Origin of the sequence: Photobacterium marinum, from assembly GCF_000331515.1 — a bacterium.
Taxonomy (GTDB): domain Bacteria; phylum Pseudomonadota; class Gammaproteobacteria; order Enterobacterales; family Vibrionaceae; genus Photobacterium; species Photobacterium marinum.
Genome location: NZ_AMZO01000015.1, coordinates 1 through 57,671, shown reverse-complemented (window position 1 = coordinate 57,671; position 57,671 = coordinate 1). Strand labels below are relative to the sequence as shown.

Genomic DNA, 57,671 nt, shown 5'->3' with positions numbered 1-57,671 from the left:
TGAAATCCCGGCTACTACCCGGACATAACAGATGATGAACACTATTGAAATTGTTAATGAATGGCATCAGGAAATTACCGAGTGGCGTCAAACGCTGCACAGTATGCCTGAAGTAGGATTTGAGCTTCACAACACATCTCAATATGTCGCGAACAAGCTTGAATCCTGGGCTATCAGAATCGATCGCTGCTTCGGACAGACCGGGGTTGTCGGTATCATCGACGGTACATTGGGCGAAGGTCGAACCATTGCCTACCGAGCTGACATGGATGCATTACCGATGCAGGATCAAACCGGTAAGCCATATGCTTCACAAAACCCGGGGAAATCCCATGCCTGCGGGCATGACGGTCATATGGCAATGCTGCTGGCAACTGCCCGTTACTACTCTGAAAACAGAAATTTCCGTGGTCGCATCATCTTCCTTTTCCAACCGGCCGAAGAGATCGGTGCTGGTGCTAAAGCCATGATGAAAGACGGCGTATTTGAGAAATATCCGTTTGATGAAGTTTACGGCTTCCATAATATGCCACGTCTGCCGGACAACACGATTTCCCTTCGCTATGGCCCAATTACCGGTGCCGGCGAGAAGTTCAGCTTAGTTATCAGAGGTTGCAGCGGTCACTCAAGCGTGCCGCACAAATGTGTCAACCCGATTACAATTTCAGCCAAAATCATCACTGCATGGCAGTCCATTGTCTCTGAATGCGTTCCGTGCTCTGAAATGGGTGTACTGGCCGTAACGAAAATCATGAGTGGCGAAGTCTTTAACTCCATTCCTGAATCGGCGGAAGCCGGTGGCACCATTCGCTACTACCAACGTGAAGTCGGCGACACCATGCGCCACAAAATGCAGCTGCTAGCCAGCTCTATTGCCGAAGCTTACAACGCAGAAGCCGAAGTAGAATTTGAAGTGCTGTGCCCAGCAACGGTTAATACACATGAGCAGACTGACTGTGTGATTGAAGTTGCCAAACAAACCGTCGGTGCAGATATGCTGGATACCAATGTTGAGCCGAGTCCGGGCGGTGAAGACATGGCGTTTTTCAAGAAAGACGACAGTGTTGGTGCCTGCTTCTTCATGATTGGTTCGAAAGGAACCAACCTCCATACCTGCGATTTTGATTTTGACGACAGCATCATCCCGCTGGGTGTGACGATGCTATGCCGAATTGCCGAACAACGATTAGTGTAAAAAGGTTAACTATGAAAACAATGCTGAAAACATCATTACTTACCCTAGCCCTGGCTGTTGCCCCGACTACTGCAGCGTTTGCTGATGTGATCAACTGGTCAAGTGACGAAGGTATCACCCGTCTTGAGCAATCTCAGTTCAAAAAAGACTTCTTCAAGCTGGCTAACTTCTATGATGCACAGGACAACAAAGTATACTGCGGCGTCGCATCAACCTCGATTGTTCTGAATGCGTTGCGTGTACGTCAGAATGTAACTGACATCCCTCTGGACGAGTCCTTGATCGCGCCGGAAGACCGTACTTACTTCCCACAAGGTGAGTGGAGTCCGTTCTACGAGCGTTACACCCAGAACACAGTTTTAGGCCACGGTCAGAAAACCCGCCTGCAGATCATGGGCCAACCGGTAACCGAAGGCGCAGGACATGACTATGGCCTTCAGCTTGATCAAATGACCGATTTGCTGACATCAAACCAGCTGAAAGTGAAAACTGTTTTCGTTGATAACCTGGATCATAAAGCTGAAATGAAAGCAGAGCTGGTCCATGCGCTGGAAACCAAGAACCAGTACGTGGTTGTGAACTATTCACGTAAGACCCTGAACCAACCGGGCTCTGGCCACTACTCTCCAGTTGGCGCATACGATAAAGCTTCAGATTCATTCCTGATCATGGATGTATCTAACGCTAAAGCAGACTGGGTTTGGGTAGACAGCGATCAACTGTTTGATGCTATGGCAACCATGGATACCAAACGCAACCGCGGTTACCTGCTAATCAGCGAAGGTCTGAAAGGCTAATCCCCCGAGGGTGAATCCCTCAATCTGGCGCCGGCAGTCATTCATCAGATTGTCTCCTTTTACTGTCGGCGCCTCTTTCCTTATTTCCCGTAAAACACCTTCCTCTACCACGACACCTCAGCCTTTACTCACACTATCTATTTATAAAATCAAAAATAATCAGTTGCGATTTTATACAGTCAACCACACCATATTATACCGTCATACAATCGGTATAATAATCAAAGTCAACACCTTCATTAGGCCACCTCCCCTTACAAAGGAAATATATTATGGCCAGAGTTACTCCGGAAGAGTCACAAAAAACACGTCAGAAAATAACAGATGCAGTTATCAGCTGCTTGTTGGACCCCCAAATCGGTTATGAGAAGATGACCTATAGCCGTATTCAATCGATAACAGGTCTTTCACGTGGCGGGATACTGAACCATTTCAATAAAAAAGAAGAGTTTCTTTCAGTTCTGGATGGAAAGCTCTTCGATACGATCCTAACTTCTCTGGATTTCAGCAGCCGTGAAGCCTTCATCGAATCCTTTGAAGCTGCGAACCAAAAACCTGAATTCAAGGCTGTACTACTACTTTTGATTACTAACCTGTCTTGCGATATCACGTCACAGAAGGCATTAGAGAGTTGGATCAAGCTTGAACAGTTAATCGAAGACAAATTAGGAACGCCAGTTAAAGAGTACGATCTGCCAAGATTACTGGGGCGAAGCTGTAGCATGATTGTCACTTCCTAAGTCTACATGTTCGGCCCAAAGCAGAATCTTTCGGGCTGCTGTTCAACGCGGCCCTGTGAAATAAAATGCAAAACCCTCCCAACAGCTCACAAAAGAGTGAACAATTTACCAAACTCTGATAGTAATTTATTCGATTAACCCCATAATATAGTGATACTTTTTCATTAGTCCTCTCACTAAATCATGAAGGTATGACTATGACATGGCAATTAAATGATCTGCTTCCGGTTCTGTCTGCACACGATGGCTGGCAGGTAACTCAGCAAGATCACACTCTTGTTATTCGCAATGAAGATAATATTGAAGCCTATCTGGCCGTAGCCGGTGAACAGATTCTGGTTGAGGTACTGCTTTTCCCTCACCAGCAGGTAAACGATAACACTGCGCTGAATGATCTAATCCTGCGTACACATAAAATGTTCCCGCTTTCGACTGTTGGCATTAACGAAATCAACGGTGAAAGCTATTACGTTGCTTTTGGCTCACTGTCTTCACAATCAAAAGAAGAGAGCATTCTTATTGAGGTTGCGACTCTGTTCCGCAATGTTGAAGCCTTTATCGAACTATACCAGGAATACCTAACGGAGAACGCATAATGAGTGTCTGGAAAAAACTATTCACCGCAATCAAAGGTGGAGCAAACGAGGCAGCTGAAACTATCGCAGACAATCAGGCGCTGAGAATCCTTGATCAGGAGATCCGTGAAGCGAAGCAAGAACTTCGTCGTTCAGATGAAGCACTGGTTAGTATTGTAGCCAAGCGCAAGCTGTCTCAACAGAAAGTTGATGCTTTCAACAGCAGTATCGATGAATACGAAGGCCACGCACGTACTGCGATGGAAAAAGGTCAGCAAGAGCTTGCACTTGAATGTGCTCAGAAGGTTGCCAACCTGCGCAATGAACAGCAGGCTGAGCAAACCTACCTGGATCAGTTCATTAAATCCGAACAAACCATGCGCACCAACATCGCGCAAGCGAAAGACAAACTGCGCCAGCTTGAACAGCAGGTTGATGTTGTTAAAGCGAATGAAGCCGTACAAAAAGCACAGTCTGCGGTTTCGGCTACCAATGTCGGTGCCAACACTAAAATGCATACGGCAGTTGAGTCTCTGGAGCGTATTAAACAACGTCAGGCGGAAAAAGCCGCTCAGCTTGAAGCAGCCGCAGAAATGACTGAAGAACAATCCGGCAGCAGCCTTGATAAGAAGCTGGCAGAAGCCGGTATTACATCACCAAAATCGTCTGCAGAAGATGAACTGGCAAGAATTCTGGGCAAATAAAGCCCGTTTGCGCTTTATCGTTAAATTACAGGCAGGTAAGCAACGGAGGTACGAATGACACTATGGCTCCTCTTCCAACGATGGGCTGTCAGGAATTTCAGTCAGCTTAATAGCAGGAATCTCCTGCTTACCTTGCTTGCTTATGGCGCAATCAGCTGGCTTTTACTGGCGTTAGCGGGAGAAAAAGAGCTAACGAGTTCCCTTACTGATTTCATCTATTACCTGTTTGTAACTGCCTCGACTGTTGGCTATGGCGATATGTCGCCAACGACAGTATTTGGCAAATGGGTAGTATCCCTGTTTGTGATCCCAGGCGGCCTTGGCTTATTTGCCATGGCTATAGGACGTGTTGCCAGCCTCTTTCTTCGTTATTGGAGAAGTGGCCTGATGGGAAAACGGAGTCTCAAAGTGAACAACCATATTTTAATTCTGGGCTGGAACGAGCAGCGTACTTTGCATCTGATCAAAATGCTGCAACATGAAGAAAAGAAGCGACGTAAAATCGTTTTGTGTGTTCGCCCCGAAATGGAAAACCCTCTGCCGGGTGAAATTGAATTTGTCCGGGTAACCAGCTTTACCGATCAGGAGGGCATGAAAAGAGCGGGAATTGGACACGCAAGTTGCATCCTTATTGATAACCCAGAAGATGACATTACCCTGTCAGCGGCTCTGTTTTGTGCCAACAAAAATCCCGATGCCCATCTGTTGGCCTACTTTAAGGATGATGCATTAAGCCAGTTGTTGAAACAGCACTGCCCGAATGCTGAATGTATCCCTTCTGTAGCGGTTGAAATGCTGGCAAAAGCGGCAGTCGACCCCGGCTCCAGCGAGCTTCACCATGAACTTCTCAGTACCACTGAGGGCATGACGCAGTACTCGGTGAACTATCCCGATAATGCACAGAAAACCACCATTGAGGCCTTGTTTGCGGCCTTCAAGCGAGACTATGAAGCCACGCTTATTGCTGTTGATGTGGGTAACGGTGTTGAGCTGAATCCATCTCTGGATCGTGAGGTGCCACCAGGCAGTAAGCTCTTCTATATTTCCGACGAACGAGTCACAACTTTTAACTGGTAAAACCGCTGAACCCGATATTCAGGAGTCACTATGTTTGATTGGTTTAAGAAAAAGAAACCAGCCCCGGAAAAACCGCTCAGTCCGGAAATTCTGGGATTAAGGCTAGGCGGAGCATTTGAACTTGATGATCTGAAACTTCGCCTGATTGAGCCGGATCTGATCATTGAAGGAGCTGCTCGTACCCAGCTGATCAAAGCTGTCGGCGAAGTCTGCCTTGATGAACAAACCCGCCTGCTTCGTTATTACACCGATGATGACGGCTTTGTACAGGTGTTAACCCACGGTACTGGTGAAGCCGATGTCAGCGAAGTGAAGCTATTTTATTTTTATGACAGCAAACCGGTTGATAACAACAGTGAATGGAATCATTTATTGGAAAATAAAATTGTTCAACCATCCTGGGAACTTGAAGGTCAGCGCTTTGAAAAAGTGTGGGACAACTCCCGTCCGGTCGCCATGACTGAGAAAACCTGGCTGGAAAACGGCAATATCAGCGAAACTGATCAGTTTGTCATGATTTACGAGCGTGATGTGGGTAACGATATTGCAGAATCACTGATGGTCGCCGGGGAAGAAAAAATAACGAATAACCGCGCGGAACGATGCCTTGCAATCAGCACTGGCATCAATCTAACCCCGACAGATTTTAAACTGATTGGATAATTCAACTTTAATAAGGAACCCCATGGAAGTTCTTTCAGATTCACTTGCAGGCCTTGGTGCATTTTTGCTTTATTTTGCACTTTCTTTGGCCTTTTTACTGCTATTCAAAATTATTTACGTACGTTTTACACCGCATGACGAATGGAAGCTGGTAAAAGACCAGCAAAATACTGCAGCGGCTATTGGTTTGGCTGGTTCTATTCTTGGCTACTGCCTTGCAATTGCTGGCGCGGCAAGCAACTCAGTCAACCTGATTGACTTCGCACTATGGGGTATTATCGCACTTATTGCCCAGCTTATTGCTTTCTACATTGTACGTTTTGGTTTTATGCCAAAAATTGTCGAACGTATTGAGGCCGGAGAAATCCCGGCTGGTATTCTGATGGCTGCAACATCGGTATCAGTCGGCCTGCTTAACGCCGCCTGCATGACCTACTAGGAGCCTGCGCATGAAACGAAGCAAGAAAGTTGTTCTGCCGAGTATGCGCAAAAACTGGCGCACTTTCTCGGTAGCTCCGATTTCTGTCGCCTTTGCAGGCGCATTTCTGACTGGCTGCAGCGATAAACATGAAGGGACAATTTATCACTCCCTGAATGACTGTATCGATGATAACCCGAACTACAGCCAGGAATGTCGGGCTGCCTACCAGTTTGCGCTGACTGAAGCTGAGCGAACCGCGCCTAAATACCAGCGCGAATATGACTGTGAAGCCGAATTCGGTAACAACACCTGTATGCGGACACAAAATAACTGGTTCATGCCAGCAATGGCTGGCTTTATGTTCGGCCGCTTGATGGACAGCAACCGCGGCTACTATTCACAGCCGATGTTCAGTTCATACTACAGGGGCAGTATTTTTTATGATCGCTGGATCACTGCTGACGGTTACGACTATGGCAGCAGCCGTTATAAAAAAACCAAAGTCAGTGTCAGTAAAGATCACTTAAAACCAAAACCAACAGTAAGCCGCACTATCTCCCGTGGTGGTTTCGGCTCTTCCGTCTCAGCCAAATCCAGCTGGAGCAAAAGTTCCTCAGGAAGCAAAAGCTGGGGGGGATAATTTGTATCAAAAGAAGCCAGCAAGTGCTGGCTTCTTTTTACTTGCCTCGTCATTAATTTCCCAACTCTGCACCTTCTGCCGAATCAGTATCGTTGTCTGATTCAGAAACCGGCTCCGGAAACGGATTGGCAAAAATCGGATTGGTTAAGAACGTTTCATCCGTCAGAGTCTCCATAAAAGCCACCAGCGCCTCTTTATCTTCTTGCGATAAGTTAAACCGCACTGGCCGTCCTCTTGAATCTCTCAGATCCGGGCTCAAATTCGGGTGAGCCTGAACCCCGCTGTTGTAAAACTCAACCACATCCATCAACGTTGCGAAACGACCGTCATGCATATATGGTGCACCGACTGCAATGTTTCTCAGTGACGGCGACTTGAAGAAACCGCCCCCTGCCCCAGGGTCACTGCTGGTATCGGCATCAAGGCCGTTAATATGAGAGCGATCAGAGGTATGCGCTGATGTCTGATGACAGGCGATACATCCGAGAGAGCTTCGAGGGCCTTCCGGAAAGCCTGAGAACAACTTGTGACCCAGCATCTCTTGCTCTGTAAAGACGGCTTCAAAATTTGGGTTATCCCACTCTCCGGCAACAAACGCCTGATCGTATTTCGACTGGTAAGTCACCATAGAACGAATAAACTGTGCCAAAGCCAGCGAAATGCGCTGACTGGTTATCGCCTCATCGCCAAAAGCCTGAGTAAACAAGTCAGCATAAAAGCTAGTCTCGGCCAATTTTACTTCCAAATCAAACAGGTTCATGCCCATTTCGACCGGATCCTGAATCGGCATTAGCACCTGATCTTCCAGGGTGGCGGCGCGCTCATCCCAAAAGAAACTCTTTGGCGAATAATAGGTTGCATTACTCAAACTCATTGAATGTCGACCTGTTTTACCGCCCTCAAACCCAGTACTAAACACCTCAGGATCGGTAAAACCATGCTTTTGAATATGGCATGATGCACAAGCCTTTGTATTATTTGCCGACAAACGAACATCGTAAAACAAAATCCGTCCCAAGTTCGCTCCGTTGTTCTTCACCGGATTAGCAAACGGCGTATTATCCTGAGTATCTACATTACCAAACGGTGAATTCTGTGATGTGTAATATTCTGGCCGGGCTTCAAGATAAGCTTCATAGTCATGACTCACACTTAAATCCGGCAACGGCAAACCATCAATATCGACTCTGGGCTCGGGCTCCTCAGCCGGAGGGTCGGGCGTGGGTACGGGTGCCGGTTCTGATGCAGGTGGTTCAGAAGAAACCGGGGGCTGTTCTGTTGGAGCCGGCGGTGCCTCAACCGGTATATCAGTATCTGACACTGAAGCAGCGTCAGCCTCGCCTCCAAATCCATCTTCTGTATCTGCCCGACAGGCAACCATCATTGTCAACGTTACAGCCAACAGCAAGTACGTCGAAGTATTCATAATAAACACTCCATAACTAGCCAAATAAAGACGTTGTTATTAATAAGGCGATGTGCGCCTCTTTATCGTTGACGATAGCAATGCGTTAATGCTCGCATGTCTGACATATGAGAGGGAAAATCCGTGTTAAGGACTAATTTGCCTTCTAATTAACTCTTATATCTCAATAACTAGCACTATTTTGACAAATCAATACTTACGGTGAGGGAATGAAAGGATACAAAGAATTTTAAGAGAACCAGGCAGAGGTCAAACCTTTATATCCAGCAAAGTACCTGCCATTTCATCGGCCCGGCGTACAACATTCACTCCGGCCTGATTATAAGTTTTTGCTTGCAACAGATCTGTTGCGGCTTTGGTAATAGTTTCATCAGATGAAAGAGAATTGACGGCAGAGGGGGCCGAAGATAATGCCAGATTTGAGCTTTGGTTTTGTGAAACCGGATTATCCGATGGAAGGGTCGATTGCTGAATATCTTTTGCAGCAGAAGTCACCATGCTTTGAGACTGGTTAATCATGTTGACGCCAGAATGAAAGGCAGAAATTGCCATACTCAGGTACCTGCTTCAGAAGATGTTTCACATAAATCGTGGATTTATAATGAGCTAATGCATTTTCGGTGTCAAACCATTCGTCAGTTCAGTTCACTAAGCTAAAAAACAACGCCCAACCAGCGAGGGTCGGGCAAAAAAGAAAATGTCTAAACAAATAGCGAGTGTTCAATCAGATATAGTCAGTGATGTCTAATGTCTCGCCGTGCATTTCACCATTTACCGCTACCTCATAGGCAATTGCGGTATCTGCGGCAGACACACCACTTTCTGTATCCAATCCCATCATAGCCATAGTTTCCTTAACGAAAACTGGTGCTACAACATTTAATCTTAGTTGATGTAGCTCCAATGCGGCAGCACGGACAAAACTTTCCAGCGCACCATTAACCATACTGATCGAAGCACTTCCCGCCATAGGCTTACGTGACAATACTCCCGAAGTCAGAGTAATAGAGCCACCAAGCTTAACGTAATCAGCTCCATAGCGAACTAAATTCACCTGCCCCATCAGTTTATTTTCCAGGCCCAACAGGTAATCATCATCACTCAATGCGTTAAAAGGAGCGAACCTTGCCTGACCGGCTGTTGAGATAATTGCATCCACTTTGCCTACCAGCTCAAACATGGCTTTGATGGAGTCAGCATCGGCCAAATCGACCTGCACATCTCCCTCGGTATAACCGGCGGCAATCACTTCATGTTCAGCCCCAAGGCGCGTCGCCACCGCCTTACCGATAGTTCCTGTCGCCCCGATAAGTAAAATCTTCATACCAGCCTCTCGCTAACAATGTTTGTTTAATTTGTTTTAGCTTAGCCCTTTAATCTGGTAAGCCCTTTAACAAACAAGAGACTGGCGATTAGTTACAACCACCTATCAGTGGCAAACAGATTGATGGGCGTATTATCCAACCTCTGGCATTGTATCGTTGCTTCTGGCTAGCTTTTCAGTTTCAACATCCAGCAACTGACGAATTTGGGCTGTCAGTTCGTAGCTATCTGTATATTTCCTGCCATACATAAGGTTGAATCCGTAATTAAATGACTCCGGATTATCTCCTTGCGTATGTTGTAGCAGTGTTTCCAGCTTATCCATTGCCTTTGCCAATTTTGCTTCAGGTGAAGATGCCTGCTCATATTCATCCCACAGTGACAAAATGTCCTGTTGAAGATACCCGGGCAACGGCTCTATCAATTGTTGCAAGTCCAGTCTTTCCTGCTGTGCTTTATCCTGCCCCGGTACTTGTTCGATTGCCGGAATATCACCACTGATTGCTTCCCCCAAATCATGAATAATGCACATTTTCAGTAACCGGGTAAAATCGATGTCCAGAAAATCATGCTCGAACATCATAACCATCAAGCACAGACGCCAAGTGTGTTCAGCTGTGCTTTCTTGTCTGCCCTCAGAGGTATAGGCACTGCGCATCGTATTTTTTAATTGCTCAGCAGCTCGCAAAAACGTCAAAACGCCTTCGAGCTTATTCATTGTCATTATTAAATCCGTTTTGTTAGTCATGCATGGAGGTCAATGCAATTACGTACTTGAAATCATCTCAGTATTCAGATGAACATAGTTGGCAGTTGAGTACCACACTTGTAAAGTTACCTGTCGTGCAGGTTCTCCAAAGCCCGTATAATTTCATCCCGCTCCATATTTTCAAAATAATAGCCACTCAGTTTATCAATCCGCTGTTTCAATGAGGCCGATGCCTTGTGGCACAGCTCATCAAACTCCTGCTGGCTGACACTATCTTCCAGCGGGTTATTGATATCCCAGTTAACCCTGATGCCATCCGCTAACCAGTTCGGGCAGGCTTCTCCATGCTGTTGGTCACAAACTGAAATCACAATATCCGGATGGTAGTCAGTCAGCTCTTCCCAGGATTTACTTCGAAAATCACAAGGAAACAGTCCCATCGCTTCGATATAATTTGAGATATAAGGATGAAGCTCGCCCAACGGTTCACTTCCGGCACTGCGAACCTCAAAGCGATCAGGCAAAAAGCGCTTTGCTATTGCTTCAGCAAGAATGCTACGGCAAGAATTGTGACGGCAAATAAACAGGATTTTCACGCAAATTCCCCCATTGTGACATAACCATTTAATCTTAGAAGGAAATGAGTAGAAGAAAGTGACAGTTTTCTTGCAAGCTCACTTTCTGGAATAATTGAAAAATATGCTTTAGGAAGAAACTCCCAACGAGAGTTTGATGATGAGCCAGTAAAAGTACTAGAAATAGAAATGGGGAGCACATTGGCTCCCCACGTCATTATTGATTATTGCTCTGCCTGGTAAGCGGCTTCAGCCTTGGCTAACTTCGAAAAGTCCAGCCAGTCGACATCGCTTTGCCACCAGTATGTTGTCCTGACAGACTGCGAGAAATCAACAGACTCACCAACCAGTGGAGTAACCAAATCAGCATGGTTAGTTTCCGCTTCAGCTACCAAATCATTCACCGGATCGTCCCAGTGATGCAGGAACAGCTCATAAGTAGACCAGTGAACCGGGAACAATTTATCTGCTCTCAAATCCAAGTGCGCTTGCATGGTGTGAGAAGCCTGCATATGTCCCCAGCCTTCAACCGGATACCCCCGACCATTTTTCATGTCCGCCGCCACTTCGAGGAAAGACACATCGAACGGGCCTAAACGCTCACCAATTTCCTTAAAGTGCTCACCATAGGCTGAGTCACCGCTATAAAAAATACTTCCGGCATCGGCCTGAATTGCCCATGACGCCCACAAGGTAGTATTACTGTCAAACAAGCTACGGCCTGAGTTATGGTTGGCCGGTGCGGCAGTAATGGTCACCGAATTGATCTTCTGGCTTTCCCACCAATCAAACTCTTCAATGTTTGTCGGTTTAACACCCCATTTTTCAAGATGGCGACCTACACCCAGCGGAACAAAGAATTTCACATCTTTATCGGCGTAATAGCGCGCGGTACTTTCTTCCAAATGATCATAATGATCGTGAGAAATGATAATCACATCAGGCAATGGCAAATCATCGCGACTCACCGGCGCATCCACATTACGCTGGAACCAGTTGGCAAAGGGAGCCGGTGCTGCATAATCAAAAACCGGGTCAATCAGCATCCGGGTTTTATCCGCTTCAAGAAACAACGACGAATGCCCCAGCCAGGTCACCCGCAACGATTGACTTGGTTCTTCAAGCAAATAAGTATCAACGGCCTGATACTGAAGGCGCTGCTGCGGCTTATACTGAGCGCGATTAATGAAAAATTTCCACATCATCGACAGCATACCTTCACCCATGTCTACTTTCGGTAAATGTGACACAACTTTCCCATCAACAAACTGGGGAGATTTGGCGATACGTTCCTGTCGAATTTCCTCACTGCGAACATGATCGCCCTCGACATTGCCACTACCACACAAGGCAAGACCCAGTGCACTGGCTAATGCCACCAGAGATGCTTTATGAGTTGTGTTCATTTTATGACTAGCCTCAAAAGTAAACGACGGTGTATACTTTTGATGATAACCTTCTTTTTCCAAAAGTAAACACGATCGTTTACTTTAAAATTCATCATTAGGATACAAATGGTTAAAGTCGCTGAAATTAAACAGGAAAATATTATCCTTGCTGCAATTGAAATTTTTCAGGACAAGGGACTGGAACAGGCGAGTATGGAAGCCATTTCGAAAAAAGCCGAGGTTTCAAAACGCACACTGTACAAGTACTACCCGACGAAGGAGAGCCTATTCAGTGTGATTATTGAACGCATGCTATCGTATGTGCAGACATTCAGTGCAATTCCGTTTGAGCCTGAAAAATCAATCAAAGCGCAATTGGTAGAAATCGCAGAGAGAGAAGCAACCTTGTTGTGTTGCCCTAACTTTGTGTCTCTGGCACGCATGGTACTCTCGGAGTGTATGCGCTCAGGAGCGTCAGCTACCATTATGCTGGATAAAGTTAAGCAACTTGAAGGCGGACAAGGACTAACCAAATGGATTGAAGCCGGGATTGAAGCGGGAAAGCTTGATGTCGCCGATCCAAAAATCGCCTCTGAACAGTTCATCGGAGCTCTGAAATCAACCCTGTTCTGGCCTCAGGTGCTGGTTCATGTTCCACCTGCGAAAGAAGATGCAAAGAAGATCGCAATCGAAATGGCGGTCGCTCAGTTCCTGTGTGCCTACCTGAAAGAGAGCTGATTTTCTCGCCTCCCCCCAAATAAGCCAGCCTTTGATTCACATTCATCTTCAGGCTGGCTTTCACCTATATTGACCTCTCCTACCACTTTCCTTTTGATCCCCGCAACGAAGTCATTCGTATTAATCTTGAAGTTTAAAAAGTAAGGACATCCTATGACTCAGGAAAAATTGTTGTTGATGTTAAAAAGCCGTCGGTTCAGCCCAACAATCCTCAATACCGCAGATGCTACTCATTACCTTGTCGGCGCTGAAGATAACAAAGGTAATTTCTATCATCTGGAAAACGAGCAACATCAAACCCTATTAACCCGCTCTCTCGATGAAGCAAAATGTCACCTTAAAAGCCTTGGCCTCAGTCATGCCATTTTTGAAATGATCAGCCCGTATGACGAAATGATAGGTTCAGGAAATGAGAATAATTGTAAGACACGATTGGATATCTACTTCTGATTGTAGCCCCTCTCTGGGCTCTCTTTATAAAAAAACATCATCCTTACAGCATCTTTAACTTAAGTGCATATCTTTTAGAAAATAAAGCCCCCCTCATCTTAACAATTGTTAATGCACTTATTTATCGACTCTTTTATTTTAATCATCAGGATAATTAACGAGGCAAAACCTGATGAATAAATTCAGCCAAATATTACAAAAATCACTAACACTAAATAAAAACGGTTTTTATACAAAAAAAGGTGTAAATAAAACGCCATTAATGTACTCAAACGTATTATCAGAATTGTGCGAATGCGATGTATATTTAAAATGTGAAAACCTACAAACCACAGGAAGCTTTAAAATAAGGGGAGCTACCAGCGCACTGTTGAACTTAAATAACAATGATAAGAACAACGGTGTTTTAACCGCAAGTTCAGGGAACCATGGCGCCGGAACTGCGGCAGCAGCAAAAGCATTAAACATTCCGGTTAAGATCTATGTCCCCCAGAAAATCAGTAATAAAAAAGAAAATAAAATTGCTAAATTTGGCGCAGAAATCGTAAAGGTAGATGGCAGTGCCGATTACGCTGAGCACGTTGCTCTTAATACAGCCAAAGAAACCGGTGAAACTTATATCAGCCCTTATAATCACGAAGATATCATTGCCGGCCAGGGCACTATTGGACAAGAGATTCTTACTCAAAATAGCGATATAGACACCATTATCGTCAGTGTCGGTGGCGGCGGTCTGATCAGCGGAATCGGCCTGACAACAAAGTCTATCAATCCGGAGCTTCAGCTTATTGGAGCCTTCCCGGAAAATGCACCTGCGATGAAAGTCTGCATGGAAAAAGGTCAAATTGTTGAAGTGCCTGAGCAAGACACGCTTTCCGACGGCACTGCCGGGGGTATTGAGCCAGGTAGTATCACCTTGCCAATCTGTACCGCAGTTGTTGATCAAACAGTGACTGTCACTGAAACTGAAATTGCTGATGCGATGCAGCTTATCAAAGACAGTCATAACATGATTATTGAAGGTGCCGCCGGTGTATCTGTCGCCAGCCTGATCAAAAGTAGAGTGCAATTTAAAGGTAAGCAGGTTTGCATCGTCATCTGTGGGGGCAACGTTACAGATGAAATGTTCGATAAAGCAATGCAGATGGTGGCCAAATGATTAGCTTAAACAAAAACGAAATTACAGCGAAACTACCAAGCATGAACGATGTCATGGAGATGATGAAACAGTCATACATTGACTATTCAAATAATGATTTTGAAATTCCTCCTGTCGGTCATATGCCATTACCTAATGGTGAACTTCATATCAAATATGGTATCGGCAAAAAGCAACACTATGCCGCAATTAAAATTGCATCCGGTAGCTATACTAATTATAAGATTGGCCTACCTAATTCGTACGGTTGCATCATGCTTATTAATAGCGAAACGGGCTTTCCGGAATATTTATTAAATGATGAAGGCATCCTAACAGATCACCGCACAGCGGCTGCCGGAGGTATGCTTGCAAAAGAAATAGTAGGCAACATACCAGAAGTTTCATTCGGTATTATCGGGTGTGGTATTCAAGGATATTACCAGGCAATTTATACATGCAATGCGTTATCAATTGAACATATTTTTGTATATGACATCAGTGAAGACAACATCAACACACTACAAAATAAACTTGCTGAACATAATATCACCATATCACGCTGCGACTCTGTCGAGTCACTATGCAAACAGTGCGATGTAATTACGACGGTTACTCCTGCTAAAGCAGGTTATATAAAGTATGAGTGGCTAAAAGCCAATGCTCATATCAATGCTTTTGGTTGTGATACCAAGGAGAAACAAGAGCTTGACGAATCAGTAATTAAAAATGCTGAGTTTATTCTTGCAGACAGCCTGATTCAGTGTTCGACCCAGGGTGAGTTACAGTATTTATACAACGATAAGAATCACCCTGAAATTAAACGCAAAACGATTGAATTCGGAACTTACCTGAACAACCCAAACCGCTATCAGAAAAATCGGGTTACTGTTGCCGACTTTACCGGTATCGCATCACAAGACATTATTATTGCAAATGCGGTGATTTGATTATCCTCCCACTAAAGGCCGAAACCTTGGCCTTTAGTTCCCATGAATACCAACACTCGGATTGAGATCATGAATAAGCTTTAGCCAGGCGTCGTATCAGGAAAGGACCACCACGGTATATCAACAGCGCCATCAGAATCATCATACATCCGCTCAACTTGTGCATCGGCATCTGCTCGGCATACCAGATAACGCTCAAAACCACTGTCCAGACTGGCTCCAGGATCATAATAATTGCCGCGTTGGCTGGCGAGCTATGCTTCTGTCCGGCCGTTTGCATTACATAGCGAAGACTGGTCGCAATAAGCACACTCAGAGAAAACCATACCCAGGTTGTCGAACCCACAGTTTCTGGCCAGGTTTCTGTCAACATCGACGCCACCAGCCCCATCACACCAATAACAGAAAGCTGCATACAAGTGAGCAGTAACGTCGGAATCCGCCTTGCGTACTTACTGTTGAAGTTAAAATGCAGCGCTAGCATCACAGCTGATCCAAGGAACCATATTTGGCTTGGCGATTGCTGCCAGCCATTTGCACCACCCAGTGACAACATCATCAAACCAGCAACTGCCATCGGTAATGACAGCCAGAATAATCTTGGTGGCGACTGCTTAAACAACGGCCAGGCAACAAGAGGTACAAACAGCATCGACAAACTCATGATGAACGCCCCTTCTCCAAGCGTATCGCTGACAGAAATCGCATAAATCCACAGCAAAAGCGCCGATCCCAACAGGGAACCAACCCCCATCGCCTTTAAGACATCTGTTCTGTCTACTTGCCTGAAATAACGATAGCAAAACGGCAACAGGCAAATTGATGCCAACACAAAGCGCAGACCAATAAAGCCAAATGGCGGCAGGCCCTGAATCGCTTCTTTTGAAAAAATCCAGCCAGCAGCAGCCAGCATGGTGGTTAAAACCAGAATAAAGTCGGCACGTCGCTCTTGGTGCATGTTCCCCCTGCCCGGTAATCGTTTACTTTGTATGATAATTGTTCGAAACGTAACTGAATAATTACTCAGTTACAAGTTAAAAACATAAAAAAAGCCAGCCATACGGCTGGCAAGGGTTGGCTCATAACATAATCAAATAATTATGGCGTCGGCGCGGTATTATCTTCGTTTAAAGTCAGTAAGAAACCACCGCCGGTGTTATCTGTAGCAACAGCAGAATATACACCGCCATCTTCAACGGTTGCCACCGCTTCAACAGCAGGTATAAAAGTATCGTCACTTGCAAGAATCACAGCCAGAGAATAGGTGCCGGCCGAAACAATCAAGGTAGCGGTATCTTTAAAATCAACGCCTTTTAGTACAGCTGTCGTTTCATCATAAACACCGTCTGCCGAAGCATGAATATCTACTAGTCCAAGATCACCGGCCGTCACACTGGCATGCACCACTCTCAGCTTGGCGTAAAGCGCTACGGAGCGAAGATCTTCGGGAATAATCAGAGGTTCGATAGTAGATGTTGCAATATCGTTTAGTTTACCGACCGCGTAAATACTAGTGGTAGTACCTGCGACAAATTCAGTTCCGGGTGCATCAATCACAACCAGACTATTGTCAGAAGACGCCGCAACGCTTAAGTCATAACTTCCAGGAGCTAAATCGAGACTACGAAATTGGGTAAAAGCAATATTTGTAAGGCCATCAACAGCTGCATCAGAAGCCAGCACATCCACTTCAGGTGCATCATCAACAGCGTGAACAACACGGACACCAGACTGTTCTTCACTATTTCGTAATACATTAACTTCAGTGCCGTCAGCCACCAACAGATTAACTGGTGAAACAGCGCCGCCGTCAACATTCGGAACCGCAGTAATCATCAAATCACTACCACCGACCAAATCCATTTCACCACTGTCGAAAGCAACTGTTTTGTCATCATCACCGTTGAGTGTGATTCGAATTCGATACTTACCAGATGGAATACTAACGGGCAGTTCAGTCGCATCGACTTTAAATGCCAGTCCACTGACAGCAGGTGCTTCATCAGTCAGTTCATCTGCTGTTGTCAGATAAATATCAACGGCACCAACACCAGGGTGAGCATGAAGGACATCCAACCTTACTTCATCCGAAGCAGGGGCTATATCTTCACGGGAAAGAACGACAGCTTCAATATTGGCGGCACTATTTACTGCGATAATGTCATATTGCATATCAGGCGAGAAATCGAGATTAGTACTAATCACTTCCGAACTGGTATCTCCCGGTAACAGCGCATCAACAGCAATGTCATACGCACCTGACTCAAGTTCAATCAATCCACTGCCAACCTGATAATCAACTTTTTCAAGACCTTCAACAATTCCACCATTAAGTTTCACTGCAACTTCAGGAGCATCACTACTGGCATGTGTAACCCGGATTTGTGAATCATCATCTTCTAACAATGGGCAACCTGTTATAAAAATCGCAGAGCCTAAAGCTAATACCACCGATTTGATTTGCATTTGAACACCCTCTTTCTTCTCATCATCAGTTGAGGGTAATTACGACGCTAAAAGTAGAACCGATCAGCACGGTATAGATTTTATTTACAGCGTTGTCAGTAAAACAACCTTTTGATTGAAAATTAAAGTTGGGTCATCTGATCTCTAATTTGGTCCGTATGTTTAAGAAACAACCTATAGGAGAAAAGTGTGCATATACCCGAGTTACAACCAGTATTGTTGCCCTTCTTGATAACTACTGAGCATTACTTTCCCGGAATTCAATGGCAAATCAGGGGAGATGGGCTTATTTTTGTCAACACAATCCGCGATGCAACTAAAACTGGTGGCCTCTGGTTATTAATGCAAGATAGTGATGGCAAAGTGGCTGCTGCTCAGGGTGACATCGTATCTTATGCCCGAATTGTCGAAATTGACTGGCTATCAACTGACCAAATTCGGGTTGATATCATTGTTGATAGTCTAGGGGTAATCAGTTCGACCACACCACAACACCATCACATCAAAGCAAAACCTCTCCCTCTATGGAGGACAGAACAAATAGAGCCATCAACAAATTTGCTGGCTGCAAAATTGAAAGCGCTCTTACTTGAACACCATCATGAGAGCAATTACAAAGCCTCAACTTTAGCATCGCCCCCAAATGCATTCGAAGCCGATTTCGATAACCCATGCTGGTTATGCTGGCGCTGGCTGGAGCTGTTGCCATTGCCTTTAAAGACCAAACAAAAGCTTCTCAGGCATTCTTCCCCGGATGTTTGTCTCAGATATTTGAAAAAAATCATTAATCAAAGTGATCGCCTAGCACAACTATTGCGTTAACTGATTATGGATCCCATGCTTGCAGTAGAACCATGATTAAGACAAACCAATGCCTTAACACCGGAAACGCAAAGAAGCCCATGCTCAACGAAGCCTTGCCAAAACCTGACCTGGCAGTACTGCTTTATAACATTGCTAATGATCGCTGTAAGAAAAGTTACGAAAAGCTCTTTGTTCTGATTGCGCCCAAGCTGCTTAATTACTCTCGTAAACAGCTCAGAGATGAAACCATGGCAATGGAAATTGTGCAGGAGACCATGTTAAAAATCTGGTTGAAAGCCAGCCTTTATGACGAATCTAAAGGTGCTGCTTTGACATGGATTTATTCTGTTGCAAGGAATGTAAAATTTGATCTCCTGAGGAAAACAAAGCATCAGAATGACTGGGTTCAGGGCGATGACCTCTGGCCTGTTCTGTGTGAAGAGACCGATTCCGACAAACTTCCCAAAGAGTTTCATTCTATTGTCAGCAAAGAGCTTCATGACTTAATTAATACCCTGCCGTCTACTCAGGCGGTAGTTGTTCGTATGATTTGTTTACAGGGCGCTTCACATCAGGATGTGGCCGATGCCCTTGATGTCCCGCTGGGCACTGTTAAAAGTCGGCTTCGACTTGCGCTACAGAAAATGAAGGAGGCACTCGATGACTAGCATTCAATTTCACCCGACAGCGGAAACTCTGGCAAAACATGTTGCAGGTGAGTTGGATCCTGCTTCAAGCATCATGCTGAGTGCTCATATTGAACTCTGTGCAGACTGCCGACAACAAGTTACTGATATTGAAACAGCACAAGCTAGGGAGTTAGCACTTTCTCCCTCAGAGCCCTTATCTGATGAACTAAATAACATGCTAGATCAAATTCTTCGTCATAAAGAAGCTCCTCAAAATGAAGGTGTCGATTATCAGCCTGAGCAGCAGGAGGCTGTATTGACGATCAATAACAAGTCATTCAAGCTCCCCAGAGCGCTGCAACGCCACGAAGACCAAATAGGTCCCTGGACCCACCTACCGGGTAATATCAAACGTGCCCATGTCACGACCGGCGGTGAAAGCAAAATGAACTTCATTTATATGGATAGTAACAGCTCGCTGCCTCAACACACTCATCAAGGACAGGAGATTACCCTGGTTCTGGCAGGCAAGTTCTGTGATGAACAGGCGACTTATTACCCGGGGGACTTCATTGTGCAAACAAGAGAAAACAAGCACTCACCTAAGACTGAGGAAAATCAGGATTGCCTGTGCCTGACACTGCTTGACGCACCACTACATTTCACTTCAGGGCTTGCAACCTTACTGAACCCGTTCAGTCAGCTGTTTTTTCGTTGAAATAGTTCGTATCGATAAACCAAGTTAAGGTCAGATAACAGCGCTAGTAGCTACTACTGGCGCTTTTACTTTCTTATCCTCTACATCAACTGTCTATAAAAACAACAATTAGGTTTTTTACTCTAAACCAGTTCAATACACTTTCTATTGCATTCCTTCGGGATGTTAGTACCGACATTACGCGAAGCTAGCGTCCGCTATTGGTACAAAAGGCCTCTTTAAACCTACCATCGCTAACCAACCATTGAAGAGGCCTTCTTCTCGCACAGATAGGCGAAGTACCACAGCCATGTTAAACATGACTGAAAAATATAGCTTTTAAAGTGTAAATAACAGCTTACAGAGTGACAACGTCACAAAAGGAGAAGCTGAACCTAAAAAGATACATTAATGCGACATCTTTTATTTTAAATTTATCGGATACCATTCATTAAATATCCAAATATTAAAACCGAATAATCAGACAACAGGTATGATCAGATCTGATTAAATGACAAAGTCACTGGATCCATAACTAAATGCTGCTATTATGGCGACCACTATTAAGAGATCATTCAATAATAAAAATGCCTAGAGTAAGCCAAGCTGTCGCTGCAGAAACCCGACGCAGAATTGTCGACATATCATTCGATATTGCGATGAATGAAGGTTTTGAAAATTTAACTTTTGGGACAATTGCGAAAAAAGTCGGAATCACCCGTTCAGGTATCAATGCCCACTTTAAACTGAAAGCAGATTTGATTGCTGAACTAAAGCCTATGTTCTTGGAAATCATCACACGCCCGCTGATTTTCACCTCACCAGATGCATTCTTTACATCTTGGGTTTATGCGATTCATCATGAGACAGAATTTGTTAAAGCAGTCAAACACATAGGACCAATAATCTCACCATTACAGGGACTTAGCAGCATTTTTGATGCCATCCGCGGAGAGCAAACTGATATCGAACGCTGTATCTATATGAGCCTTGGTTATGCCATTGTCCATTTATCTGAAGATAACTGCACAGCATGCAATAGAAATGATCACCAGCCAGAAAATGAAGCCCTGACAGAACAAATGACAGAAGTTGCATAATAAGTTTACATGACAAGTTTATTAATTAAGAACCAAATATTCATTATATTAGAAAACCATTATATTATAATTTAATTAAACTCATCACCTCGCCCAATTAATATAAAATACAATGACCGCTTAACAATATAATCAAAAAAAAACAATTCAACCCTGTCTTTAAATACCATTTCTATAAGCCATGATTATATTAAAATAGAAAACCGATATTAACAAAAACAATTAGAATCCAAATGAATTTAAATTTAAAAAGAACACCATTAATTAATGATAAGTAATATTTAAAACTACCAAGCTCACCTTTAATCACAAGGCTTCAGATTAATTACAGAGAAATAAAATAAACATCACCAACAAAAAAACATTAAAAATCAGCAACTAATATCAATTTGAATGTTTTTTGCTTCTATTGGGCTCTTGTAATAATTCTGTCATAAAACAAAGATAGTATACGCGAGGCGTTTTCTATACCTCATTCAATTGTATACACAGCAGGTTTGGACAGATTGCTATTCAATTGCTATCAACTACTGGTTAATTATTCAGCTTATGGAGCTCCAGACACCAGACGAAATAGCCAATATCGCCTTTCAGGTTACAATCAAGAGCAAAAATGACAAACGACAAAGCTCGCGTGAAAAAGCGAACCAGACAGCTTGCACAAACAATATCCAGGAAAACTAAAGCCAATCATTTGCAACTTATTGCTGAAAAACAAAGTGCTAACCATGGGCAAACTAACAAAGCAACCAGCTACGAGCATTCAATACACAGTTAGCGTACTCCCATAGCGTGTTTCCTCATTATGCGACGGCACTAAAAAAGCCGGGCGTCCTGCCCGGCTGGTTATTGAGTCGAGGAATAGATTTCTTTTCAAACCAACAACGCATCATCCTTTGCGTGATATAGAGACGTACCCAATATAAAACGTAAATCAGTAGCCTGCCGCATCAATCCAGCGTCAGGTTATCTCCCGTTGCAATATCAAAAATGTGACTAAATTCAGTGTCTAACACAAACTGCTTCTCTGAGTTAATCGCTGACATAGACAGCAGCGGATCATGAATCCGACTAATCATCTGATACTCGGCAACATCAAAGTACACATACTTTTCATTACCCATGTTCTCGATGACGGAAATCCTGGCTGGTAGTGCGTTAGCAATACCGTCACCTTCCTGAATCGAAATATGTTCTGGGCGTAGACCAAAGCACACTTTCTGATCCACATACTGATCCAGCTTGTCGGCAAAACGTGCTGGCAGTGCTATTAGCTTGTCTATACCAAGATCAACATAATATGTCTCGTCCAGTTTTCGCAGATAAACCTCAATCAGGTTCATTGCTGGAGAACCAATAAAACCAGCAACAAAACGGTTACGAGGATAGTTATACAGATTCACCGGTGTATCGACCTGCATGATCTGACCGCTGTTCAGTACACAAATCCGATCACCAAGCGTCAGAGCTTCGGTCTGATCATGAGTAACGTAGATCATGGTCGCCGGATTACCTTCTTCTTTAAGTTGCTGGTGAAGCTGAGCAATTTTTACCCGCATCGAAACACGCAACTTAGCATCAAGGTTAGACAGTGGTTCATCAAACAGGAAAACATCCGGTTTACGAACAATCGCGCGACCTACAGCAACACGCTGGCGCTGGCCACCGGACATCTCTTTTGGCTTACGATCGAGAAGATCAGTAATTTCCAGTTTTTCTGCCGCTTCTCGAACACGACGATCAATCTCAGCTTTTGGTCGCTTTTGCATCTTCAGACCAAACGCCATGTTGTCGTAAACCGTCTTATGCGGATAAAGCGCATAGTTCTGGAATACCATGGCAATGCCGCGCTCTTTAGGCGGCAAGTCATTCACCACCTGGTTGCCGATACGAATCTCACCGCCTGAGATCGATTCCAGTCCGGCAATCATTCTCAGCGTGGTTGATTTGGCACAACCTGACGGTCCCACGAAAACCATGAACTCCCCTTCATGGATATCCAGGTCAATGCCATGTACGGCCTTAAAACCATTTTCATATTGCTTTGTTACTTGGCTAAGCTTCACATTTGCCATGTATGACTCCGAAAAATTGTCGCTAGCGCAGAGTTCCACCCGAAGATCAGATCAACTTCCTTAACCATCTTCTTAAAACACCTGGTGACTCTGATTCCACAGTAGCTGCAGACAGCTTTGACTGAGGCTGTCGGGAAAGCTTGTTCAGGGCTGCTACTGTGCTTAAAAATTGAGATGACTCGCGTGCAGGGTAACCACAAAGCTGGCTGTTTGGCTTGCAGGACTTGGTAACTCCGGCCTGTGCCTTGATCATCGTTCCGTGACCAATCCGCAACCCTCCAGCCAGTCCGGCCTGACCATGAACAATGACGTGGTCTTCAAGTATTGTCCATCCGGCAATACCAACCTGAGATACGATCAAGCAATGCTGACCAATTTTCACGTCATGACCAATCTGAATCTGATTATCCAGCTTTGTTCCCCGGCCAATCACCGTCGAACCGAATGTGCCGCGATCAATGGTATTATTGGCACCAATCTCGACATCATCTTCAATAATGACTCGTCCTACACTCTCTAACCGAATGTATTCACCATGCTCAAATAAATACTCAAAGCTGTAATTACCTATCGAGCAATTAGCATCAATGGTGACATTACTACCAATCACCGTACCTTCTTTAATAACGGTATTGGCATGAACCACAACGTTGTCACCAATGGTGACACCATTCATGATTTTTACACCCGGCATGAAATAACAGTCTTTGCCAATAGAGACATGATTACCGATATGTACATCACTACGATCTGAGGTATTGCACTGGTCTTCTAAGCCATAACGTTTCACTTTATAAAAGCGCAGTAACTGATTCAATTTCATCGGATCGATCTTATCTATCACGATAAGTGTTTTATCTTTGACAGACTCAATTACCGATGGTCCGATAATCACCTCAGCTTTTGATGTTTCCAATGCGTTCAGATCTTTCTTCTGGTGAATAATTGCCAGGCCACCCTTTACATTATCGTGAATATCTACGATCTCATTAATCTCGATATCCGCCTGGCCAATAAGTTTTCCACCTAATAATTGCGCGATTTCTGCTGCAGTAATCATGCTCTATTCCTAAGTCAAACTATCCTAGAAACGATATTGCGCGAATAGTTTGAAGTTGTCACTGTCCTTATCCGCAAATTTCTTATCATCCATATCATGCTTTTCGCGAATAAGTTCAACTTCAGCAGATACCCACCATTTTTCACCAATAGTTTGTTGATACCCCAAAGTGGTTTTATTGATGTTCTCGAAATACTTAGTACTGCTACCATTACTACGAGAGGTGTTAGTTTCTTTTTCACTAAAGCGGTGTTTCACGAAAACACGCTTACCTTCACCAAAACTATATGCTAGCTCTGGTTCAATATAGCGTTCAGTAAAATCAATGTTTTCTTTCCAGCTATTAGTTGTATCCTGATTCTCATAGTACAGCTCTGCTGCCATAAAGAACTTACCTAAGTTCATGAATGGCTTAAAGCTTACATGATAAAGATCAGTGTCAGCATCACCCCATTGGTTTTTGTCAGCATCTTTCCAACCAACAGATGCATCACTATAGAAGCCCCACTGCCCTTCATTATTCCAATAACCCAACCAAGTGCTGAACTCATGCTGAGCTTCTGTAGTATTAATCTTTCTATCTGAGCGGCCACTATTGGATTCAATCGCGTAACCATCCTCATATTCAAGACTATAACCCAAACCAGTATTCAGGCTTTCAGAAAGAACATATCGATAATTTGTCGAAAGCTCATATTTAACAGTTTCTTCATTAAGAAACTCACCGTTATTCTTACGTATTGAGTTAGTGATTTGAGTAATTTTATAGTTACCGAAAAGATTCAAGTCATTGAAGTTGTAGAAACCATCGATATAGCTATTTTCTTTATGCTTTTCAGTATAGGTTTGAGTAGGGTCAGAATAATTAGTAAATTCTGTTTCTTTAAACTCATAGGCTACGCCAACGTGACCATTAACATTCGTTACCACATTCACAAGCTGGTCAAAAGTATTGGATGTATCAGACGGAGCGACCTCTGCGTGTGCATACCCTGCAGCCAAAGCATTTACAATCAGTACCGACAATAAGGACTTGTTCATTACCTTGATCCTTGAAGATTTGAGTTATTGTGTTTTGTTAGTGGTACATGGCGTACTACTAATTCTAGAGATACAAATACAAAGGTCAACCAGGATACAAGCAATTTCATGTGATGATATTCACACTAACGTTTATTTTACGTAATTAATTAACTCATCAAAGATAAGAAATATTCTTATTAATTGTCTATTTCCTTAAGGGATATTTATGCGCCACAAAAATAGAGGAAAAATAAATCCCAAACAGTGCACTATATAAATAGAGGCTTTATTTCCACTTCTGTAAACTCTCCCCACATCCACAAATCGAGTTAATTTATTACACCGTCTTTGATAGCAATCACACTTCGGTCAATAACGTCAGATTATTTCTTGACTGCTAATTAAGCAGAATTAGTATTTGAGTAGTACGTGGCGTACTACTAACAAAACTTAAAGGTAAGAGAAAATGAAAAAGATCATCTTGTCTGCACTACTGTCATCCGGACTTATGGCCTCTGCCCTACCGGTAATGGCGTCACAAACTATCCAACCAGAAGAAGGCGCTGCACTGCAAGTTTGGGCGGATAAGGGTGCCAGCACCGATTTCATGAAATACGCCGCAAAAGAATTCGAAACCAAATACAACATTGATATCGACGTTCGCTCTGTCAGCCCGCTAAACGCAATTAACCGACTAATCCAGGACGGCTCATCAACCCGTGTGGGCGATATCGTTGAATTCCCGCATGACTTCCTTGGCCGTGCCGTGACATCCGGTGTGATTATGGAAAACCTGGTCAGCGGAGATCGTGTTGACAATGACTTCATCCACAGTGCGGCAGTGGCCGCCAAAGACAGCAAAGGTGTAACCTACGGTTTCCCGCTATCATTTGAAACGCTTGTTCTGTTCTATAACAAAGACCTTTTACCTCAAACGCCAACCAGTTTCGAACAGATCATCGAATTCAGTAAAGGCTATACCAACCCAAAAGAGCACAAATACGCCCTGCTGTGGGATATCCAGAATTACTATGAATCCCGCATGTTCCTGTCTATGTACAACGGCTATGAGTTCGGTAACGACGGTAGAGATGCCAACGATGTAGGTATTGCAACAACGGGCGCTGTTAAAGGCATCCAGGCCATGCTTGAACTGCGTGACACTACTAACTCTAACTCAGAAGACATGAACCAGGTTCAGGTTCGTCGTGGTCTGTTCACTGAAGGTAAAGCCGCAGCGATCATCGACGGCCCTTGGGCTGTAGAAGGTTACATCAATTCAGGCATCAATCTGGGTGCTGTGCCTGTACCTAGCTTCAAAGGCAAGAAGCCAACGACTTTCGCTTCTGTAAAAATGCTGGCCGTATCTTCATTCACTCAATACCCTCGTGCAGCCCAGCTGTTTGCTGATTTCGTCACGTCTGAAGATATGCAGCTGAAACGCTTTGAAATGATGAAAGCGATCCCGCCTCACAAAGGTGCGATGGAAAAACTGGCGAAAACCGGTGATGCATTTACCAAAGCGATCATTGCTCAGGGTTACCACGCAGACGCCATGCCTTCAATTCCTGAAATGGGCTACGTATGGCAACCGGCAACAGCTGCACTGGCTGACATCTGGAATAACAAAGCTGATGTACAGGCTTCTTTGAAAAAAGCCGAGTCAGTTATCAAACAGCAAATCGCTATGCAGCAGTAATTTGCAGCAATTATTCGATTCGCCATCAAGAGTAAAAGAGTAGATATATGTTAATTAGTGTAGAGAAAAGAGGAGCATTCCACGTTCCTCTATCTCTCCTTGTCATGGGCGCAACCCAACTAAAAAATAACCAATATCTGAAAGGGTTATTTTATTTAGCTGCACAGTTATTATTCGTCACCTACCTGCCGGATCTGATCGCTGCGCTACAAGGCTTAATCACCTTAGGGGACGTTGCCCAAACGCGGAGAGGCTTCGATATTATTCAGGGTGATAACTCTGTATTCATGTTAGTAGAAGGCGTAATTGCCCTGATCCTATCGCTTTTCTTCGTCTGGCTTTACATCGTCAATGTAAAAGACGCACTGAAAAGTGAGAAAACAGAGCTGACGCTGAAAGAACAGATCCACAAGTTCTACGACGATAACTTTGCATTTATTGCGTTGAGCCCGGCAGGCATTGCTGCAACATTCTTTGTTGTCATGCCGATTGTAATTACCGTTCTGGTTTCGTTCACCAACTATTCGGCACCGAATCATATTCCGCCGCGTAACCTGGTTGACTGGGTCGGTTTTGGTAACTTCCTCCAGCTATTCCAACTGAAGATCTGGTCTGAGACCTTCTTCGGCGTAGCAGCCTGGACAGTTATCTGGGCATTGTCTGCGACATTCTGTGTTTTTGTCTTCGGCTTTATTCTTGCACTGGCGGTTGAAAAGAAAGACGTCAAATTCAAGAAGCTGTGGCGTTTCGTCTTCATTCTGCCGTATGCCATTCCGGCGTTCGTCACCCTGCTGGTGTTCCGCCTGCTACTGAACGGGATCGGCCCGGTCAACAATCTGCTGTCTGTGTGGGGAATTGATTCAATCCCGTTCCTGACTGACCCGATTATGGCGAAGTTCATGGTTGTTGCTATCAGTGTCTGGGTTGGCGCACCGTATTTCATGCTGCTGATTTCCGGCGCTCTGACCAATATTCCGGCCGACCTATACGAAGCCAGCGAAATTGATGGTGCAGGTAAATTTCAGCAGTTCTATGAAATTACCCTGCCGATGGTACTTCATCAGATCGCACCATCGTTGGTAATGACCTTTGCACACAACTTCAATAACTTCGGTGCCATTTACCTGCTGACCAACGGCGGTCCGATTAACCCGGATTACCGCTTCGCAGGCCACACCGACATTTTGATCACCTGGATCTACAAGCTGACACTGGACTTCCAGCAGTATCACATCGCCTCTGTGGTTTCGATTGTCATCTTCCTGTTCCTGTCTGGCATCGCTATCTGGCAGTTCAGACGCATGAAATCCTTTAAAGACGATGTGGGGATGTAATTATGTTGGCTAAACGCAAAATCAATTTAGCAAACGGCCTGGTTTACCTGTTCCTGATTACCAATGCCGTCATTGTACTGGCACCGATCGTCTGGACCATTCTGGCCTCATTCAAGCCGGGCCAGAACCTATTCAGCACCAGTTTCGGCGGTTTTGGTTTCACGTTAGAGCACTATAAAACCCTGCTGTTCGAGACATCTTATGTTCAGTGGTACAAAAACACCCTGATCCTGTCTGTACTGAACATGCTGATTTCTCTGGTGCTGGTAACCATGACGGCTTACACCTTCTCGCGTTACCGCTTCAAGAACAAAAGGAATGTCATGATGGGGATTCTGATTCTGCAAATGTTCCCGGCATTCCTGTCAATGACAGCGATTTATATCTTCCTGTCAAAACTGAACCTGATTGACAGCTACCTTGGCCTGTTGCTGGTCTACGTTACCGGGTCACTTCCATTCCTGGCCTGGTTGGTGAAAGGCTACTTCGATGCCATCCCGACTTCGCTGGATGAAGCGGCAAAAATCGACGGTGCCGGTCACTTTACAATTTTTTGGGAAATTATCTTACCGCTTGCAAAACCAATAATGGTGTTTGTTGCCCTGGTGTCTTTCACTGCGCCGTGGATGGACTTCATCCTGCCGACTCTGATCCTCCGCAGTGAAGAAAATCAGACCCTGGCAGTGGGGATCTTCAGTTGGATCTCATCCCAGTCAAGCGAGAATTACACCCTGTTTACCGCAGGTGCATTACTTGTTGCTGTACCGATTACCCTTCTCTTCATGCTGCTGCAAAAGCATATCGCAAGCGGCCTGGTGAGCGGTGCAGTTAAGGAATAACGAAGGAAATACCATGATCACGAGAAGTTCGCTGATTCATACAGCAAAAAGTGCATTCAGCTACGCGAATGACAAAGAAACACTGCATATTCGAATGCGCAGTGCGAAAGGTGAAGTGGAAAAGGTAACCTTGTGGATTGGCGATCCGTACAAGTGGGAAGAAGGTGGCCTTGATGGTGGTAACCTTGAAGGTAGCGATGCCTACGGTTGGAGCGGCGGCGAAGAAGTCGAAATGGAACTTGAAGGCTCAACCGAGCTGTATGACTGCTGGTTTGCGGCATACAAACCAACCCGCAAGCGTACCCGTTACGGATTTATCCTGACCGATAAAGAAAGCCAGGAAAAACTGCTGTTCGGTGAGAAAAAATGTGTCCCCCTAACCGATGATCAACAGGCAAACAGCAAGGCACTGAGCCACCTGAGCAACTTTTACTGTTTCCCGTACATCAACCCGGCTGACGTGCTTTCCACTCCGGAATGGGTTAAAGACACCACCTGGTATCAGATTTTCCCTGAACGTTTTGCTAACGGCCGTCCGGATATTTCACCGGCAAACGTTGAGCCATGGGGTAGCAAACCGACCAACGACAACTTCATGGGTGGCGATCTGTGGGGTGTAATTGACCACCTGGATTATCTACAGGAACTGGGTATCAACGGTCTGTATTTCTGCCCGATTTTCTTTGCCAACGCCAACCACAAGTACGACACCATCGACTACATGCAAGTCGACCCGCACTTTGGTGGCAAAGAAGCATTTAAAGCTCTGGTTGAAGCAGCCCACAAGCGCGGCATGAAAGTGATGCTGGATGCAGTTTTCAACCATATCGGCAACGAATCTCCACTATGGCTGGATGTGGTTGAAAACGGTGAAAAGTCCAAATACAAAGACTGGTTCTGGATTAAAGACTTCCCGGTTTATCCGGACAAGCCGCTGGAAACCTGGGATTTCACCAACCTGAATTACGAAACTTTCGGCAATGTTCACACCATGCCGAAGCTGAACACCGAAAACCCGGAATGCCGAGCATACCTGTTAGACGTCGCTCGTTACTGGGTGGAAGAATTTGATATCGACGGCTGGCGCCTGGATGTTGCCAACGAGGTAGATCACCAGTTCTGGCGCGACTTCCGCAAAGTTGTTAAGTCTATCAAACCGGACTGCTACATTCTGGGTGAAATCTGGCATGAAGGCATGGCGTGGCTGCAGGGCGATCAATACGACTCACTGATGAACTACCCGCTGACTTCAGCAATCAAGGAGTTCTTTGCATTTGATAATACTGATGCCCGCAATTTTACATATGACGTAAATAACTCGTACCTGAATTATCCTCGTAACGTGAACGCATCCATCTTCAACCTGCTGGAAAGCCATGATACATCTCGCATCATCAGCGAGGCCGGTGGTAGCAAAGATAAAGCTAAACTGTCGTACCTGTTTATGTTCACTCAGATTGGCAGCCCATGTATCTACTATGGCGGTGAGATTGGCATGGAAGGCTACAAAGCCATGGGATCTGAAGACCACCGCAAGTGCATGGAATGGGATGAGTCTAAACAGGATCAGGATTTCAAAACTTTCATTCAATCACTAATTAACCTGCGCAAAGAGTTTTCTGACTTACAGGCGCCATCTATTCAATGGTTGCATGTCGGTAAACAGCAGAAAACGCTCATTTACCAGCGCGGAAATGTGATTGTCATGATGAACAATGAATCATCTGAAAGCACTTTTGAACTTCCAGAAGAATTAGCTCATAAACCCATAAAAGATTTATTGACCTATAAAAGTGAAGAATTTGAGAGTCAAATTACACTTCCTGCTTATGGATATAAAGTAATCCAAATCGAAAAGTAATATTTGGCTTTCAGATAACACGTTAATCAAGCAATCAAAATAATCATGAAGGTGTTCCTGCACTCTTCATAGCTCCGCAATATAAACATAGGAGGAAAGATTAAAAAGCAGAGACCATTACATAATTAACAACAAGAAAGAAACATCCTGTAGTAAATAAGCAATCTCATTGTGCCCGGATATTCACCTGAATATTCGGGTACTTTGAACATATGTGAAAACAATAAAGATAGAATTAGAGGGAATAATGAAAAAATCAATGATCTTACTCTCTGCTCTGGTTTTCTCTCAGGCTGCCATTGCTGACTGGAATCAGGCATATTTCAGAGGAACGCCGAACGGATGGCAAAGCGAAGCCATGACCTACATGGGCGACAACCAATGGCAAATCATCAAAACCTTCCGCAACGGCGCTGATAGCCTGGCACCCAGCTTCAAAATTGACCGCTATGGCAACTGGCAAGAAAGCTACCCTCAGAAAAACTTCACTGTAGACCCGAACAAAACCTATATCATCAACTTCTACGATGATACCCAGCAAGTCTTTATTCACGAAAAACCAGCACTGGAAATGCGTGACAGAACCATGTATTTCGTCTTCCTGGACCGCTTCTCTGATGGTGATTCAAGCAACAACGTCGGTCACGACAGTCGCTCTTATTCTGCCGATGGCAGCAACCTGAAAAAATACCAGGGTGGCGATATCCGCGGTCTGATCAACAAACTCGACTACTTGAAAGATATGGGTGTCGGCGCCATCTGGATCACCCCACCAATCGACAACGTTGACGGTGCCAACCAATACGGTGACGCGGCATACCATGGCTACTGGGGTAAAGACTTCTTCAAGGTTGACGAACACCTGGGCACCCTTGATGATTTCAAAGAGCTGGTTGCAAAAATGCACAGCCCGGTATACGACATGAAGCTGGTACTGGACTATGCACCAAACCACTCTAACCCGAATGACGAAATGGAATTCGGTGCCCTTTACCGCAACGGCCAGCACATTACTAATTATCAGAGTGATGTTGCCGCCGGTACCAACTGGTATCACCACAACGGTGGGGTTAACAACTGGAACGACTGGTATCAAGTCACTCATCACAACCTGTTCAACCTGACCGATTTCGACCAAAACAACCAGGCTACCTATAACTACCTGACAGACGGTGCCAAATTCTGGATTGATATGGGCGTTGACGCCATCCGTATCGACGCCATCAAGCACATGGAAAAATCTTTCATCCAGCGCTGGACCGGCGATCTTTACAACTATGCTCAATCTAAAGGCCGCGGATTTTTCTTCTTCGGTGAGTGGTTCGGTGCCAGTGCAACATCTAAAACAGGTATCGACGGAATGGCGTTGGACTATGCCAATACTTCCGGCTCAGCCCTACTGGACTTCGGACTGCGTGACACCATGGAGCGAGTGCTTACCAACCGCACAAACATGTACACGCTTAACAACTACCTGAAAGAACGTGATACGGCCTTCACATCATCGGACTGGCAGGTTACCTTCCTGGACAACCATGACATGGCGCGAATCAGTACCGCGCTACGCTCAGACAAAAACACCTTCGGCCCAAGCAACAATGAAGCTGGTGGCCGCCTGAGTGCAGACTTTGCTCGTCAGCGTCTGGAACTGGGTCTGGCAGTGATCATGACATCCCGTGGTATTCCTTGTATTTACTATGGAACCGAGCAGTACGCTGCAAACTTTACCGTTAACAGCTTCGGCCAGGTAGGCAGCGATCCATTCAACCGTGAAGTTATGCCTGGCTTCGATCAAAGCACACCGGCCTACTCGTTGATCAAAAAACTCAGCGATCTGCGTGATGACAGCTTTGCAATCCAACAGGGCAACTACGTCGAACGCTGGGTAAATGAAAATGTACTGGTGTTCGAACGTAATGCCGGGGATGACGTAGTGCTGGTTGCCGCTAATATCGGTCCAACCACCAGCGTTAATGTACAGAATATCGGTCTTGCAAACGGTACTTATCAGAACCTGCTGGATTCAAACTCTGTCGTTGTCGCTGACGGTAATGCACAAATCAGCCTGAAACAAAACGAAGTGGTTATTTTGCGTACAATTCAGAAATAAGGACAGGATTATATTCAACCCGCTTAAAAGCGATTGGATATATGAACAATTATTTAATAATTTGACCAGAATCCTGAACCAATGATTAATAGGCCAGCTATATTGCTGGCCTGTTTTATTTTATGAGGTAAATTTTATAAAACAGATGGCAATAACGTGATATTACACTGAATATTCTCATTCCCAATGACCGGAAAGCATGAGAGAATTGTATTAATTTGTATGTAAATGGATATTTATTTAGGGGGAGCGTTGACTCAGTTAGTTGATAAATTAATGGCTTTCGGTTTTTCAAAAACAGATGCACTCGTCTATTTGTGTCTGCTGCAAAACGGACGTTCAAGTGGATATAAGATTGCCAAAGAAATATCACTGTCCCGCTCGACGGTTTACTCTTCCATCGACAATTTATATAACAACGGTTATATATTTCTTTGTGATGGTCAAACAAAAGAGTATGAAGCTAAATCCCCGGATTTGATCTTCGAACAGATCGAGAAAAAGTGTATAGATAATATCCACTACCTCAAGACAGAATTAAAAAATCTGATGTCGGAAGATGAAAAAGAATTTATCTTCAACGTCGCCGGATTTGAAAACCTAAAGCAAAAAGTACGTGAAGTACTGAACCATGCCGAAAAAGAAATCTATATCAATACTGATTTCAGTCTGCATGACTTTAAAGATGAGCTGGTTCAGGCCATCGAACGTGGTGTGCGCGTCATTGTGTTCTCATTCAAACAACTGGATAAACCGCATCCGGATATCGAGATGTACTCTCGCTCACCGGATGAAGAGTCGCTTTATCCGTCACGACGCCTGATTGTGGTTGCCGACATGCACCGCTCGCTTATCTTCTCCAACTTCAATGAAGCTGTCGGCGTTTACACCAACAACCCATTGATAAATAAGCTAGTTGCCGAGCATATTCACAGTGACATTTACCTGTCTGAGTATGAAAAAGGGCTGGATCAAAACCAGCATGTTTTCCGTGTTAACAGCCTGCATGAAAACACCAACGAAATGTATGTCATTGAGCACCAGAATGACTAAGCCGTTCATAGAACAGATAGTTTGATAACGCCGGACATATCGTCCGGCGTTTTTGGTTTTAATTGATATGGATGCTTTTGCAATATCAGACAAAAGTCCCAATATTCGGCATCACCGATGCTGCACGATTATCCCACAACCGATAAAATGCCCGACAGCAAGTAAAAACAATGAATAAGGGTTTACCATGCTTCGAATCGAGAGCAAGGAGCGTGCGCACTGGCGCGATCTCGCCGCAGAATTTGGCTTTGGCTTCCACACCATGTACGGCGAACCATACTGGGATGAAAGCGCCTACTACCAGTTCACCCTTGAACAGATAGAACGAGATCTGGAAGATCCGACGGAAGAAATCCATCAGATGTGTCTCGATGTCGTCGATACTGTCGTACGGGATGAATACTGGCTTCATCGCTTCCAAATCCCCGAAGCAATGTGGCAGAACGTTCTCGATTCCTGGCAACGTAAAGAGCCTTCTCTCTACTCTCGCCTTGACTTTGCCTACGATGGCAAAGGACATGCAAAGCTCTATGAGAACAACGCAGACACACCAACATCTCTGTACGAAACCGGCTTCTGGCAATGGCTATGGCTCGAAGATATGGTAAACAGCGGTGCCATCCGCCGGGATGCAGATCAGTTCAATCTGCTACAGGAACTACTGATGGGACGCTTTGTTCAGCTGGCCGAACAGCAACCGGGACAAACCCTGCACTTCTCCTGCTGCAAAGACACCGAAGAAGACCGCGGAACAGTGCAGTATCTTGAAGACTGTGCCAGAGAAGCTGGTCTGTCGACCGCTTTTGTTCATGTAGAAGATATTGGCATCAACGGAAAAAATGAGTTCACCGATCTGCAGGATCGCCCTGTCCGCTGGATGTTCAAACTCTATCCATGGGAATTTATGTTCCGTGAGGAATACAGCAAATACCTGACCGATGCCAAAGTGAACTGGCTTGAACCGATGTGGAAATCGGTGATCAGTAACAAAGCCTTGTTACCGTTGCTGTGGCAGAAATTCAAAGGTCACCCGAATCTGCTTCCTGCCTACTTCCCGGATGACAAGGCAGCCAGTAAGCTGAATGATTACGTAATTAAGCCCATCTTTTCACGTGAAGGTGCCAATATCACTGTTGTCGAAAATGGCAAACAAACTCTGCATGTTGATGGACCATACGGCGATGAAGGCGTTATCTTCCAGGCCTATCACCCACTGCCAAAATTCAACGGCAACTACACCCTGATTGGCAGTTGGCTGGTCAATGACAAAGCAGGCGGTATTTCAATCCGGGAAGATGCCTCCCGAGTGACTCAGGATCTGTCACGCTATCTGCCTCATGTCATTTTGTAGCAAGAATTCCACTGATACCAAACAGTAGCCTGCTCAGGCTGCTGTTTTTTCATTCATTCCATTCATCTCCTCTGCATATCCGGCATTACACTTAATACAGAACAAGCGGTAACCGGAGAGACTGAATGCAACAACTGCTTTTGCCTTTCATCTGCCTGCTGCTGGCTGCCTGCGCCAGTCAGCCGGTAAATACCCTTAGTTATCCGGCAGAGCTTGATCCATGCCTGAACAGACTCATGAATTTTAAACAACAGGTGCTGCAACAAGGTGTCCAAGACGCGCAGTTGCACTGGAATACCCAATACCCTCATCTTGCTTTTGACCGATTCAGTATCGCCATACTGACGCAGATGCAATCAACAGAGGACAAATCCCGCTGGCTGGATTATGTATCCGGTCAGGCGGCTGTTCAGCGCAAAGTGGAATATCAAAACTTACCCGACAAATCGAACATTGACTTTGAAATTCAGGAAAAATGCGCCGAACAACTCGCTACTCACAACAAAAATAATGCGCAGTTCTGGCTACAGATAAAACAATCACCGCCCAAAATCCCGTCAGGTTATCAGAGCTGGCAACGGGTGGTTGGCCTCTACCCCATCAGCAAACTTTTTGCCGCACCGGCTATCGAATCAGAGAATACCCGAATCGCACTGGATTTTATAGCACCCGTTCATGATTACAGCATCATCTACCGGAATGCCGATAAACCGACACTAAGCTCATCAACAATTCATTCCTGGTTCCGACAAGCTTTGTATAAATCTGACGCCGAGTGGCCATTACTAGGAAAATCACAGCTTGCTGAGCTACAAAAATACTATGCGCCGGAATTTATTATTGAAACGGCTTCAAATGATGACAAACCCGGACAGGTGGCGTTTCTCGCCGATGGCAAACCCGGCGTTAATATCAGCCAACCGACTCTGTATCTTGGCCACAGCTATACCCGTTTTCACGGACGGACTCTGCTCCAGCTTCATTACAGTCTCTGGTTTGCGAATCGCACAGCAAAGTCCAAATTCGATCCCTATGCAGGCAAGTTTGATGCTGTTCTGGTTCGCCTGACTCTGGATCATCAAGGTCAGCCGCTTATACTCGACAGTATCCACCACTGTGGCTGTTACCACATGGTATTTACTCTTAACCCTTTACTGAAGTTTGCCCCAAAGCAAGCGGACACAGAATCACCTGTTACCTGGTCTGTGTACCGGAATAAGACGACTAATTCGTTACGCATCACCCTCTCCCACGGCGAGCATATGATCAAAGATGTGAACTGGAGCGACAACAATCCTCAGGCACGTCCTCTAATTCTGCAGAGTTATAACCAATTACGTAGCCTGCCACGAAACAACAGCAGCTATAAAAGCCTATTTGATCAACAGGGAATGCTTCCCGATAGCCGACGTTCAGAGCGCTTTTATCTGTGGCCATTCGGCGTGAAATCCCCAGGAGCAATGCGCCAATACGGTCATCACGCCACCGCCTTTATCGGCGAGCGACACTTTGATGAGCCTTTCATGCTGGAGGCTTTATTTTTGCCGCCATCAGTCAACCCGCATTAGGGGCTCATATCCCTTAACGCTAAAGGGGTATTTGCACTTTTGAGAGCCAATTACCGCTAACTTCCCAGCTATAATTTTGATTAATTTTTCAACTTTTCAATAGACTGAGTTCAGCTCTGACAGCAAACAAACTCAATCACTATCGGTGTTTTTTATGCACCGGCAGCATTAGAGAGTACAACCATGAAAGTAATCAAAACGAGTATTTTAGGCTTGTTGTTCCTGCTGCTATTTCTACCTCAGGCAAGTGCAAAACACCGGCATCATTCCCCAGACAGGCAGCTACCAGTAACTCAACTAACACCTCGCACTGATGCCGTTGTTTTCGAGCAGATCAGTTTTGACCTTGAAATCGGCAAAATCAGCAACAGTGACTGGGGACAACTGAGAGTCAAACCTGACAGGCTAAAAGACAGATTTGGTAAAGCCGCAGGGCCGGGCTATATCAATGTATTCACCTACACCAGTAGCCGGGGCGGACAAGCCAGCTGGGTTATCGATAACCTTTTTGTGCCAGGCTCTCAGGTAGCGTTTAAATCAGACAGGCGCTACAGCTCCGGCTGGAACAAAGGCAATCAGCATCCTGATATCCAGGATTTCTCAGGCCGATCACCATCCCAACCAGAAGCTACTGTCTACTTTGATCTCCGCCCGGGTATTGACGGGCAGGGACAAAAAAAATTCCTGAGAGCAACAGTATTGTTCAGCCAACAACCGCTGCCAACCATTGTTGATATTGCCCAACTTGCTAATCGATTCGTACCACAAGACTTTGCGGTAAATCCTGCTGTAGTCAATTCAGAAGGGGCCGGGCATATAGACGGGCGTATCAGTCCGGTATCCTCATCAATTCCTAACTCCCTGACACTTGGGCGCCCTCCTCAGCCTGTCAGCCCAACTCCAGGCCTGCCGGATGATCTACTCTTCCCAATTCAAATTATTCAGGCAGATCAACCTAATCTTGATGCAGGCCGAAACCAATGCATACCTATCGCCCATGCCAATGCCCTTCAGTACCTGGAAGACAGGTACGATAATCTTCCTCTGCTATGGCGCCTGCCACAGTTACATATTCGGGGAATCGGAAAAGTCAGCTCGGCCGGGGACGTCCTGTTCTGGGTAGCTGAGCCTGAGAACAGCCTGGTCGCCAACATTGACAGTTACAGCCGTCGGGCCGGCGTTCTAGATCTGAACAGTGGAGGATATACCTCATTTTGCGGCTTAATCCGAGGCGTCTTCGGCTACCTCAACGATTCAGGCTCGCAAGCTGTCACTGAATTCCGACATCAGGGTAGCGATTCTGCTTTACTGGGCAGTGGCGCAGACTGTGACAACGGAACAGTACTGATGGGAGATATCACGTCAACGCAAGAAGGTGCAAATCCAACCTGGGAATGGATTTTCGATCAGCTTAGCCAAGGACGGGCCGTTACAATTCTCTTCAGTTGGTATGACATTAACGGAGACTGGCAGGGTGGACACAGCGTACGAGTATACGGTGCCGCCAAATTTAACGATAAAAAGTACCTCTATACCTTAGATGATGCCAGCCAAGGCGATAACTTCAGTAACATCAACAATCCCAGAACTCAACAATGGGAAGTCGCTGATACCGGCCAACCTGGATTAGAAGGCATTCCTGACGGCCGGCTCAATATGAATGGCATGAGCTGGGAAATTGATTTTGCCCTGTCTTACGAAACCAAACCGACATTGCTGATCCCATAATGTCGACATAACAGCAATCTAAACAACAAAGAGCCACGTCTGTGGCTCCTTCATTAAACAGAGCAAAAGAATAATCCTCAGTAAATCAACACCATGAGTTTCCTTTCGCAGAAGTATGATCTCCGTGATGAAAAAGACGACTGAGTTCACAAACTGTCTATTTTTTAAGAATAAGTCACACAATAAAACCATTCATTCGGCAATCCCTTCACTACACTCAAGAAGATAAACCAATTAATTACTAGCTTTTCTCATTAGTGAAAATACTGATTTCATATCAAATCTCAGGCTGGTTCAGATAACTGTCAGGCAAGACAGGTTATACATAGTGACCGAAGAATCATTCATAAACACTATAATTACAAGCAGAAAATGGCATTGTGATGAATACAAACAGAATTCCCGCATACACTTTTACAGGTATAGCAGCATTTTGCTCTATTGGTAATGTGTATGCAGAAGGTATCTCACGCTTCGATGACTATGGACCTTTAAAGACTTACGCTCAGTCCCCTATCCAGTCCAACAGCCTGTCTCCTCTAATGCGAAACGGCTTCAGCTACCAGCCCGGTACTGTTGAAGTCTATACCACTGGTACCATAGCCAGTGTATGGGCGGAAACAGATGAATACAGAGCCGATTACTACCAGAACGCAATCTCAGTCGGCAGCTTATGGCAGATAAACAGTAAATGGGTGGTCGAACTCGACTACACCTGGCGCTTCACTGCCAACAATCACCTTGATAACCTGACCGAGGCTTTCCACGACGCATTTGGTATCGGCCAGAACGGTCGAGATCAAGTGGATCATCACTCATTTGATATTTCAGTACCTGAGTATGGTATTGAACTGCATGACTTTAACCGTGAAACCCTCAGTAATGCATTCACTCTATACGCAGGCTACCAAATATATGAAGATGACCATCATGGATTATCCATCGGCGGTTCACTCTACTATAACCGGGTTCCAAGCGGACCTTTTAAAGTCAATAACTTCGAGCAGGCTTTACAACTGAACTACAGCTATCGCAGCGGCAAGCATTCGTTCTACAGCATGCTGGGCACATCTTACCGTAATAACGATGAAGTACTGGGCGGCATCCCTTATAAGACTGTCGCCCTGGCTGCTGGTGTCGGTTACCAGTACAGGATCAGAGACAAACATCGCTTCCTGATGGAATATCACATCTACGAGGGGGCTACTGATGCAACATCCGATCTATCAGAACCATCAAATGAAATCCTGCTCGGCTATCGCTACCACATGAAGCACAGTGCGGTGGAGATATCCATGATTGAAAACATGTTCAATATGGACAACAGTACCGATATAGCCTTTACCCTCGGCTACCGCCACCGTTTCTGATTTACATTGTAAAATCTGCACATCTACAACGAAACAGGGCTTATACCAAGGGTATTAGCCCTATTTTTCAATAAATTCTGACTACTCAGCGTGACTATAAATCTTTCTTTATAGCCCGAGAGCTACGTTGCTCAAAATTATCAATCAAATAATCAATTAAAAGCCTGAGACGTTTAGGGATCAGCTTGCGCTGAGGATAAACAAAACTGATCGGGACCGACGGCATATCCCACTCAGGCAACAGATGAACCAATCGCCCGCTGGCAAAGTGCTCACGACACAAAAACTCAGGTAGAATAGCAATCCCGAGGCCATCCAGACAGGCCATCAATGACGATGTGATGGTATTCACCCTGAGCTGATAGGGAAGATCAATAGTGAACTCCTCTTCCCCCTGAACTAAGTGCCAGGGCGGCACTTTGACCGATTTATTGTGAATTTTCACCTGATGATGCGGAGACTTAAGGTCTTCCGGGGAATGAATCTTCCCGAACTCTTCAAGGTATTCAGGGCTTGCAACCATATAACGTCGGGAGGTATGAAACTGACGGGCTATCATACTAGAATCTGACACTTCACCGACCTGAGCATATAGATCAACTCCCTCACCAATGATATCTACTTCACGACTGGTCAGCTCCAGATGAACGGATACATTCGGGTACATCTTCAAGAAATCATGGATATATTCCGCCATAACCAATTGACCCAGTTCCACCGGCATCACGACATTCAGCCGCCCCCGCACTAAATCCTGATTTGCGGTCACTTCCAACTCTGCTTGTTCCATTATTTCAAGCATTTGTGTGCAGGAATGATAGAAGTTCTCCCCCTCCGGAGTCAGAGTGAGGTTGCGGGTAGAGCGTGTGATTAACCTCACACCTAAATGTTCCTCTAACTCTGCAACTTTGCGACTAACCGTAGATTTGGTCATATCCAAAGATTCAGCAGCCTGAGTAAAACTTCCACATTCAATAACTTGGGAAAATATAGCGATAGCGTTTAAATCCATCCCAGCCTCTATTAGTCAGATTTCTGCAACAGTATTTCCTTTTCCTCCTATCCAATCAACCAATCTTTTTCATTTACACTCTGTAACACAAAAAAAACTCACTATACCTTCGCAAAGTGAAGAGGCTCCATGGCAGAAAACACACACGCAAAAAAGAAAAAAGCACCAGTTATTGCAACAGCCATCATGCTGGCTCTGGGTCTGGCAGGTAGCGGTTACTGGTTTGGTTACGGCCAGTATTTTGAATCAACCGATAACGCTTATCTGCAAAGCGATATCACTAATATCAGCCCGAAAGTTGCCGGTTATATCACTCAATCTTTTATCACTGACAATGAATCTGTTGAAGCAGGTCAGTTGCTGGCAACCATTGATGACCGCGACTTTGTTGCCGCCCGTGATAAAGCAGAAGCAAACATTGCAGTCACTCAGGCAGCAATTGATAACCTTAAAGCCCAACAAAGCCTGCAGAATACCCTGATCCGCCAGTCTGAAAGCCAGATCGCATCAGCTCAGGCAGAATACGAACGCGCCCAACAGCAAGTTAACCGCACCCGCAGCCTGTTAAAGCGCAACTACTCATCTCAGGATGAACTTGATGATGCGACATCACACCTAAAAGTCACCAAAGCTCAGCTTGATCAGGCCACGGCAAGCTATCAGGCAGCCAAAGATCAACTGACAGTTATTGCCAGCCAGATTGTTCAGGCCGAAGCCTCGGTACGCGAAGCTAACGTTCAGCTAGAACAGGCAAACCTTAATCTCAGCTACACCAAAATTTACGCACCGGTTGACGGAATTGTCGGCAAGCGCAGCCTCCGTGTCGGCCTTTATGTCCAGCCAGGGATGCCTTTGATGAGCCTGGTGCCAACCTCAGATGTATGGGTTGAAGCAAACTTCAAGGAAACCCAACTGGCGGGTATCCATCAAGGGCAAAAAGTAGCTGTTGAGCTGGATGCCTTCCCAGGCCAGCCTCTTGAAGGTGTTGTCGACAGTTTCTCTCCGGCTACCGGAGCGAAATTTGCCTTGCTGCCGCCTGAAAATGCCACAGGTAACTTCACCAAAATTGTTCAGCGTGTGCCGGTAAAAATCACTATCCCGGATTCAGCTGAACTGAAAGGAAGACTGATCCCTGGCCTGTCTGTGATTGCGACTGTCGATACCCGAGGTTAGGCCATGAGTATGTCAGCACCGACAGCAGAGGCCCCGACGGCACAGGCAAGTGAGACTGCCGTCCCGGCGCAACATGAAGTTCCCCGACGCCACTGGATAGCCTTGATTGGCGGACTGATCGGGGCTTTTATGGCTATTCTTGATATCCAAATCACCAACTCATCATTGAAAGACATTCAGGGTGCACTGTCCGCCACTCTGGATGAAAGCTCATGGATTTCGACCTCTTATCTGGTCGCGGAAATGATCGCGATTCCGCTCAGTGGCTGGTTGTCGAGAGCATTGGGCAAACGCCGTTACCTTACCTGGACGACACTCGTTTTCATCACCTCTTCCCTGCTTTGTTCTATCTCGTGGAACATGACCTCTATGATCGTATTCCGTGCGATGCAGGGCTTCAGTGGCGGTGCACTGATCCCGCTGGCGTTTTCGCTGGTCGTTCAGCTGTTGCCTTTGGAAAAGCGAGCCATCGGCATGGCGATGTTCGGTATTACCGCGACCTTTGCACCTTCTATCGGCCCGACTCTGGGCGGATGGCTGACTGAAAACCTGTCGTGGCACTACATTTTTTACATCAACATTCCACCGGCCCTGATGGTGATTAGCATGATTAACTACGGGCTGGATGACGAACCACTCAACCTGCAAAGCCTGCTTCAGGCCGACTGGGTTGGCATCATAACAATGGCGATGGGACTTGGATGTCTGGAGGTCGTGCTGGAAGAAGGTAACCGCGAAGAGTGGTTCAGCTCTGACTTCATCGTCACCCTATCAATCATCTCTGCGGTCAGCCTGGTCTACTTTGTGATTAACGAACTTCAGCACAAAAAGCCGCTGGTGAACCTGCGGCTGCTCAGGAACGGGCAATTCGCTATGTCCTGCGTTGCTTACCTGATTCTTGGTATGGCGCTGTTGGGCTCGATTTATGTGCTGCCGCTCTACCTAACCCAAATCCAGCACTACAATGCGATGGAAATCGGCCAAGTACTGATGTGGATGGGCTTCCCGCAACTGCTAATCTTCCCGCTGGTGCCGAAGTTCACTCGTATCATCAAACCTAAATATCTGGTTACTTTCGGCTTCTTAATGTTCGGGCTCAGCTGTTACGTCAATACCCACATGAGTGTGGATTATGGTGGCCAGCAGTTGATCTTCTCTATGGTACTTCGTGCCATCGGCAGCCCGTTTATCATGGTGCCGATTTCACTGGTTGCGATGCAGAAAATCAGTAAGGCTGACACGCCAGATGCCTCAACACTGACCAATGTGATGCGTAACCTTGGCGGTGCCTTCAGTATTGCCATTATCGCCACCATGCTGGATAACAAAACACGCGAGCATCTGGCACATATAAAAAGCGCCCTGCCGAGTGTCAGCAGTGATGCCTGGTATCAGTTGCAACAGCAAACCGGCTTTTTCATTCAGTCGGGCAGTGATGCAGGTACAGCAATGATGCAGGCTCAGGCATCGCTGATGGCCACCATGCAGCGAGATGCTGCCATCATGGCTTATAACGACGCATTCCTAATCATGAGCGCTTTCCTGGCGGTAGCCGCGTTTATCATGCTAAGCATGAAAAACTGATCCATTAAAGGTCAGGAAAAGTGTCCAAAACAAAAGCGGCAGTAATCCAGGATTACTGCCGCTTTTTCTCAACAAGTAAAGACTTCTTTTAAGAACTGACTTCCACCGTCGCCAAAGGATGCGGAATCGGCTTTGGCTTCCTCTGCGCCAGAATGACACCTGCCAACACCATACCACCACCAATGTAGTGATAAGCTTCCAACTGCTCATTCAGCATCACGCTGGCAATGCCCGCGGTAATCACCGGCATCAGGTTCATAAACATGGCCGTACTGTCAGCACCTAGGCGCTGAATACCAATCAGCCAGCACCATGGCGCAATCACGGAGGCCGGAATAGCTGCATACATGATCAATGGCAGAGATTCCGAGGTGATGGCAACACGCTCACTGCTTAGCAGCAGCGGGATCAGCATAACAATAGCCAGAATGCCCTGCATATAAACAGACTGCCAGTTTGTCAGCGGCATCTGCCAACGTTTAAGCAGCACACAGTAAAGGGCATAAACCAATGCCGCCAGCAGTACCAGACCATCACCGATAGTAATTCCCTGTGCCAGCAAATTACTGATATCACCGTGGCTCAGCATCAATACCAGACCGGAGAGAGACAACACAGCACCAACTATCGCCAGCGGTAACAGACGCTGACCTAGCAGCGGCACACTCAGAAACATACTGATCAATGGCACCAGAGAAACAATCAGCGCCATATTGGTTGCCGTCGTGGTTGCGGCAGCAAAATAACCCAGAGACTGGTTTAACACCATGCCGAGCAGAGCAAGAAAAGCCAGTTTGGGTACATAAGGACGAATCACAGCACGGCTACGCCATACCGAACGCAGCATAAAGGGCGTCAGCAGTGCCATAGCAAAAAACCAGCGGTAAAAAGAAATCGCTCCCGGATCGATCACACTGAATGAGAGCTTATTGACGATGGCATTCCCTGCCCAGATTGAAACAGTTAATAAGGGTAATAAATAGAACATGGTCTGCCTATAAACGGGGATTACAGATATTAATTGAAAAAACAGTACTTTCTTTAGCTGTATTCTGGCAGGTCAATTTAGAAATAAATATCTCTAAAAAGACATCCTGATTCTATTGTCAGACATTTCTCATCAATCAATAATCCGCAACGAAGAAAAATACTCCACCCGGAATGAGGGAAATCAAATAACGCACTGAATATAAAGAGTAAAAAAACAATATCAGACAACAGCTGCTATACTCATTCCCGAGAAGAAATAGTGCAATGACTCACAGGAAAACCCACCAGCTGATTGATTTTTCACCGCACCAACTATAATGAGGTCAGACCAGATAGTAATTGGAAAAAGGAATTTTCAATGCGTAAAAATCTTAAAATCTATAACCGCCTTGCTTCACTGCCATTCGGCCGCCAGATTTTTTCATTCATTGTCTGTCGAATTGCTCCTTATTTTTCAACCATTAAGCCGCAAATCCAGGAACTAAAACCCGGATACGCACAAGTTACGATCAAAAAACGCCGAAAAGTCACTAACCACCTCAACACCGTCCATGCTATCGCTATGTGTAATATGGCTGAACTGGCGGGAGGGATGATGACGGATGCCTCGGTTCCTGACAAAAGCCGCTGGATCCCGGTTGGAATGACGGTGGAATATTTGAAAAAAGCCAAAACTGACCTTACCGCAGTGGCGTCCGGCGATAATATTGAGTGGAATACAGAAGGTGATAAGAAGGTTCCGGTAGAAGTTAAAGACACTGAAGGCAATCTGGTTTTCCGTGCTGAAATCACCATGAACGTTCGCCTTGCATAATAAATCAGAAAGCAACAAACGAAGAAAAAGGCGCCAGAGGCGCCTTTTTTACATCCGAGATTCAGACTCTACTGAGCCAATGATGTCAAAAAATTACTTTCTCAACGCGTTCAGCTTCACCTGCGCATGACCGAAAATGGAATCCAGCGGATAACCGGTCTCTTCCATCCAGACACCGGCCGGTTTACCGGTCAGGATCTCGATGGCTTCAGTCACATGGCTGATTGCCCAGATATGGAACTCACCTTTTTCTACGGCTTCAACCACCTCTTTACGCAGCATCAGGTTATGCACATTCGACTGAGGAATAATCACCCCCTGAGTTGAATGGCGGCCCTTGATCTTACAAACATCAAAGAAACCTTCGATCTTCTCGTTTACACCGCCAATTGGCTGGGCTTCGCCAAACTGGTTCATGGAACCTGTGATCGCCACATCCTGCCGCAGCGGAGCCTGAGCAAACGCAGAGACAATGGCACAAAGCTCTGCCATTGACGCACTATCTCCGTCGACACCGCCGTACGACTGCTCGAACGTCAGGTTGGTCGAAAGCGGGATCTTGGTAGTCTTGCCAAAGATAGAGGCCAGATACGACGACAGGATCATCACCCCTTTGGAGTGAATACTGCCACCCAACTTCACCTTACGTTCTATATCGAACACTTCCCCTTCACCGTAAGCCGTTGTTGCTGTGATCCGGTTCGGCGCACCAAAACGGTGGTCAGTGGTTGAAACAACAGACAATCCGTTGATTTGGCCTATCATCTCACCTTCAGTGTCAATCAGGGTCGTACCGTTGGCAAAAGTCTGCATAACATGATCACGCAAACGGCTCACCCGCTTCTCCTGACTCTGCAACGCCTGCTCTACATGGTTGGCCCGGATCATAGTCGCATGAGAGGCTTTTGCGGTGTAGTTGGTTTCTCGTAACAGATTGGCGATATCGGCCGAGTGCAGTGACAACTTGTTCTGATCTTCAGCCTGACGCGAACTATATTCGATAATTCTGCCAATCGCCTTACGATCACAGTGAAGCATACCGCTGTCATTCACAATGCTGGAAATAAACTGAGCATACTGCTGCTCAGACTCGTCAGAACGCGGCATTTCATCTTCAAAATCCGCCGTAACACGGAACAGTTCACTGAATTCCGGATCGTAGATTTGCAGCAATTGATAGGTCTGATAATCACCGAACAGGATGATTTTGACATTCAGCGGAATATCTTCCGGTTCAAGGGAAATAGTACCAGACAGGGTAACCTCCCGCTCCAACGAACTGACATTGAGCTTGCGCGAACGCAGGGCACGTTTCAGGCCGTCCCACACATAAGGGCGTTCCAGTACTTTCACCGCATCCATCAGCAAAACCCCGCCATTGGCACGGTGCAGGCTGCCCGGACGGATCAGTGAGAAGTCAGTAAATACTGTACCTTTGAAAGTCGCATTTTCCACATAACCGAAGATGTTGTGATAGCTAGGGCTTTCCTCAACCACAATCGGGAACTTATGCTCAGGCTGGCTGACCAGGATATTAACCTGATAACGACGCGGCATTTTCTTATCCAGCGCCGCATAAGCCAGGGCTACCTGCTCTTCACTTTCTTCAAGGAAAATCTCGAGGTTTTCCAGAATATCCTTCTGCATCGCATCCAGATACGCTTTCACTTCCGGCTGCTCACTATAGGTTTCTTTCAACTCCTTGATGAAATGCACCACCACATCCAGTGCCACTTCATCATTAAGCTTTTCAATTTTGTCAGAAAACTCTTCTTCCAGTTCAGTCAGCTGTCGAACAATACCACGGAGCTTTTTCTCCAAATCATTAATGGTCTGCTCAAACTGCTTCTGCTCTTTCTCAGACAACTTAGCAAACGTATCTTCGGTGTGCGGTTCTTCACCGTTAAGCGCCACCAGTTGGTAATCACCCTGGGTGGTCAATGACAGGCTGACACTCTTTTCCTTGGCTTCATTTGTCAGCGTCAGCAACGAGCTTTCCTGCTTCTGGGTCAGCTGGTTCTTCAGCTTCTCCGAGCGGCTATAATACATTTCATTATCGAAAGCCAACGGCAGCGCCTTGACCAGCCTGGTCATCAGCTTTTCGATATCTTTTTTGAACTGGTGACCCGTGCCGGTTGGCAACTTCAGGACTTTCGGGCTGCGTGGCTCTTCAAAGTTTGCCACATAACACCAGTCATACAGTTTAAAACCATTGCCATTCGGCTCATGGCGGTTCAGGTAACGCAGAACCATAGTTCGCTTACCCAAACCATTACGGCCGATGGCATAAATGTTATAGCCCTTCTCTTTGATAGACATAGCAAACTCAACCGCCTGCTGTGCCCTTTCCTGGCCGACGATTTCGTCCAGCGGAGTCAGATTTTTGGTTGACTTACAATCGTCCGGCAGGGCTTTTAAGTCTGATACACGATACAGCTGGTCACTGCTCAGAGGTTGAATTGGCATAGAGATCCCTCTTCTTATGACATTACGGCATACCAAAACCTCACCAAGATGCTTCGGCATATCTCTCAGTGTAGTCAGTAACTGATTGAATTTTAGTGACTTAGCTTCCGTTTAGCGGTGAATCCCCCAGCGCTGACGTTTGTTGGCGATTTTGTGAGCAATAAAACATACCAAATCAGCCCCTTGAGGTTCATATATCAAGGTAATCATTGTCGGCAATCTCATTAAAGGAATGTTGTAGATGTGAACAAATAAAACACACAAACAAAACACCTACTCAATCAGACAAAAACAACTCAAAACCACCTATTAACAACAATGTCTATATGCGCAAAATAACCTGAAAAAATAAGTGGTTATTAGTTTTTGTGTGATGGATGTTTGATTAGTGAATATATGAAACATTTACTATGTGCAACTAGATATTCCTATGTTTTAAACGTTGTCATCAAGGAGATTGGTGTGTTTTTTGTTGAGTTCTTAATTGTACTTATATGTATATTAATTGGTGCCCGAATCGGTGGTATCGGTCTGGGTGTAATGGGTGGTGTCGGTCTTGCCGTACTGAGCTTTATTTTCGGTCTTGAACCTACCAGCCCGCCAATTAACGTAATGCTAATGATCATGGCTGTTGTTGCTGCCGCTGCATCTATGCAAGCTGCCGGTGGTCTTGATTTCCTAATCAAAATTGCAACTAACATCCTGCGCAAAAACCCTAAATACATTACTTTTATCGCACCGGTTGTTACTTATGTCTTCACTATGATGGCAGGTACAGGTCACGTAGCTTACTCAGTACTGCCTGTTATCGCTGAAGTGAGCCGTCGTAGCGGTATCCGTCCTGAACGCCCAATGAGTATGGCGGTTATTGCCTCTCAGTTTGCGATTGTTGCCAGCCCGATTGCAGCAGCAGTTGTAGCACTGGTTGCTTTCCTGGAGCCACAAGGCATCACGCTTGCTGACGTACTGATGGTTACTATTCCTGGTACTAGCCTTGGTCTGACTGCTGCTTGTGTATTCGTTAACAAGATGGGTAAAGAGCTTAACGAAGATCCTGAATACCTGCGTCGCCTTGAAGATCCTGCTTTCCGTGCTGAGATGGAACAGGAAGTTAAAATTGAAGAAACAGTTATCAAGCCAGAAGCGAAGAAGGCTGTATCTCTATTCCTATTCGGCTCGTTAGCAGTTGTAATCATGGGTGCCTTCCCATCACTGCGTCCAAGCTTTGACGGACACGCAATGGGTATGGCTCACACCATCGAAATCGTGATGCTGACTGTAGCTGCGGTAATCATTCTGGTTTGTAAGCCTGACGGCTACGCAATCACCCAGGGTTCAGTATTCCACGCCGGTATGCGTGCAATCGTTGCTATCTTCGGTATCGCATGGCTGGGTGACACCTTCATCGGTGGTCACGGCGTTATGGTTAAAGAAGCTGTTGCAGGCCTGGTAGAAGTGGCTCCATGGACATTCGCCTTCGCTCTGTTTGCGCTTTCTGTAATGGTAAACAGTCAGGGTGCAACAACAGCGGTACTGGTACCGGTTGCTATTACTCTTGGTCTGCCACCGGAAGTTATCATTGCAACTTTCGTTGCGGTTAACGGTTACTTCTTCATTCCGAACTACGGTCCAATCATCGCATCAATCGACTTTGACCGTACCGGTACAACCAACATCGGTAAGTTCATCTTTAACCACAGCTTCATGCTTCCGGGCTTGCTGAGTATGGCCTTCAGTATCATGTTTGGCTTCCTATTCGCCGGTATCGTTCTGTAAGTCTTACTAGCTGAAATTTATTCTATTCTGACAAAAAGCCCTGCACATGCAGGGCTTATTTATGTAATTCCACGCCATAAATAACACTGGCTGATAGGATAGGTAAAAAAACTGTCTAAAATTTCACCAGCGGTTTAAGCGCCGAGTCCCAATACGGTGTATCACCAATATGCTGTTTAAAGTATTCAATAACGGCTGATATTTTCCGCGGCAGGTGCTTACGACTCGGATAAACCGCATAGAACGGCATTTTCTGGTTCGCCTGCCAGTCTGGCAGTAACTGAATCAACTTCCCTTCACGAAACTCATCAGTTAACAAATAGCTGGCCAGATAAGCCACTCCCCAACCGGAAATCGCCGCATCACGAACGGCTTCAGCCAAATCTACACGATAATTGCCCGCCACGGTTACAAACAGTTCTTCTTCCTGCTTTTTGAACGACCAGCGACAATAATTTCGCTCACGGCTCCGATAGGTAATGCAGTTATGTTCTACAAGATCATCAGGGTGATGGGGTAGAGCGTGATTGATCAGGTAATCCGGAGACGCAACCACCACAAAACGGGAGTCTGCCAGTCGCTGTGCCACATAGCCATCAGGGATCCGTTCATGGTTGGTGATCCAGAGATCGATGCCGTCTTCCAGCATATTCGCTTTATGGTCAAACAAGCTCACTTCAACATGAAGTTCAGGGTACTGTCTGCGGAGCTGCTCAATGGCAGGAATGACATGCATAGTGCCGAATGACTGAGAAAGCCCTAACCTGAGCACACCAGCAACTTCATCACGAGCATCATCCATAATCGCATCAGCATCACGGACTGCTGTGACGACATGCTCACAATATCCCAGAAAACGCTGCCCGGCTTCGGTGAGATTAAAACTCCTTGTCGTTCTCTGAACCAACTGTAAATTCAGCTCTGCTTCCAGCGCACCAAGCTGTTTACTGACATGAGAAGTAGATACACCCAGCTGGCGGGCTGCTGCCGTAAAACTTCCGGCTTGTACCAAAGTGAAAAAAACGACCATCTGGCCTGCACGATCCTGGATCAATGTATTTTTGCCCTGACTTAGAACTGACTAGAACTGTATCTGTCTTATCGATTGTGATTCACATCACAATTATAAAGGCGCCAGTGTACTGATATCCGACTGAATGTCATCAACAGAAATGAAAGCCACAAGCATAATTTCGTTAGCGACCTCTCAAAGCAAAACGGGCAAAGAAAGCAAACGTTACGAAATTGTTTCACCAATGATACTATGCGCACATTAAAATAAAGCACTAACCATTACTCTCGATATCGTATTGGACATGGAGTAAAGTCATGAAGTTATTCAATAAAGTTATCTTAGGAAGCGCATTTCTTTTCAGTAGCCTTGCCGGTGCCCACGAATTTAACAGCGGTCAGCTTAATATCGATCACCCATGGTCAAAGCAAGTTCCCCCAAGCTCATCTGTTGCTGCGGCATTCTTTGAAATTACTAACCAGGGAAATGAACAGGATATGCTGATCCGGGCAGAATCCCCAATTGCCGGTAAAACTGAGCTGCACACTCATATCCATGAAGACGGTATGATGAAAATGCGTGAAGTTAAAGAAATCGCAATCCCGGCCAACGGTTCACAAATGCTAAAACCGGGCGGTTACCATATTATGTTCTTTGATTTACAGACAATCCCTGAACTTGGCGAACGCTTCCCGCTAACACTTCACTTTGCCAAAGCAGGACGCGTGGAGGTTGAAGTAACAGTTGAGCCTGCGACTTATATCCCTGAAGGCATGAAAAGAGCAGATGCCACACATAGTAAGCATCACTGATTAAAAACGTTGCTCATCACGGAGACCGTTCCTGTAACAGTTATGAAGCGGTTCCAAGGCGGTCTGCATTGACTGACCGCCATCACAATTCATCTTAAGCAAACCAACAAAATCACAGGTTTTTGATTTCCTGTTTAAGCTGATAACCAGTGTCTGTCACGATTTTCTCCAATACAGACACACGCTCCTGTAATACTTTGATCTCTTGCCTCAATGCCCGGACATCTTCACTGCTACCTTCGCACTCCAACTTTTTCATCTCTGCACAATGCCCCAGATAACGCTGAATCGCCAAAAAACCAAAAACAATGGCAACAATAGTCACACCCGTAAAATGCATTTCTCTTTCCTCTAATTTAACTTGTTCTTATTGCATAGCTCTTAGCAAGCTTCACACCAATTAATTATCAATTTAAAATCAATGACTTAAATACATCAAAATAGCAAACAAATGTAAGTTAGCGAAAATAACCACACGTTATTTTAAATTTTCGCCAAATCGCAGCGACATTAACCATGTTCATATGACTAAATAACATGCTAATGCATTGAATACTCAGCTTTTCTATACAATATCTTGAGATATTCAGTATTAAAAAAAATGAAATACTTTGTCACCTAAATCGTCAGACTGCTCATGAAAAAGTGGAAACAAGCTCCCCTCGACCAGGTCATAGCCCAATATGTTGAATGCTATTGGCTGCTTGAGTATGAACAAGGAGAAAATAACGCGGTTCCACCGATTCTGCCTCCCGGCAATCAATACAGCGATAACGTTGAGCTTTGTTCGCACCAGTCCCATGCTTGCGAACTGATTTGGTCTAAGAGCAGTAACGGCAAGGAACTTATCGTATCGCCATAAGATCACCTGAGAACTCGACAAATAATTTTACAGAGAAGATTTAAGTCACCACAACGGGGAGTAGAGCTATCGATACCAAACAATACGCCATACTCAGGTAATATTGGTGAAGATGGCAACCAAATTTTTTTGCAAGATGAATATGATAGAGACCTAGAGCTGGCCTACATTAAAAAGCGTGTGGTGGAAAGTTTTCTTGATCAGACAGATGAAGAAGGTCTATATATCAACTTTGTTAGTGCGACTGACACTTATTATGGTATTCCTGCCCCTAAGGGAATGGCGGACAAAATGAATCCTTGGTTAACATCCATATTGGCCGAAAGAAATAAAGCATCCGGAATACTGGTGCTCGACTATACAACGAGCTCTGTTGCCGATGCGATCATCGCCATAAATTTGCGTTAAGGCTACTGAACAACTTAGAGCGCAATTACTTGTATGAGGTACTTTAGACAAAAGGCGCTTTTTGTAAAAAGTGGCCCCTACCAGCTACAACAGTATTGATAGGGACAACTCCGGGGAGCCATCATACCCAACCGGCGAAATGTAAAAAGTGATAAAAATGAAGCATCAGATGGTCATGAACGCAGTAAGGATTTTTTGAACGACGAAGAGAGATCAAAACTTCTTGATGCAGCAAAAAAAGCCGTCATAACATACGTGATCATTTACTACACCTTGCTCTTTTATGGGGAGTTCAAAATTTAGTCGCCCTAAAAGACGAGACTTAATTCTATTAAAAATGAATATTCCTACTCGCTGAACAGAGCTACACCACGGCATTTTTGCGACAAACTATTAATTAAACGCGATACAGACAGGACTGCCCGTTTCGAATTGGTGGTCAGAAGTGGTTAGTTTTCCACTGTTAGGGTCTCGTTTAAAGCTCACGACATTGTGAGAGTTTTGATTGGCGACAACCAACCATTTGTCATCGGCGCTGAGATTAAAGTCTCTTGGGAATAGTCCTAAGGTATCGATACGTTCCACCAAGCGAAGTGAATACTGGGAATCTACCTCAAGGCAGGCAATTTGAGCTTGATGGCGTCCTGATACATAGATAAACCTTTCGTCCGCGGTTAGGCGAATTGCAGCCATTGCTCCGCCAAGATCATGCTCCTCAAAAGGGTGGCATCGCATAGCGATTTGCCATTGACCTTTCGCATGGCGTAAAACGATCACCTCTTCCGATAACTCACACAACACAAATGCCGTTGTTTCGTCTTTTGTAAAAATGACATGACGAGGACCACAGCCTTTTGGCAGTTCAACCTGTTTAGCCTGTTGACTAAGTATTTTCCCCTGGCTTCTATCAAAAGGATAGAAGCCTATTGTATCAATACCTAAATCGACGGTAACTAAGGTGTCACTGTGATTTAAAAAGGAGATATGGTGTCCGTGAGGGCCTTCTTGGCGTTCAAGGTTTGGACCACTGCCTTGATGTTGAATTAGATCGCTGGCTGAGCCGAGCTCGTTATTATTACTTAACGGAAACAGCTCAAAACTTCCACTGCCGTAATGAGCAGTACTAACAAATTCACCTTTAGGATCAATAGCAAGATGACAAGCAAATTCGCCGCTCATTGACACATCTTGGTTGTGGTTGAGCTCCCCATCATCGTTTATATGATAACAACTTAGCACAGGCTGTTGCTCTGCAAACACCTCTTGTACACAAAACAGTAAATTATTTTTTGTTGTGATGAGGTAGGATGGATTGATGGCTATAGCTGTATGTTTCAGATCGGAAAACTCGCCAGTATTAGTATCCAATAGGCAACTAACAATACCTTCACCTTTATTTTCCATTGTGCCAATTGGCGCCGAATAACAACCAATAAACACTCTTTCACTTGTCATAAGTGCCTCATATTATGCAACATTAATCAAATTTTTATACAGTAGACATGCCATTATTTGGCGCTTTTCACATGGTATTTTCGCCAGCAACCTTCTCAAGTGCGCATCTACTCACACCTTGCGCATGTTGCTACGATATAACTAAGACGCCATCGATATCGCCAAAGATAATATCGATGGGGTTAACTAGTACCTATTGTTGAAGGACTCAGATAATAATCAATTGATTCAGCCCTCATAAGACTATTAGCACCATACCTATCGTCGCAGTACTGACAAATACCTACGATTCGTGTCGAATAGAGTAAGACTGAATGAGAATAGATAAACTGAAGGTTATTTGAGCGATTCAACAACGCCCCTGATATCGGTCTCAGGACTACTGTCGCCTGATCTCAATTCATTACCAAAACAGGGGGGAGTGGCCAATAAGTATTAGCTCAAATCGTGAAGATCTTTTTCCAAAGGTTTGCTTAGACGAAAATCACTAAAAATGACTTTCAGGCTCTCACGTTCAGGTGTGCAGCACATCGCACCGACAAATCGTTTAGTTGCCGCAGGGATGGTACAAAGACGAATTAATGGCCAGGTAACGCCATCTTGTGAGTATTGCAATCTGAGTACATTATTTTTAACTGTTGCACGCATCCAAAACTTTTTAGGATCACCATGAAAAGGACCAGTAGCCCAGTCAGACTGTCCGTTAGTCAGAACACTACTCATTAATGATTGCTGATCAGCGAATTCAATTCCAGCTTTACACCAAATGTGCTCTCCCTGCTCAATCATTAATCCTGCCTGATCGTATAACTCACAAAAATCACCTTCAATACAAAGCTCAAAAGTGAAATCACCCTCGACTTCACAACCAAAAATATGGCCGCTGTGGCGATTAAAACCATAATGGGTTTCGCGCCAAAAATCGGTATTATAATCAGTCATAACAATCATTTTATCATTATCCTGTGACCAGGATTTCGGTTGGTTGATCCACTTACATAGAGAAAGATCCATAAAATTCGTTACCTTTTATTTGTAATAAGTTTCCTAACTTTCAGCCAAAGACTAAAGGCTACTATTTGTCTGTGACTTGTTCTTATTTGTTTGAAAACGATATAAATCGAACACAAAGCGGCAGACTAAATGACAAAATAGTCACAATACCAAAAGCAAAACTCAGTGTTGTTACTTGTGCCAGTAGACCAATTAACGCAGGTCCCAAAAGAATGCCTGAATAACCAATGGTAGATACGGAAGCAACAGCTAACGCACTCGGCATAACCGTTTGTTGCCCTGATGCAGTAAACAAGATAGGAACGATATTTGACAAACCAGCACCAATAAGAAAAAAACCGCACATCATTGACGTCAAATTTGCTCCTAGTACAACCACGGTAAAACCAAATGAAGCAATTAGGGCGCTGAAACTGAACACTCGTGAACGTCCAAAGGCTGAAATAATGCGATCCCCAAGCAAACGGCCTGTAGTCATTGCGACAGCGAATACCGTATAACCTAAACCCGCTTGATTAGAACTGATCATACTGTGACTAGTAAGCAGGATACCACTCCAGTCCAACATTGAGCCTTCCATGATGTAAGCAACAAAGCAGAGAAATCCCAGCAAAATAACGAGAGTTGCAATTGAATAAACGACCCTGCAGCCGAAACGGGAAGCCAACACACCAGAAAATGGCATCATTAAAAATGACCGATACCAAATGCCAGCAATACCAACCCCATGGTGCCGTTATCAGCCAGCAGGCGTTCTTTGGCTAAAGGGATCAAAAGTGCCCAGGCAGCTGGGCTGACCCCGGCGATAAAAAAAGCAATACGTGTTGCGAAATATAATATGTGTAGTTGAGCCGCCATAAGAATCTATCCATATGACAATTTCAGGCCGGAACTATTATAATTTCTCAATTGGTGTCGTGATCATATGAAGTGCTCTCTAATGTAAACATTTTGAAATAGCATCACCGCACCAACCGATGAATGCAACTATACGCACTGTAAGCCTATGCACATCATCCCTTCTTATTTTTTCTTTGGCGTAGATGGATCGTAAGCGGGGGCGTAGAATTGAAGCAGAGGTAATGTGATAACGCACGCCTTATTTACAATTAATTCATTTACTCATAAGGAAATAATATTCAATATAGCGTTTTGATATTATCTAAAAATTCGCTCCTGCGATATTTCGCAAATGCTGAACATTTAAAGTATTGGACTATGTTTAATAACTTTGTTAATGATTCATTACACAGCAATTATTGCTGCCAATGTCGCGTTTGACAGTGAATAATAACTCATTATACGTCTACCCTAAGTACATAGTCTGATTTTTCGTCGCCAAACCACAGATCGTATAATTTATCCAACGCTTTAGCCTATTTATCAACGGCCTGGTAGCTATACCTCCACTGACCGTTGACGTTGATAAAGGTCTCGTCTAACCGCCACTAAGAGGTCTTCGACGAGCCTGATGTTCCAGTAAGAATGCATATTTGATGGTCCACCGATTAATGGTTAAGTGATGTGGTGCCCGGCATTGTTTCTTAGGTAGAGCAATTTTAGGGACGTGGTAAGTGATTATAGCGCTCGCCACTATTCCTTATGGAAATAAAGAGCTTGCAGCGTGGCTCCTGACACCGTAGGTGTCCTATCTTGTGAAAACCTGATTTCCATGAACTAAAATTGAATAAGAATGCAACTAATTGCAGCTCATTTTTAGGCGTAGAACCATTACAGACATCTGAATTTTTAATCCTGTTGATAAAACTTACAGAAAAAATAATTATCACAAATAGGTGCCCGCGATTGTATAAGGCCACGTTATAACACTAAAGCTACGTAATTTTTTTGATGCGATTAGGTGGTCCGCCTAACCAAAGCTCAGAATCCCTTCTTCCAGTTCTGTCATTTCTTAGAATTACAACCGAAAGCCAAAAAAAATTAGGATTTGATTTCCTCCCCCCCCTCTGACTCAGCCCTCTCCCTCCTAGAGTTGGGAGGATGTTTAACCGGACTA

54 protein-coding genes and 1 pseudogene are annotated in these 57,671 nt (G+C 45.1%); 34 read left to right on the top strand and 21 right to left on the bottom strand.

The features are described from left to right. Nucleotides 1–31 precede the first annotated feature (31 nt). The 9 genes from C942_RS09985 (at nt 32) to C942_RS09945 (ending at nt 6,812) form a co-directional block, all read left to right on the top strand. On the top strand, nt 32–1,195 hold the full coding sequence (locus tag C942_RS09985) for an amidohydrolase (RefSeq protein WP_007465266.1): 1,164 nt from the start codon (nt 32–34) through the stop codon (nt 1,193–1,195). An 11-nt stretch (nt 1,196–1,206) separates the two neighbouring features. Then, the gene (locus C942_RS09980) at nt 1,207–1,992 is read left to right on the top strand and encodes a phytochelatin synthase family protein (protein ID WP_007465264.1); all 786 of its coding nucleotides are present in this window, start codon (nt 1,207–1,209) and stop codon (nt 1,990–1,992) included. A gap of 272 nt (nt 1,993–2,264) precedes the next feature. Further along, nucleotides 2,265–2,732 (top strand): TetR/AcrR family transcriptional regulator, encoded by a 468-nt coding sequence (locus C942_RS09975; RefSeq protein WP_007465261.1) that lies wholly within the window; start codon nt 2,265–2,267, stop codon nt 2,730–2,732. A 197-nt stretch (nt 2,733–2,929) separates the two neighbouring features. Next, nucleotides 2,930–3,328, top strand: coding sequence for a DUF2170 family protein (locus C942_RS09970; protein WP_007465259.1), 399 nt, complete (start codon nt 2,930–2,932; stop codon nt 3,326–3,328). After that, a complete protein-coding gene (locus C942_RS09965) occupies nt 3,328–4,011 on the top strand; it encodes a PspA/IM30 family protein (RefSeq protein WP_007465257.1) in 684 nt (227 codons plus the stop codon). The genes C942_RS09970 and C942_RS09965 overlap by 1 nt, the downstream gene beginning before the upstream one ends. Before the next feature lie 54 nt (nt 4,012–4,065). After that, complete coding sequence (locus C942_RS09960) at nt 4,066–5,088, top strand: potassium channel family protein (protein WP_036799551.1); 1,023 nt, start codon at nt 4,066–4,068, stop codon at nt 5,086–5,088. A gap of 30 nt (nt 5,089–5,118) precedes the next feature. Further along, complete coding sequence (locus C942_RS09955) at nt 5,119–5,751, top strand: YjfK family protein (protein WP_007465253.1); 633 nt, start codon at nt 5,119–5,121, stop codon at nt 5,749–5,751. Nucleotides 5,752–5,773: 22 nt separating this feature from the next. Beyond that, complete coding sequence (locus tag C942_RS09950) at nt 5,774–6,190, top strand: DUF350 domain-containing protein (RefSeq protein ID WP_007465251.1); 417 nt, start codon at nt 5,774–5,776, stop codon at nt 6,188–6,190. A 10-nt stretch (nt 6,191–6,200) separates the two neighbouring features. Continuing rightward, complete coding sequence (locus C942_RS09945) at nt 6,201–6,812, top strand: DUF1190 family protein (protein ID WP_007465249.1); 612 nt, start codon at nt 6,201–6,203, stop codon at nt 6,810–6,812. Nucleotides 6,813–6,864: 52 nt separating this feature from the next. On the opposite strand, the gene C942_RS09940 is transcribed toward C942_RS09945, so the two are convergent. The 6 genes from C942_RS09940 to C942_RS09915 form a co-directional block, all read right to left on the bottom strand. Next, nucleotides 6,865–8,238, bottom strand: coding sequence for a cytochrome-c peroxidase (locus tag C942_RS09940; protein ID WP_232428162.1), 1,374 nt, complete (start codon nt 8,236–8,238; stop codon nt 6,865–6,867). Between the two features lie 249 nt (nt 8,239–8,487). Further along, nucleotides 8,488–8,790, bottom strand: a complete 303-nt coding sequence (locus tag C942_RS09935) for a hypothetical protein (protein ID WP_007465246.1) — start codon at nt 8,788–8,790, stop codon at nt 8,488–8,490. Nucleotides 8,791–8,962: 172 nt separating this feature from the next. After that, nucleotides 8,963–9,562: a short chain dehydrogenase gene (locus C942_RS09930; protein ID WP_007465245.1), complete on the bottom strand. Its 600-nt coding sequence runs from the start codon at nt 9,560–9,562 to the stop codon at nt 8,963–8,965. A gap of 132 nt (nt 9,563–9,694) precedes the next feature. Then, the gene (locus tag C942_RS09925; protein ID WP_007465244.1) at nt 9,695–10,285 is read right to left on the bottom strand and encodes an HD domain-containing protein; all 591 of its coding nucleotides are present in this window, start codon (nt 10,283–10,285) and stop codon (nt 9,695–9,697) included. A gap of 110 nt (nt 10,286–10,395) precedes the next feature. Then, complete coding sequence (locus C942_RS09920; protein WP_007465243.1) at nt 10,396–10,866, bottom strand: arsenate reductase ArsC; 471 nt, start codon at nt 10,864–10,866, stop codon at nt 10,396–10,398. Between the two features lie 203 nt (nt 10,867–11,069). After that, nucleotides 11,070–12,251 (bottom strand): MBL fold metallo-hydrolase, encoded by a 1,182-nt coding sequence (locus C942_RS09915; protein WP_007465242.1) that lies wholly within the window; start codon nt 12,249–12,251, stop codon nt 11,070–11,072. 108 nt (nt 12,252–12,359) lie between these two features. On the opposite strand from C942_RS09915, the gene C942_RS09910 reads away from it, so the two are divergent. The 4 genes from C942_RS09910 (at nt 12,360) to C942_RS09895 (ending at nt 15,509) form a co-directional block, all read left to right on the top strand. Continuing rightward, a complete protein-coding gene (locus tag C942_RS09910) occupies nt 12,360–12,971 on the top strand; it encodes a TetR/AcrR family transcriptional regulator (protein ID WP_007465241.1) in 612 nt (203 codons plus the stop codon). A gap of 153 nt (nt 12,972–13,124) precedes the next feature. Beyond that, complete coding sequence (locus tag C942_RS09905; RefSeq protein WP_007465240.1) at nt 13,125–13,421, top strand: DUF6482 family protein; 297 nt, start codon at nt 13,125–13,127, stop codon at nt 13,419–13,421. A 172-nt stretch (nt 13,422–13,593) separates the two neighbouring features. Beyond that, nucleotides 13,594–14,580, top strand: coding sequence for a threonine/serine dehydratase (locus C942_RS09900; RefSeq protein WP_036799547.1), 987 nt, complete (start codon nt 13,594–13,596; stop codon nt 14,578–14,580). Next, nucleotides 14,577–15,509 (top strand): ornithine cyclodeaminase family protein, encoded by a 933-nt coding sequence (locus C942_RS09895; protein WP_007465238.1) that lies wholly within the window; start codon nt 14,577–14,579, stop codon nt 15,507–15,509. Before C942_RS09900 ends, C942_RS09895 begins: the two co-directional genes overlap by 4 nt. Before the next feature lie 67 nt (nt 15,510–15,576). Here C942_RS09895 and C942_RS09890 read toward each other — a convergent pair whose 3' ends face one another. After that, a complete protein-coding gene (locus C942_RS09890) occupies nt 15,577–16,467 on the bottom strand; it encodes a DMT family transporter (protein WP_007465237.1) in 891 nt (296 codons plus the stop codon). A 140-nt stretch (nt 16,468–16,607) separates the two neighbouring features. Then, on the bottom strand, nt 16,608–17,975 hold the full coding sequence (locus C942_RS09885; RefSeq protein WP_007465235.1) for a DUF4397 domain-containing protein: 1,368 nt from the start codon (nt 17,973–17,975) through the stop codon (nt 16,608–16,610). Between the two features lie 189 nt (nt 17,976–18,164). Here C942_RS09885 and C942_RS09880 point away from each other — a divergent pair, with 189 nt between their 5' ends. From C942_RS09880 to C942_RS09865, 4 genes are all read left to right on the top strand, one after another. Beyond that, on the top strand, nt 18,165–18,797 hold the full coding sequence (locus C942_RS09880; RefSeq protein WP_036799544.1) for a hypothetical protein: 633 nt from the start codon (nt 18,165–18,167) through the stop codon (nt 18,795–18,797). 32 nt (nt 18,798–18,829) lie between these two features. Continuing rightward, nucleotides 18,830–19,447, top strand: coding sequence for a sigma-70 family RNA polymerase sigma factor (locus tag C942_RS09875; protein ID WP_232428161.1), 618 nt, complete (start codon nt 18,830–18,832; stop codon nt 19,445–19,447). Then, nucleotides 19,440–20,126, top strand: coding sequence for a ChrR family anti-sigma-E factor (locus tag C942_RS09870; RefSeq protein ID WP_007465232.1), 687 nt, complete (start codon nt 19,440–19,442; stop codon nt 20,124–20,126). Before C942_RS09875 ends, C942_RS09870 begins: the two co-directional genes overlap by 8 nt. A 518-nt stretch (nt 20,127–20,644) precedes the next feature. Continuing rightward, on the top strand, nt 20,645–21,205 hold the full coding sequence (locus tag C942_RS09865) for a TetR/AcrR family transcriptional regulator (RefSeq protein WP_083882332.1): 561 nt from the start codon (nt 20,645–20,647) through the stop codon (nt 21,203–21,205). Nucleotides 21,206–22,155: 950 nt separating this feature from the next. Here C942_RS09865 and C942_RS09860 read toward each other — a convergent pair. Genes C942_RS09860 through C942_RS09850 form a run of 3 tightly spaced genes read right to left on the bottom strand, consistent with a single transcriptional unit; the run spans nt 22,156 to nt 25,381 of the window. Next, nucleotides 22,156–23,280 (bottom strand): ABC transporter ATP-binding protein, encoded by a 1,125-nt coding sequence (locus tag C942_RS09860; protein WP_007465228.1) that lies wholly within the window; start codon nt 23,278–23,280, stop codon nt 22,156–22,158. 46 nt (nt 23,281–23,326) lie between these two features. Continuing rightward, nucleotides 23,327–24,340, bottom strand: a complete 1,014-nt coding sequence (locus tag C942_RS09855) for a UDP-3-O-(3-hydroxymyristoyl)glucosamine N-acyltransferase (protein WP_007465226.1) — start codon at nt 24,338–24,340, stop codon at nt 23,327–23,329. Nucleotides 24,341–24,364: 24 nt separating this feature from the next. Continuing rightward, nucleotides 24,365–25,381 carry a hypothetical protein gene (locus C942_RS09850; protein WP_007465224.1) on the bottom strand — a complete coding sequence of 339 codons (1,017 nt, stop codon included), beginning with the start codon at nt 25,379–25,381 and terminating at the stop codon, nt 24,365–24,367. Nucleotides 25,382–25,829: 448 nt separating this feature from the next. On the opposite strand from C942_RS09850, the gene C942_RS09845 reads away from it, so the two are divergent. The 10 genes from C942_RS09845 (at nt 25,830) to C942_RS09800 (ending at nt 40,276) form a co-directional block, all read left to right on the top strand. After that, nucleotides 25,830–27,062, top strand: coding sequence for a sugar ABC transporter substrate-binding protein (locus C942_RS09845; RefSeq protein ID WP_007465222.1), 1,233 nt, complete (start codon nt 25,830–25,832; stop codon nt 27,060–27,062). 47 nt (nt 27,063–27,109) lie between these two features. Next, entirely contained in the window at nt 27,110–28,396 is a 1,287-nt protein-coding gene (locus tag C942_RS09840) for a carbohydrate ABC transporter permease (RefSeq protein ID WP_036799541.1), read from the top strand. 2 nt (nt 28,397–28,398) lie between these two features. Continuing rightward, on the top strand, nt 28,399–29,235 hold the full coding sequence (locus tag C942_RS09835) for a sugar ABC transporter permease (protein WP_007465217.1): 837 nt from the start codon (nt 28,399–28,401) through the stop codon (nt 29,233–29,235). Between the two features lie 13 nt (nt 29,236–29,248). After that, complete coding sequence (locus tag C942_RS09830) at nt 29,249–31,096, top strand: glycoside hydrolase family 13 protein (RefSeq protein ID WP_007465215.1); 1,848 nt, start codon at nt 29,249–29,251, stop codon at nt 31,094–31,096. Between the two features lie 247 nt (nt 31,097–31,343). Beyond that, nucleotides 31,344–33,206: an alpha-amylase family glycosyl hydrolase gene (locus C942_RS09825; RefSeq protein WP_007465213.1), complete on the top strand. Its 1,863-nt coding sequence runs from the start codon at nt 31,344–31,346 to the stop codon at nt 33,204–33,206. A gap of 252 nt (nt 33,207–33,458) precedes the next feature. After that, nucleotides 33,459–34,259: a TrmB family transcriptional regulator gene (locus C942_RS09820; protein WP_036799567.1), complete on the top strand. Its 801-nt coding sequence runs from the start codon at nt 33,459–33,461 to the stop codon at nt 34,257–34,259. A 187-nt stretch (nt 34,260–34,446) separates the two neighbouring features. Then, entirely contained in the window at nt 34,447–35,610 is a 1,164-nt protein-coding gene (locus tag C942_RS09815) for a glutathionylspermidine synthase family protein (protein WP_007465209.1), read from the top strand. A 125-nt stretch (nt 35,611–35,735) separates the two neighbouring features. Then, nucleotides 35,736–37,178: a hypothetical protein gene (locus C942_RS09810; RefSeq protein WP_007465207.1), complete on the top strand. Its 1,443-nt coding sequence runs from the start codon at nt 35,736–35,738 to the stop codon at nt 37,176–37,178. Nucleotides 37,179–37,361: 183 nt separating this feature from the next. Beyond that, a complete protein-coding gene (locus C942_RS09805) occupies nt 37,362–38,906 on the top strand; it encodes a hypothetical protein (protein WP_007465205.1) in 1,545 nt (514 codons plus the stop codon). A 383-nt stretch (nt 38,907–39,289) separates the two neighbouring features. After that, nucleotides 39,290–40,276, top strand: a complete 987-nt coding sequence (locus C942_RS09800) for a DUF3187 family protein (protein WP_036799538.1) — start codon at nt 39,290–39,292, stop codon at nt 40,274–40,276. Between the two features lie 94 nt (nt 40,277–40,370). Here the strand turns inward: C942_RS09800 and C942_RS09795 are convergent, their stop codons facing one another. Continuing rightward, complete coding sequence (locus C942_RS09795; RefSeq protein ID WP_007465200.1) at nt 40,371–41,288, bottom strand: LysR family transcriptional regulator; 918 nt, start codon at nt 41,286–41,288, stop codon at nt 40,371–40,373. A 129-nt stretch (nt 41,289–41,417) separates the two neighbouring features. Between C942_RS09795 and C942_RS09790 the strand changes: the two genes are divergently transcribed. Together C942_RS09790 and C942_RS09785 are read left to right on the top strand one after the other, a co-directional pair. After that, nucleotides 41,418–42,461, top strand: coding sequence for an HlyD family secretion protein (locus C942_RS09790; protein ID WP_007465198.1), 1,044 nt, complete (start codon nt 41,418–41,420; stop codon nt 42,459–42,461). A gap of 9 nt (nt 42,462–42,470) precedes the next feature. Next, nucleotides 42,471–44,045 (top strand): DHA2 family efflux MFS transporter permease subunit, encoded by a 1,575-nt coding sequence (locus C942_RS09785; protein WP_036799535.1) that lies wholly within the window; start codon nt 42,471–42,473, stop codon nt 44,043–44,045. An 88-nt stretch (nt 44,046–44,133) separates the two neighbouring features. Here C942_RS09785 and C942_RS09780 read toward each other — a convergent pair whose 3' ends face one another. Continuing rightward, nucleotides 44,134–45,033: a DMT family transporter gene (locus C942_RS09780; RefSeq protein ID WP_007465194.1), complete on the bottom strand. Its 900-nt coding sequence runs from the start codon at nt 45,031–45,033 to the stop codon at nt 44,134–44,136. 360 nt (nt 45,034–45,393) lie between these two features. Here C942_RS09780 and C942_RS09775 point away from each other — a divergent pair, with 360 nt between their 5' ends. Continuing rightward, nucleotides 45,394–45,849, top strand: a complete 456-nt coding sequence (locus C942_RS09775) for a hotdog fold domain-containing protein (protein ID WP_007465192.1) — start codon at nt 45,394–45,396, stop codon at nt 45,847–45,849. A gap of 93 nt (nt 45,850–45,942) precedes the next feature. On the opposite strand, the gene C942_RS09770 is transcribed toward C942_RS09775, so the two are convergent. Further along, nucleotides 45,943–48,315, bottom strand: a complete 2,373-nt coding sequence (locus C942_RS09770) for a Lon protease family protein (protein WP_007465191.1) — start codon at nt 48,313–48,315, stop codon at nt 45,943–45,945. A gap of 462 nt (nt 48,316–48,777) precedes the next feature. Here C942_RS09770 and C942_RS09765 point away from each other — a divergent pair, with 462 nt between their 5' ends. Beyond that, nucleotides 48,778–50,091, top strand: coding sequence for an anaerobic C4-dicarboxylate transporter family protein (locus C942_RS09765; RefSeq protein ID WP_007465187.1), 1,314 nt, complete (start codon nt 48,778–48,780; stop codon nt 50,089–50,091). A 115-nt stretch (nt 50,092–50,206) separates the two neighbouring features. Here C942_RS09765 and C942_RS09760 read toward each other — a convergent pair whose 3' ends face one another. Next, complete coding sequence (locus C942_RS09760) at nt 50,207–51,145, bottom strand: LysR family transcriptional regulator (RefSeq protein WP_007465185.1); 939 nt, start codon at nt 51,143–51,145, stop codon at nt 50,207–50,209. A gap of 275 nt (nt 51,146–51,420) precedes the next feature. Between C942_RS09760 and C942_RS09755 the strand changes: the two genes are divergently transcribed. Then, nucleotides 51,421–51,915, top strand: a complete 495-nt coding sequence (locus tag C942_RS09755) for a copper chaperone PCu(A)C (RefSeq protein WP_007465183.1) — start codon at nt 51,421–51,423, stop codon at nt 51,913–51,915. A gap of 112 nt (nt 51,916–52,027) precedes the next feature. Here the strand turns inward: C942_RS09755 and C942_RS09750 are convergent, their stop codons facing one another. Then, a complete protein-coding gene (locus C942_RS09750; protein ID WP_007465181.1) occupies nt 52,028–52,255 on the bottom strand; it encodes a hypothetical protein in 228 nt (75 codons plus the stop codon). A gap of 297 nt (nt 52,256–52,552) precedes the next feature. Here C942_RS09750 and C942_RS25070 point away from each other — a divergent pair, with 297 nt between their 5' ends. Both C942_RS25070 and C942_RS09740 read left to right on the top strand, forming a co-directional pair. Further along, nucleotides 52,553–52,777, top strand: coding sequence for a hypothetical protein (locus C942_RS25070; protein ID WP_157372604.1), 225 nt, complete (start codon nt 52,553–52,555; stop codon nt 52,775–52,777). A 129-nt stretch (nt 52,778–52,906) separates the two neighbouring features. Next, nucleotides 52,907–53,185, top strand: coding sequence for a PI-PLC domain-containing protein (locus C942_RS09740; RefSeq protein WP_036799530.1), 279 nt, complete (start codon nt 52,907–52,909; stop codon nt 53,183–53,185). 393 nt (nt 53,186–53,578) lie between these two features. On the opposite strand, the gene C942_RS09735 is transcribed toward C942_RS09740, so the two are convergent. The 5 genes and pseudogenes from C942_RS09735 to C942_RS25750 all read right to left on the bottom strand — a co-directional run. Beyond that, a complete protein-coding gene (locus C942_RS09735) occupies nt 53,579–54,640 on the bottom strand; it encodes a lactonase family protein (protein WP_007465178.1) in 1,062 nt (353 codons plus the stop codon). Nucleotides 54,641–55,075: 435 nt separating this feature from the next. Next, on the bottom strand, nt 55,076–55,654 hold the full coding sequence (locus C942_RS09730; protein ID WP_036799528.1) for a DUF1349 domain-containing protein: 579 nt from the start codon (nt 55,652–55,654) through the stop codon (nt 55,076–55,078). Nucleotides 55,655–55,736: 82 nt separating this feature from the next. Next, entirely contained in the window at nt 55,737–56,342 is a 606-nt protein-coding gene (locus tag C942_RS09725) for an MFS transporter (protein WP_007465175.1), read from the bottom strand. Beyond that, nucleotides 56,342–56,512: a hypothetical protein gene (locus C942_RS25325; RefSeq protein ID WP_007465173.1), complete on the bottom strand. Its 171-nt coding sequence runs from the start codon at nt 56,510–56,512 to the stop codon at nt 56,342–56,344. Before C942_RS25325 ends, C942_RS09725 begins: the two co-directional genes overlap by 1 nt. A gap of 518 nt (nt 56,513–57,030) precedes the next feature. After that, a pseudogene (locus C942_RS25750) lies at nt 57,031–57,096 on the bottom strand (hypothetical protein); the annotation flags it as partial. Between the last annotated feature and the right edge of the window lie 575 nt (nt 57,097–57,671).

What these genes read in the sequence shown, in the direction of transcription:
- C942_RS09725 (WP_007465175.1), bottom strand. Translation starts at nt 56,342, where the DNA reads ATGATGCCATTTTCTGGTGTGTTGGCTTCCCGTTTCGGCTGCAGGGTC.
- C942_RS09955 (WP_007465253.1), top strand. Translation starts at nt 5,119, where the DNA reads ATGTTTGATTGGTTTAAGAAAAAGAAACCAGCCCCGGAAAAACCGCTC.
- C942_RS09805 (WP_007465205.1), top strand. Translation starts at nt 37,362, where the DNA reads ATGAAAGTAATCAAAACGAGTATTTTAGGCTTGTTGTTCCTGCTGCTA.
- C942_RS09830 (WP_007465215.1), top strand. Translation starts at nt 29,249, where the DNA reads ATGATCACGAGAAGTTCGCTGATTCATACAGCAAAAAGTGCATTCAGC.
- C942_RS09870 (WP_007465232.1), top strand. Translation starts at nt 19,440, where the DNA reads ATGACTAGCATTCAATTTCACCCGACAGCGGAAACTCTGGCAAAACAT.
- C942_RS09890 (WP_007465237.1), bottom strand. Translation starts at nt 16,467, where the DNA reads ATGCACCAAGAGCGACGTGCCGACTTTATTCTGGTTTTAACCACCATG.
- C942_RS09915 (WP_007465242.1), bottom strand. Translation starts at nt 12,251, where the DNA reads ATGAACACAACTCATAAAGCATCTCTGGTGGCATTAGCCAGTGCACTG.
- C942_RS09755 (WP_007465183.1), top strand. Translation starts at nt 51,421, where the DNA reads ATGAAGTTATTCAATAAAGTTATCTTAGGAAGCGCATTTCTTTTCAGT.
- C942_RS09980 (WP_007465264.1), top strand. Translation starts at nt 1,207, where the DNA reads ATGAAAACAATGCTGAAAACATCATTACTTACCCTAGCCCTGGCTGTT.
- C942_RS09845 (WP_007465222.1), top strand. Translation starts at nt 25,830, where the DNA reads ATGAAAAAGATCATCTTGTCTGCACTACTGTCATCCGGACTTATGGCC.
- C942_RS09835 (WP_007465217.1), top strand. Translation starts at nt 28,399, where the DNA reads ATGTTGGCTAAACGCAAAATCAATTTAGCAAACGGCCTGGTTTACCTG.
- C942_RS09970 (WP_007465259.1), top strand. Translation starts at nt 2,930, where the DNA reads ATGACATGGCAATTAAATGATCTGCTTCCGGTTCTGTCTGCACACGAT.
- C942_RS09900 (WP_036799547.1), top strand. Translation starts at nt 13,594, where the DNA reads ATGAATAAATTCAGCCAAATATTACAAAAATCACTAACACTAAATAAA.
- C942_RS09925 (WP_007465244.1), bottom strand. Translation starts at nt 10,285, where the DNA reads ATGACAATGAATAAGCTCGAAGGCGTTTTGACGTTTTTGCGAGCTGCT.
- C942_RS09935 (WP_007465246.1), bottom strand. Translation starts at nt 8,790, where the DNA reads ATGGCAATTTCTGCCTTTCATTCTGGCGTCAACATGATTAACCAGTCT.
- C942_RS09945 (WP_007465249.1), top strand. Translation starts at nt 6,201, where the DNA reads ATGAAACGAAGCAAGAAAGTTGTTCTGCCGAGTATGCGCAAAAACTGG.
- C942_RS09730 (WP_036799528.1), bottom strand. Translation starts at nt 55,654, where the DNA reads ATGGATCTTTCTCTATGTAAGTGGATCAACCAACCGAAATCCTGGTCA.
- C942_RS09885 (WP_007465235.1), bottom strand. Translation starts at nt 17,975, where the DNA reads ATGCAAATCAAATCGGTGGTATTAGCTTTAGGCTCTGCGATTTTTATA.
- C942_RS09775 (WP_007465192.1), top strand. Translation starts at nt 45,394, where the DNA reads ATGCGTAAAAATCTTAAAATCTATAACCGCCTTGCTTCACTGCCATTC.
- C942_RS09790 (WP_007465198.1), top strand. Translation starts at nt 41,418, where the DNA reads ATGGCAGAAAACACACACGCAAAAAAGAAAAAAGCACCAGTTATTGCA.
- C942_RS09905 (WP_007465240.1), top strand. Translation starts at nt 13,125, where the DNA reads ATGACTCAGGAAAAATTGTTGTTGATGTTAAAAAGCCGTCGGTTCAGC.
- C942_RS09875 (WP_232428161.1), top strand. Translation starts at nt 18,830, where the DNA reads ATGATTAAGACAAACCAATGCCTTAACACCGGAAACGCAAAGAAGCCC.
- C942_RS09855 (WP_007465226.1), bottom strand. Translation starts at nt 24,340, where the DNA reads ATGATTACTGCAGCAGAAATCGCGCAATTATTAGGTGGAAAACTTATT.
- C942_RS09840 (WP_036799541.1), top strand. Translation starts at nt 27,110, where the DNA reads ATGTTAATTAGTGTAGAGAAAAGAGGAGCATTCCACGTTCCTCTATCT.
- C942_RS09750 (WP_007465181.1), bottom strand. Translation starts at nt 52,255, where the DNA reads ATGCATTTTACGGGTGTGACTATTGTTGCCATTGTTTTTGGTTTTTTG.
- C942_RS09795 (WP_007465200.1), bottom strand. Translation starts at nt 41,288, where the DNA reads ATGGATTTAAACGCTATCGCTATATTTTCCCAAGTTATTGAATGTGGA.
- C942_RS09780 (WP_007465194.1), bottom strand. Translation starts at nt 45,033, where the DNA reads ATGTTCTATTTATTACCCTTATTAACTGTTTCAATCTGGGCAGGGAAT.
- C942_RS25070 (WP_157372604.1), top strand. Translation starts at nt 52,553, where the DNA reads ATGAAAAAGTGGAAACAAGCTCCCCTCGACCAGGTCATAGCCCAATAT.
- C942_RS09910 (WP_007465241.1), top strand. Translation starts at nt 12,360, where the DNA reads ATGGTTAAAGTCGCTGAAATTAAACAGGAAAATATTATCCTTGCTGCA.
- C942_RS09950 (WP_007465251.1), top strand. Translation starts at nt 5,774, where the DNA reads ATGGAAGTTCTTTCAGATTCACTTGCAGGCCTTGGTGCATTTTTGCTT.
- C942_RS09960 (WP_036799551.1), top strand. Translation starts at nt 4,066, where the DNA reads ATGACACTATGGCTCCTCTTCCAACGATGGGCTGTCAGGAATTTCAGT.
- C942_RS09985 (WP_007465266.1), top strand. Translation starts at nt 32, where the DNA reads ATGATGAACACTATTGAAATTGTTAATGAATGGCATCAGGAAATTACC.
- C942_RS09815 (WP_007465209.1), top strand. Translation starts at nt 34,447, where the DNA reads ATGCTTCGAATCGAGAGCAAGGAGCGTGCGCACTGGCGCGATCTCGCC.
- C942_RS09850 (WP_007465224.1), bottom strand. Translation starts at nt 25,381, where the DNA reads ATGAACAAGTCCTTATTGTCGGTACTGATTGTAAATGCTTTGGCTGCA.
- C942_RS09810 (WP_007465207.1), top strand. Translation starts at nt 35,736, where the DNA reads ATGCAACAACTGCTTTTGCCTTTCATCTGCCTGCTGCTGGCTGCCTGC.
- C942_RS09785 (WP_036799535.1), top strand. Translation starts at nt 42,471, where the DNA reads ATGTCAGCACCGACAGCAGAGGCCCCGACGGCACAGGCAAGTGAGACT.
- C942_RS09965 (WP_007465257.1), top strand. Translation starts at nt 3,328, where the DNA reads ATGAGTGTCTGGAAAAAACTATTCACCGCAATCAAAGGTGGAGCAAAC.
- C942_RS09770 (WP_007465191.1), bottom strand. Translation starts at nt 48,315, where the DNA reads ATGCCAATTCAACCTCTGAGCAGTGACCAGCTGTATCGTGTATCAGAC.
- C942_RS09825 (WP_007465213.1), top strand. Translation starts at nt 31,344, where the DNA reads ATGAAAAAATCAATGATCTTACTCTCTGCTCTGGTTTTCTCTCAGGCT.
- C942_RS09930 (WP_007465245.1), bottom strand. Translation starts at nt 9,562, where the DNA reads ATGAAGATTTTACTTATCGGGGCGACAGGAACTATCGGTAAGGCGGTG.
- C942_RS09865 (WP_083882332.1), top strand. Translation starts at nt 20,645, where the DNA reads ATGCTGCTATTATGGCGACCACTATTAAGAGATCATTCAATAATAAAA.
- C942_RS09975 (WP_007465261.1), top strand. Translation starts at nt 2,265, where the DNA reads ATGGCCAGAGTTACTCCGGAAGAGTCACAAAAAACACGTCAGAAAATA.
- C942_RS09940 (WP_232428162.1), bottom strand. Translation starts at nt 8,238, where the DNA reads ATGAATACTTCGACGTACTTGCTGTTGGCTGTAACGTTGACAATGATG.
- C942_RS09860 (WP_007465228.1), bottom strand. Translation starts at nt 23,280, where the DNA reads ATGGCAAATGTGAAGCTTAGCCAAGTAACAAAGCAATATGAAAATGGT.
- C942_RS09800 (WP_036799538.1), top strand. Translation starts at nt 39,290, where the DNA reads ATGAATACAAACAGAATTCCCGCATACACTTTTACAGGTATAGCAGCA.
- C942_RS25325 (WP_007465173.1), bottom strand. Translation starts at nt 56,512, where the DNA reads ATGGCGGCTCAACTACACATATTATATTTCGCAACACGTATTGCTTTT.
- C942_RS09895 (WP_007465238.1), top strand. Translation starts at nt 14,577, where the DNA reads ATGATTAGCTTAAACAAAAACGAAATTACAGCGAAACTACCAAGCATG.
- C942_RS09735 (WP_007465178.1), bottom strand. Translation starts at nt 54,640, where the DNA reads ATGACAAGTGAAAGAGTGTTTATTGGTTGTTATTCGGCGCCAATTGGC.